This window comes from Thiomicrorhabdus chilensis DSM 12352, assembly GCF_000483485.1.
Taxonomy (GTDB): domain Bacteria; phylum Pseudomonadota; class Gammaproteobacteria; order Thiomicrospirales; family Thiomicrospiraceae; genus Thiomicrorhabdus; species Thiomicrorhabdus chilensis.
In genome coordinates, this window is sequence record NZ_KI519609.1 from 2,219,574 (window position 1) to 2,277,244 (window position 57,671).

Here is a 57,671-nt window from a genome sequence, read left to right on the forward strand (position 1 = left end):
AGAACGCGCTTCAAGCTGCGCTTCCAGCGACAATGGCACGTGAACCGCCATCTGATCCCCATCGAAGTCGGCGTTAAAGGCCGAACATACCAATGGGTGCAAGTTAATTGCCTTACCTTCAATCAATACCGGTTCGAAAGCCTGGATACCAAGACGGTGAAGTGTTGGAGCACGGTTCAAAAGTACCGGATGCTCACGAATCACTTCATCCAACACGTCCCATACTTCTGGCAGGCCTTGCTCGACCATTTTCTTAGCGGCTTTGATGGTAGGTGAAAGACCACGCTTCTGTAATTTACTGAAGATGAAAGGCTTGAACAATTCCAAAGCCATTTTCTTAGGTAAACCACACTGGTGCAGACGTAGTGTCGGACCAACAACAATGACGGAACGACCAGAATAGTCAACACGCTTACCAAGTAGGTTTTGACGGAAACGACCCTGCTTACCTTTAATCATGTCAGCAAGCGACTTCAATTGACGTTTATTGGTTCCGGTTACCGCACGACCACGACGCCCATTATCCAATAATGAATCAACGGCCTCTTGCAGCATACGTTTTTCATTACGCACGATAATATCTGGTGCCATTAAATCCAATAAACGTTTCAAACGATTGTTTCGGTTGATGACACGACGGTATAAATCATTCAAATCCGAGGTCGCAAAACGACCACCATCAAGCGGAACCAATGGACGCAATTCAGGAGGCAATACTGGCAAGACATCCAATATCATCCATTCTGGCTTGTTACCAGAATTGACAAACGATTCAATCAGCTTAAGGCGCTTTGAAATCTTCTTCTGCTTAGTCTCAGAATTGGTACTCTCGATCTCTTCACGAAGACGCACCGCATCACCATGCAGGTCGATTGCTTGCAGCATTTTCTTGATAGCTTCCGCACCCATTTGCGCTTCAAACTCATCGCCATACTCATCCAATGCGTCCAGATACTCTTCTTCTGAAAGCAATTGCCAAGGCTCTAGGGGAGTCAGGCCCGGATCCACCACCATGAATGCTTCGAAATACAAAACCGCTTCGATCTCTTTCAGGGTCATGTCCAACATCAAACCGATACGTGATGGCAATGACTTTAAGAACCAGATGTGCGCAACAGACGTCGCCAGGTCAATGTGACCCATACGCTCACGACGGACTTTAGACTGAGTAACCTCAACCCCACACTTCTCACAGATTACACCACGGTGTTTCAGACGCTTATATTTACCACACAGACACTCGTAATCACGGATTGGACCGAAAATCTTGGCGCAGAACAAACCATCTCGCTCTGGTTTGAACGTACGATAGTTAATGGTTTCTGGCTTCTTAACTTCACCAAATGACCAAGAACGGATTTTTTCCGGTGAAGCAAGTGATACTTTAATCGCATCAAAATCACTTGATACGTTTTGTTTTTTTAGAAAACCTAATAAATCTTTCATTTAGTCTTGCTCCAACTCAATATCAATACCTAAAGCGCGAATCTCTTTGCGTAATACGCTAAACGATTCAGGCATACCTGGCTCCATGTACTCGTTACCATCGACAATGTTTTTATACATTCTAGTACGACCATTCAAGTCATCTGACTTAACGGTTAACATCTCTTGTAGAGTAAAGGCCGCACCATAAGCTTCAAGTGCCCATACCTCCATCTCACCGAAACGCTGACCACCGAACTGAGCCTTACCACCTAGTGGCTGCTGAGTGACCAGACTATAAGGACCGGTAGAACGTGCATGCATCTTGTCATCAACCAAGTGGTTTAGCTTCAAATAATACATGTAACCAACCGTGACCGGACGATCAAACTCTTCACCCGTTAAACCGTCAAACAACTTCATCTGACCGGATTCTGGTAAATCAGCCAATCTAAGAAGTGATTTAATCTGACCTTCGTTCACACCGTCAAATACCGCTGATGCAACCGGGACACCCTTCTTAAGGTTCTGTGCAAGCTCGATAATGTCATCATCACTGAAACCGGAGAAGTCAACCGACTGACCTTGAGTTTCGTTATATACCTTATCCAAGAATGAACGCATTTCAGCAATATCTGCTTCACGCTGGAGCATGGCATTGATTTTAGTACCAAGCCCTTCTGCAGCCAGTCCAAGATGGACTTCAAGAATCTGCCCAACGTTCATACGAGACGGTACCCCTAGCGGGTTCAAACAGATATCAACAGGCCTGCCCGTTTCATCAAACGGCATGTCTTCAACAGGACAAATACGTGAGATAACACCTTTGTTACCGTGACGCCCAGCCATCTTATCACCCGGCTGAATTCTACGCTTGATGGCCACATAAACCTTAACCATCTTGGAAACACCCGGCGCCAGGTCATCACCTTGGCTCAACTTCTTGCGTTTCTCTTCATAAGCGTCATTCAGTTCAATGCGTTTCTGCTTCAACTGAGTTTCGAGACCTTCCAACTGACGTGAAATTTCAGCATCATCCACATTCAAAGCAAACCATCTGTCTTTATCAACCGTGGCAAGATACTCTGAAGTTAGAACCGTTCCGTCAACCAGTTTTTTACCGTCCAGCATGACTTCGATACGATCCAAAGTATCTTCTTTCAAAATCGTATACTGCTCATCGATATCTTTGCGGATTCTAGAAAGCTCTTCTTCCTGGATTGACAAAGCTCGGGCATCTTTCTGAACGCCTTCACGCGTGAACACCTGAACGTCAATGACAGTACCTTCAATCCCCTTGCTAACACGTAGAGACGAGTCCTTAACATCCGAAGCCTTTTCACCAAAGATTGCACGCAGCAACTTCTCTTCTGGAGTCAATTGAGTTTCACCCTTAGGTGTGACCTTACCAACCAGAATGTCACCTTGTTTAACTTCAGCACCTACATAAACCACACCACATTCATCAAGACGTGACAGTGCGGCTTCACCCACATTTGGAATATCTGCGGTAATTTCTTCCGGACCAAGCTTGGTATCACGCGCCAAACAAGTTAATTCTTCGATATGAATGGTGGTGTAACGATCTTCTTGAACCACACGCTCAGAGACCAGAATCGAATCTTCGAAGTTGTACCCGTTCCAAGGCATAAATGCGATACGCATATTCTGCCCCAACGCCAATTCACCAAGGTCAGTAGATGGCCCATCGGCCATTACATCACCGCGTGCAACCGTCTCGCCCGCTTTAACAATCGGTTTCTGGTTAATACAGGTGTTCTGGTTAGAACGCTGATACTTAACCAGGTTGTAAATATCCACCCCAGTCTCGCCTTCTTGAATCTCTTCGGCGTTTACTCGAACAACAATACGTGCCGCATCGGCAGATACGACCTCACCACCGCGATCGGCAACCACGGTAACACCGGAGTCGATGGCGACAGTTTTCTCAACACCCGTTCCTACTAAAGGCTTATCAGCACGTAAAGTTGGAACAGCCTGACGTTGCATGTTTGCCCCCATTAGGGCACGGTTAGCATCATCGTGTTCCAGGAATGGGATCAAAGAGGCTGCAACCGACACAATCTGTTGTGGCGATACATCCATATAGTCGATATCAACTGATGACGACAATGTAAATTCATTCTGGTGACGTGAAGACACCAACTTATCAACAAAGCGTCCTTCAGCATCTAAGTTCGCACTGGCCTGAGCAATGACAAATTGGGCTTCATCAATAGCAGACACATATTCCACGTCATCCGTTACTTGGCCGTTAACAACTTTACGGTATGGTGTCTCAAGGAAACCATATTCATTCGTCTTGGCATAAATCGCCAAGGTGTTGATCAAACCGATATTTGGCCCTTCAGGAGTTTCGATCGGACAGACACGACCATAATGCGTCGGATGAACATCACGAACCTCAAACCCGGCACGTTCACGAGTTAGACCACCTGGCCCTAATGCAGAAACACGTCGCTTGTGGGTGACTTCAGAAAGCGGGTTCACCTGATCCATAAACTGTGACAGCTGGCTGGAGCCAAAAAACTCTTTGATAGCAGCAGAAACCGGCTTAGCATTGATCAAGTCCTGAGGCATCAAACCATCAGATTCCGCTTGGTTCAAACGCTCCTTAACCGCACGCTCAACACGAACCAAACCGACACGGAAAGCATTTTCGGCCATTTCACCAACAGCACGGATACGGCGGTTTCCAAGCGTATCGATGTCATCCACCGTACTCAAACCATTACGGATATTAATCAACTCACGGATAACATCAGTAATGTCATCTTTATCCAAGACACCTGAACCAACATTGCTCTTACGCCCCAAACGACGATTAAGTTTCATTCGACCAACGGAAGACAAATCATAACGGCTTTCATCAAAGAACAAGCTGTTAAACAAAGCTTCAGAAGATTCTTTTGTCGGCGGCTCGCCTGGTCGCATCATTCTATAAATCTCAACCTGCGCTTCTAACTGAGAAGTAGTGGAGTCAAGATTTAACGTGTCGGAGATGTAAGGACCGTTTTCAAGTTCGTCGATATAAAGCACTCTTAACTCGTACTTATCCATCAACATGATTTTTTCAATCAATTCCTGAGAGATCACTTCATTTGCACGCGCCACCAATTCACCAGTATTAGCGTCCATAATACCGGTAGCCAACACTTTACCGAGCAAATATTCAGAAGGAACTTTAACCTTCTTAATGCCGGCTTCATTTAGTTGCTTCACGGTACGTGCCGTGATTTTTTTACCTACCTGTACGATTTTCTTACCGTCATGTTCGATGTCAAAGGTAGCGGTTTGTCCTTTAAGCTGGTCGGCATTTAAAACAAGTTCGAACTTGCCTTTTTTAGCGGTGATGGTATTTTGCTCGAAGAAAGATCCAAGAATCTCTTCATTACTGTATCCCATTGCGCGCAAAAGAATGGAAACGGGCAATTTACGACGACGGTCAATACGCGTGAACAGACAGTCATTATGGTCAAACTCAAAGTCCAACCATGAACCACGGTAAGGAATAATTCGTGCATTGAACAACAACTTACCAGAAGAATGCGACTTCCCTTTATCGTTATCAAAAATAACACCAGGCGATCGGTGCAATTGAGTAACGATGACACGCTCGGTACCATTGATTACAAATGTACCGTTGTCCGTCATTAACGGAATATCACCCAGATAAACTTCCTGTTCTTTAACATCCTTAACTGGACGTTTCCCTGCAGGTGCGTCCTTGTCATAAATCACTAAACGCATTTTGACTCTTAAAGGAGCAGCGTAAGTCACACCACGCTGTTTACATTCTTTAACATCAAACTCTGGTTGACCCATGTGGTAACTAACATACTCAAGGTCAGCGGTACCAGCCACACCCTTGATAGGAAAAACGGAACTAAAAGCGGCGTTTAACCCCACACTCGCTCTTTCCAATGGCTTTTGATCCATTTGCAGAAAATCACGGAAAGAACCCTTCTGAAGGGATAATAAATAAGGAACTTCAAGAATAGAAGGTCGTGTTGCAAAATTCTTACGAACACGTTTCTTTTCAGTTAAAGAATAAGTCATCGTTTACCTCGACGCTAAAATTGCCAGGAAAGTAAATGGCAAAAAAGCCATTGGGAATGCATAAAACTGTAGTAGCGTATTTATCCACAATTTACTAACACACTTTTACACACTGTTAAAACGCGAAAAGGCCGGCGCTATAAAACGCCAGCCATCACGCAGCTGTTGAGACAGCAAAGATAAGAATTACTTAACTTCGACTTCTGCACCAGCTTCTTTAAGGTCGTTAGCCAATGCATCGGCTTCTTCCTTAGTTACGCCTTCTTTAAGAGTGAATGGAACACCTTCTACAGCTTCCTTCGCTTCTTTAAGACCAAGACCAGTTGCGGCACGTACTGCTTTGATCGCTGCAACTTTGTTAGCACCAGCGCCAGTAAGCACTACGTCAAACTCAGTTTGTTCTGCAGCCGCACCACCAGCATCACCAGCAGGACCAGCAACAGCTACAGCAGCGGCAGAAACACCAAACTTCTCTTCCATCGCTTCAACAAGTTCAACAACTTCCATTACAGACATATTCGCAACGGCTTCTAAAATATCATCTTTTGATACAGACATTGTAATCTCCAAAATTAAATTATGTTTTTAACAGTGCTTAAGTTTTATAACTTAAGCTGCTTCTGCGTCTTTCTGCTCTTTAACAGCAACCAAACCACGAGCCAACTTGGCAACAGGTTCTTTCATGACGTACAGAAGCTTACTAACGGCTTCATCGTAAGTAGGTAGAGCTGCCACTGTTGCCAACTGGCTAGCGTCCATAACGCCTTCACCAATTGAAAGTGACTTAACCACTAATGCGGTGTTGTCTTTACCAAAATCCTTAAATACGCGTGCCGCATTCCCTAACTCTTCACCAGAGAAAGCAAATACAAGCGGACCAACAAAGGTCTCAGCCATATCTTCAAATTTTGTTCCAGCAACCGCACGACGTGCCAAGGTGTTTTTAATAACACGAACCTGGACACCGGCTTCACGTGCATTTGCACGAAGTTGGGTCATTTGCTCTACAGTCAAACCACGATATTCAGCCGCAACCATCGAACCCGCATCTGCAACAACAGCAGAGACTTCTTCAACGACAAGCTTTTTATCTTCGATATTGAGTGCCATATAACCTCCAAAACAGTCTGATGTGTATCGATCAACATCAAACTCTTCCATCTACGTAGGCTTAAATCTATTAAGAATGCACCTTAGCATTCACCTACGGTCTGCGATGGGCGCTCAATCAATCAACATAATTTGATTCAAGGAGTCCCAATTCGCAAATAATAGCCACGCCTTAATTAACAGGCGCAGCCATCATTATAGTGATGACTGATCAACCAACAGGCCTGGACCCATGGTAGAAGAGATCGTCACTTTCTTAATGTATGTACCCTTAGCAGAAGCAGGCTTCGCTTTATTCAGGTCATCCATCAAGGCATTTAAATTCTCTTTAAGCTTTTCCGCTTCAAACGAAACCGTACCAATTGCAGCATGGACAATACCAGCTTTATCGGCACGGAAACGTACCTGACCTGCTTTGGCATTATTGATTGCACCGACTACATCCGGCGTAACCGTGCCAGTCTTAGGGTTAGGCATTAAACCGCGAGGCCCAAGAACCTGACCCAACATACCAACCACACGCATCGCATCCGGAGAAGCAATAACAACATCAAAATCCATCATGCCTTTTTTGACTTCATCAGCCAAATCTTCCATACCAACAAAATCAGCACCTGCGTCTTTTGCAGCTTGCTGGTTAGCTTCACCAGTAAACACGGCTACACGCACATCTTTACCAGTTCCGTTAGGCATGACCGTTGCACCACGAACTACTTGATCGGATTTGCGTGGATCGATACCCAAACGGATCGACACATCAACTGACTCAACAAACTTTGAAGTAGCCAGCTCTTTGATCAAATTAATCCCTTCAACCAAGTCATAAGAGGTATTGCGATCAACGCGCTCTGCAAACACTTTTTGTTTTTTTGTTAACTTTGCCATCTTCTTAACCCTCAACCACTAAGCCCATTGAACGCGCAGAACCAGCGATAATATTTACCGCAGCATCCAAATCATTTGCATTCAAATCAGCCATTTTAGTATTTGCAATCTCTTCCAACTGAGCACGCGTTACTGTACCGACCTTATTCAGGTTAGGAACAGCACTACCGCTTTTGATGCCCGCTGCCTTCTTAAGCAGAATAGACGCCGGAGGGGTTTTAGTAATGAAAGTGAAACTACGGTCACTGTAAACAGTAATAACCACAGGAACAGGCATGTTCTTTTCTAAGCTCTGTGTTTGTGCGTTAAATGCTTTACAGAACTCCATGATGTTCACACCATGCTGACCCAATGCCGGACCAACTGGTGGACTTGGATTTGCAGCACCCGCAGGCACCTGCAACTTGATATAGGCTTCAATCTTCTTAGCCATCTTTCTCTCCTTATGGGTATAACGCTTTTCAGCTCCCCAGTGATTTAAATCTCGATTCGATTAACTTTTCTCTACCTGTCCGAACTCAAGTTCAACAGGTGTAGAACGGCCGAAAATCAAAACCGATACTTGCAATTTGTTTTTGTCGTAATCAATCCCTTCAACCACAGCTTCAAAGTCCTTGAAGGGGCCATCGACAACACGAACCATCTCGCCTGGCTCATAAATAACCTTAGGACGCGGCTTATCAACCCCAGCTTCGACGCGCTGCAGAATACGATCCACTTCTTTCTGGGAAATCGGAGCCGGGCGGTCACTCGTCCCACCAATAAAGCCCATCACCTGAGGAACACTTTTAACCAGATGCCATGACTCTTCTGTCATCTCCATCTGTACCAAAACGTAACCAGGAAAAAACTTTCTTTCGCTCGTACGTTTCTTCCCATCACGGATCTCAACCACTTCCTCGGATGGTACTAATATTTCCCCAAACTGATCAGACAATTCTGCTCGATCTGCATATTCTTGCAAAGCCTTTTGAACTTTCTTTTCATACCCGGAATACGCATGAACGACATACCATCTTTTTGCCATCTTAACCACCTTGTCCTGTTAACATTTGAACTGCCCACAAAAAGAACATATCAACTAACCAAAAAAAGATTCCCATGATGATAACCACCACAAAAACAATCAGTGTCATTTGAACTGTCTCTTGACGTGTAGGCCAAACAACCTGACGAACCTCTCTTTTTGCATGACTAAGGTAGTGAAACCAGCTTCGACCGATTGTGGTCTGATAAAGTATAAACGCTGATATAGCTACACCCGCTATGACACCTAAAACACGAACAACTGCATGCGCTTCCTGATAGACATAATAACCGACTAACGAACCAACCAAGACAGCCACAGCCAATAACAACTTGGCTGTATCCATCGGATTTGATGCTTTTTGTTCCTGCATTTGCTTACTCATAACCTATTAGCTAAATTAAAAACGACCCGCATTTAAAAAATGCAGGCCGTTATGAAATATGGCAGGGGTAGAGGGATTCGAACCCCCAACACCCGGATTTGGAATCCGGTGCTCTACCAATTGGAGCTATACCCCTAAATTTTGCCGCAAAAAAAGGGGATTATACATCCCCTTTTTTAGTTTTGCAAGCTTGTATTAATCGATGATTTTAGCAACAACACCTGCACCAACAGTACGTCCACCTTCACGAATCGCGAAACGTAGACCTTCTGACATGGCGATTGGGTTGATTAGCTCAACGGTCATCTGAACGTTGTCACCAGGCATTACCATTTCAACACCTGCTGGTAGTTCACAAGCACCAGTTACGTCAGTAGTACGGAAGTAGAACTGTGGACGGTAGCCGTTGAAGAATGGAGTGTGACGTCCACCTTCGTCTTTACCTAGCACATAAACTTCAGCTTCGAACTTGGTGTGTGGAGTAACGGTACCTTTGTGTGCCAATACTTGTCCACGTTCGATGTCTTCACGCTTAGTACCACGCAATAGGATACCTACGTTATCACCGGCTTCACCTTGATCTAGAAGCTTACGGAACATTTCAACACCGGTAACAGTGGTTGTTTGAGTTGGGCGGATACCGACGATCTCGATCTCTTCACCTACTTTAACCACACCAGTTTCAACACGACCAGTTGCTACCGTACCACGACCCTGGATTGAGAAGATGTCTTCTACAGGCATTAGGAATGGCTTGTCAGTTGCACGCTCTGGAGTCGGGATGTAGCTGTCTAGTGCATCGATTAGACGCTGGATAGATGGCTCACCGATTTCAGACTGGTCACCTTCGATGGCTTTTAGTGCAGAACCAATGATAACTGGAGTGTCATCACCTGGGAATTCATAGGTATCTAGAAGTTCACGAACTTCCATCTCTACTAATTCCATTAGCTCTTCATCATCAACCATGTCGGCTTTGTTTAGGTAAACAAGGATGTATGGTACACCTACCTGACGTGATAGCAGGATATGCTCACGCGTCTGTGGCATCGGGCCATCAGCCGCTGAACATACTAGGATTGCGCCATCCATCTGTGCTGCACCGGTAATCATGTTTTTAACATAGTCAGCGTGCCCTGGGCAGTCTACGTGTGCGTAGTGACGGGTTTCTGATTCGTACTCAACGTGTGCAGTTGAGATAGTGATCCCACGCTCACGCTCTTCTGGTGCGTTATCGATTGCAGCGTAGTCTTTTACGTCTCCACCGAATTTCTTACCTTGTACGATTGTCAATGCCGCTGTTAGAGTTGTTTTACCATGGTCAACGTGACCAATCGTTCCAACGTTTACGTGCGGTTTCGTTCTTTCAAACTTTTCTTTTGCCATGATGCAAACTCCGTTAAGCGGCTTCCAGCCCGTTAAGACACAGAACCAACTTTGGTTAAAAAATGGAGCTTCCAATCGGAATCGAACCGATGACCTCATCCTTACCATGGATGCGCTCTACCGACTGAGCTATGGAAGCGGTATAAAATATCAAAAAGGCCCTCTCATCAATTTGCATTAGCAAATCAACAAAGAGAGCCTCTTTAAAAACTGGAGCGGGTAGGGGGAATCGAACCCCCCTCATCGGCTTGGAAGGCCGAGGTAATAGCCAATATACGATACCCGCAAAACTGGTGGAGGGTGGTGGATTCGAACCACCGAAGGCTGAGCCAGCAGATTTACAGTCTGCCCCCTTTGGCCGCTCGGGAAACCCTCCGAATTGTGAGTGCGTATTTTATAGATTATTTAACGCCTGTCAACACTAAATTCCATAATTTTTCATTATCCATTTTTCTGTCTTTTTTAATCTTCTCATCCCGTACGGCTATTATTTTGTAAAATTGTTTTTACTATACTCGGCAACTGTTAGATTCAGCAGCCATACATCAACAATCTAAGCAGGTACCTGAACGCCGTGCAAACCCAACTTGACCTAAACGCTTTCAAAATCCTCTACCAGGACGAACACATTGTCGCCATTCATAAACCGGCAGGCCTGTTAGTACATCGATCCTCAATCGACAAATATGAAACCCAATTCGCGGTTCAAATCACTCGCGACTTGATCGGCCAACCTGTTTTCCCTATTCATCGACTGGACAAGGCCACCTCCGGCCTGCTTTTATTTGCTTTAGATTCAAACAGCGCCCGACTGCTTGGCGAGCAGTTCAGCCAACACAGCATCACAAAAACTTATTTGGCGCTATGCCGAGGCTGGACAAACCCGACAGGACTGATAGACCATCCGCTTAAATATCAAAAAGATAAAATTGCCGACAAATACAAACAGGACCAATCCCTGCCACAGTCTGCTGAAACCTTTTATGAGACACTTGCGCACACCACCGTCGATCACTCCATCGGGCAATTTGATCAGCAACGCTATTCACTTGTCGAACTCAAACCCACAACTGGCCGTAAGCATCAGATCCGTCGTCACATGAATCATATCAGCCATCCCATTATCGGCGACGTTAAGTACGGTGACCGCCATCACAACCATTTTTTTAACGATTGGCTTGGACAGCATCGCCTCTACTTGGCTGCCACCTCCTTACGGTTTAACCACCCAGTTTCCGGGAAAGAGATGAGCATTCACGCCCCGTTAGAGCACTCATTCCTGACAGCGTTAAATGCACTTAATCTCATGCATGCCATTCCAGAGTCAAGCCATGATTCAAACGTCAAACCTAATTAATCGAACGCGGATGTAAAATACACTTTAAAATTCCAACTGGACTGATCCAGTATTTCGCGATCCATGCCCACCGACATATCCCAGGCCGAACCTTCGGACAGCAGCATGACCCTATCATCAGCTACAGAACTCCTGATCGAATCTGACCTATTAAGGTAAGCACCCTGCCCGTCCTCAACAGCCACGTCAAACTGATACACACCCATATCAACCGAATTAAAATCAACAGCCAAAGCATCTGGCGTCACCAAAAGCAAACCACTGAGGATCAACTCCAACAGATAGGTTTCCCCTACTCTCATTTTCTGAACGAACATTCACAGTCTCCCTGAGCACAGCTCAAACGAAACCTGTAAAGAAGTTTGGTCGAAATTTAAAACGCCCTCAAGCGTTTGCAACCTGGCGATCTCAAATTCATGTCGAGACCCATGGCTTTCCGTCCTTGCTTCACAACAAGTTTGGCAAATACAACATTAACAAACCAAAACAGAAATGAGTTATGCAAAAACCGGAAACAGCCGCACAACAACATAATAGATAGAAAGGAAAAACATCCCTACCTATAAAGAAGAGTTAACTTGGCAACCTGGCGATCTCAAGTTCATGTCGAGACCCATGGCTTTCCGTCCTTGCTTCACAACAAGTTTGGCACAACAAATTTTCTATTTAGACATTCAGTTTCGTAAGCACAATAGAATTACAAAACCTACATTTCATTCTACAAAAAAATCTTTAAATTTCAATAGACTGAATTATAGATAATTCTTATCAACTCACACTAAAAAACAAATGACAAACACTTTTGTATCGTCGCCCGATTGAACGTCAAAAGCGTTCAAGACTCACACTACAGGACAATACACCTCGATAGCTTATGAAATCATGCTAATGGTTAGGTATCATAGACAGATTAAACAGACTAATCAGGCAAACATTCATGAGCAATTGGCCCTCCCTTATCGAATTTGACCAGCGACACGTTTGGCATCCTTACGCTAAAACACCGAACCCAATTGCGGCAATTGGCGTGAAAAAAACCCAAGGTTCAATCATCACCCTGGCCGATGACCGCGAAGTAGTGGACGGCATGTCCTCGTGGTGGGCTGCGGTGCACGGCTACAACCACCCCAAAATCAGCCAGGCCATGCATGTTCAAATCGACACCATGCCACACATTATGTTTGGCGGATTGACCCATGAACCCGCCATTGAACTTGCCAAACGCCTGATCAAGATCACACCGGCAGGCCTCGACAAAGTGTTTTTGGCCGATTCCGGTTCCATCTCCATGGAAGTGGCCATTAAAGTCGCTTTGCAATACTGGATCAGCCTGGAGCTCCCGCAAAAAAATCGATTATTGAGCGTTCGAAATGGCTATCATGGCGACACCTTCGCCACCATGGCGATATCGGATCCTGAAAACGGCATGCACTCTTTATTCAAAGACATCCTCACGCAGCATTTCTTTGCGCCGGCTCCCGAAGCGGGTTTTGATAAAGAATCCGACAATCATGACATCCAGGCTTTGGAGTCATTATTACAGGCACATCACACGGAAATTGCCGCTGTCACCATTGAACCGATCGTTCAGGGAGCAGGCGGCATGCGCTTTTACCGACCCGCCTATCTAAAGAAATTACGTCAACTGTGCACGCAATATGATGTCCTGCTCATTGCCGATGAAATCGCAACCGGCTTTGGACGAACCGGCAAACTCTTTGCCTGTGAGTGGGCAGACATCTCACCCGACATTCTATGTGTCGGCAAAGCTTTGACCGGAGGTACCATGACCATGGCCGCCATGCTCTGTACTTCACAGATCAGCGACACCATCAGCGCGGGAACTCCCGGCCTGTTAATGCACGGTCCAACATTCATGGGCAATCCACTGGCCTGCTCGGCCTCCATTGCCAGCATCGACTTGCTTTTGGACAGCCCTTGGCAATCCAGAGTAGAAGAGATTGAAACCCACCTTAAGAGCAGTCTCAACTTTTTATCGACCTTACCTGGGGTCGAAGAGATACGCGTATTGGGTGCCATTGGCGTTGTCCAGCTCGAACGAGCCGATCTCGGTCCGGAAATTCAAGCCGCCGCATTGAATAACGGCGTGTGGGTGCGGCCTTTTGGCAAACTGATTTACATCATGCCGGCTTTCAATATCCCGCACAACCAGCTCCAACAACTGACCGACGGCATGAGCAAAGCAATACAGACGGCTTTAAATAAATAAAAGCATTGCGCCACTGCAAATGACATTTTAAAACCAGCAGGCCTGCTCAAAGTTGACATAAACATCAAATAATTCAACAATGGATACGCACTTAACCTTATCCACCATCCAAAAGAGGGTCACTTGTGGAATATTTCATTGATGCATTAAAAAACTATGCCACGTTTTCAGGACGAGCCAGCCGCAAACAGTACTGGATGTTCATGCTGTTCTACATCATTTTCTATCTGATATTAACGCTCATAGACATCTCCTTTGGAGTCTATGATGAGATGATGGGGATCGGATTGCTTACCACAGTTTACGCTTTAGGGTTATTCCTGCCTTCTTTAGCCATCTTGGCGCGCAGACTGCATGACATCGGCCGCAGTGGCTGGTGGATTCTATTGATCTTGATTCCATTGATCGGCCCGATTGTCATATTAATTTTCACCCTGCTCGACAGCCAAAGAGAGGAAAACGCCTATGGCGTCAGTCCCAAATATGCAACTAATGTCATAACAAGTGAATAACCAGCACCCACAAAAAAGCCAGCATTAAGCTGGCTTTGTACAACAATCAGAGGGGATCACTCAGCCTTCAATAATCTCAAAATCGTGAGACATCTCAACCGACGATTCCAACATTTTGGAAACCGAACAATATTTCTCAGCGGACAAGTTCACCGCCCTCTCGACTTTTTTCTGGTTCAAGCCTTGACCATAAACCTTGAAATGCACATGTATTTTGGTAAAGACCTTAGGCACACTCTCGGCTCGTTCAGCACTGATTTCAACCTGACAATCCTTAACCAGACCGGACTGGCTTTTGTTCAACATCATAATCACATCGATGCTGGTACACCCCCCCAGACCCAAAAGAACCATCTCCATCGGGCGTGCGCCTTTGTTTTCACCGCCAACTTCCGGCGCCGCATCCATTAATACAGAGTGCCCGCTTTCGGTCTGGCCTTCAAACGCCATACCGCCTTGCCATTTAATCAGTGTTGCCATTGCCTATCCTTTATTCATCTTCCGGGTGTTCGATAAGATCTTCGACCACCACCACTTTAGGCTTAGGATAATAGTTAAATTCGGACGCAGACGCAATGGTATAGGCCCCCATTTGCTTGGCAATCATCACATCGCCTACAAAAAGTTCCGGCAACTCTATGTCCTCATCCACCACATCCACACTGTCACAAGTAGGGCCCGCCAACACACTCGGATAAAAATCCCCGGTCGGATCAATCGGCTTCAACGGCGCAATCGGATACTTGGCATGATCATACATCTGCCCACTCAAGGCTCCGTAAACCCCGTCATCCAAATAGTACCAAGTACGCGCGCCGCGTTTTGCTTTGCCCACCACTCGAATCACTTCAATCATTGAAGGAGCCGAAATAAAACGCCCTGGCTCGGCAAAGACGCGAATCGATTCCGGCAGCTCGGACAGTGCTTCAACAATCGGCGCACAAAAATCTTCAATCGGCATCACCGGCCCCTGATAGGAAACCGGAAAACTGCCGCCGATATCCAACCATTTCCAATTGACGTGAGTCATCTCTTTCATCGCTGCAATTGATGCCTGTACCGCATTCACCTGAGCGAACGGCGACAAGGATTGGGAACCGACATGAAAAGACAAGCCGGAAACCGTCAAACCGTTTTCCATCGCCAAATTGACCAGGCCTGGCAGTTCTTCTAATGCCGAACCGAATTTACGCGACAGATCCACAATCGCATCCTGGCTGCGGAAACTGACGCGAATCATCAATTCGACCTGATCCCGGTACGGAATGAATTTCAACACTTCGTCCGGATTATCCACCACAAAACGCGTACAGCCGAAATCCAAAGCATGGCGAATCTCTCGATCTTTTTTGATCGGATGAGTGTGAATACATTGCGAGCCTTCAACGCCCAACCCTTTCACCAAATCGACTTCTCCGGCTGTCGCCAAATCAAAGCTGCCACCCAACTTTTTCAAGCGACGAATCACCGCCGGATGGGCCAGTGATTTGATCGCATAAAACAACTCCACACCAGGCAAGGCATTTTGCAATGCCTTGTACTGGTATTCAACCTCCTGTAAATCCAAAACCAGAAAAGGCGTATCATGCTGGGTCAGCAAGTCCCTTAAGGTCGAGCGGTCAAACTGCTCGAGTTCGTCAGGGTGCGTCTGTTCTGCAAAGTGCTGGACAAGTTCTGCGTTGTTCAATTTCTCTCATTCTCCAAAAGGCCTTTTGGCCTGATTATGCCATTGCATCTTGAACGTATTTGGGCAATGCAAAAGATCCCACGTGCAATTCAGGTGTGTAGAAGCGGGTCTGAATACCCGATGCTTCAAAACGCCCGCGAATCACATCTACGTTTTGTTGTTTTAAAAGCAAATCATCCGTTGCCCAGGCAAACGTCATGATTCCGCCTACATAAGTGGGTACCGCCGCCGAGTAAAAACTCGCTTCTTCAAACAAAGGCGACAAACGCTTAAAGGTGGTGGTCACCTCATCGGTCTGCATAAAGCTGACCCCGTTTTGCGCCACAAACACACCGCCCTCGTTCAAACATTTTTGAATGCCCTGATAGAAACGTGAAGTAAACAGCACTTCCCCCGGCCCCATCGGATCGGTGGAGTCGGAGATAATCACATCGAATTTCTCGGCACATTGGTTTACAAAATCCACGCCATCGGCAATGACAACATTCGCTTTCGGATGCTCATAGGCTCCTGCGGAATGTTTGGGCAAATACTGCACACACATATCGATCACCTGCTGGTCGATCTCAACCTGAGTCACCGATTCGACATCCTCATGTTTCAATACTTCTCGCAAGATGCCGCCGTCTCCTCCCCCGATAATCAACACTCTTCTGGCATGGCCGTGCGCCAATATGGGCACATGTGTCATCATTTCATGGTAGATGAATTCGTCTTTTTCCGTGGTTTGAATGACGCCATCCAAAGCCATAACGGTGCCCCACTGGGCATTGTTAAAAATCACCAGGTGCTGATGGCCGGTATCGACTTCAAACAACACCTCATCGATGACAAACTGCTGACCCCAGGCAGGGTAGAGCGTCTCTAAATAGGTATCAGTCATTTGTCTCCACCTCTCCGCGCAAAATGGTATCGACTTTCACATCAGAAGGCGTAAAGGCCATCCTCAAAACTTCAATCGCCTTTTCGGGTTCGGAGTCACCGCACATGAACACATCAAAGGCCGCGTAATTTCTCTCCGGCCAGGAATGCACACTGATATGCGACTCCGCCAATACCGCCACACCCGAAATTCCGCCGTTCGGAGTAAAGTGGTGCAAATGGATATGCAACAAGGTCGCTTTGGCTTTTTCCACACCTTCACGCAAAGCCGTCTCCATCAACTGAAGGTCGTCCAAGTTTTTTGCCCCCCAGAAATCGGCAATCAAATGGGTTCCGGCAAAAGTTTTACCATCACGACAGATAAAGTGGTCCAGCGTCTGATCTTCAACCGCTTGGTCATGGGTTGGCCAGGTATCGTCAATAATGGTGGTTTTTTCGATGACTTCGAAGTGTTCGTTCCCGGTAACCAGGATATTTTCTGAATTAGGCATTTATTGTGAGCACCTTACTAAAACACCCACATGATAAGAATTGAATGCGGATGAATGATTAATAAAAATTCGACAAGACAAGGCTAGCTCGACGAACCCCAGCCACGTTTATTAAAACGTGAGGTTTAACCATTTTTCTTTTGGAAAAAAGGAGAAGCGTATTATTCTCCTTTTTTAATTCTTTGCAAGCAATTTTTTGTGCTATTTTAATATTTTTTCAATACGATAGATTTACCCAAAAAGGCATTACGAATCAACTGGTTAAAAACCGACTCAATGACAGATTATCTTTATTAAATAAAGTATACCTATGCAAGGTTATCTTGGCTCACACTCAACACGAGGGCACAAGGGTTGAGAAACAATCTGTTTCGAATTGAGCTGCATTTCCACAACCGTCGCTTTCAGGTTAGGCTGATCAGGTGATAGTTTCAAACCACATTGTGCTGCATCAAATGCGGCTTTATCGCACCCTTCTGCCTTCAAGACATAAGCATAGTTATTCCATACGTCGGCTGATGTTGGAAAATTTGACACAATCATACGAAAGAGGTCTAAAGCTTGAGAGTTGTTTCCATGCTGATAGTACAAATTGGTCAAAGCCAACCAGGCGTTTTTTTGCTCCGGCCAATACCGCGTAGCGGTTTGGTAGGCTTTTTCTGCAGACTTTAACTGGCCCACACTTTCTAAATCATAAGCAGACTGTAACCATTTCGAAGGGATTACTGTTGCAGGTAAATGCGCTGGATTGGTGACCACCAAGCCCCAATAGCCTGAACGGAGCCAAGTTTGTTCAAAGTTTGACAGCGAGGTGAGCCAACGACGTGTCGTTCCTGAACGTAAAATGATTTGGGACGTAGTCAGGTCATAACCAACCACCACTGAAAAATGCCATATCGGATAACTTTCAAACCCCAAATTTTGTAATACCAATACAGGATTACCCGCTTCTACCTCTTTTAGCAAAGCATCTATACGAGGATTGATTTCATAAGCCACTTGACCATACTGTCGCGCGGCCGCCATAATTTCAAGCTGAAAACTCCCCTGTCGCTCGGGCACATAAATGGCGGGTACCAATGATTCTGGGAAAACCCCTATCTTTTGATAATTAAGCACCGTGGCCAGCGCCGCTGGACCACATTGATATTTTTCTTGGGGAAAAAATGGGACTTCTGTCAATTCAGCGGTTGGTTTGACAGGCATTGAAGCACGCTCATACAATGCTTTGGTTTGCGGCGCGGTTGCACAACCTGACAACAATAAAAAAAAGGTTAAAAGCAAAACACCCGACCAAAGTCGGGTGTTTATTGTTAAATATAGATACATCTCAGTTAGCATTCATTCTATTGGATGCACAAACGGGAAAATATCCGTTGCGCCAATAATATCCGTCACGATGAATACAAGAAAAATCAGTACTACTAGTCCCAAAACGTCACCACCGGCAGGAATCTGTTCCATCTGGTGATTCAATTGAGCGACTTCAGCGTCCGTTAAAGCGGCCACACGCTGTTGAACTTCTTCTGGCGAAACGCCCATCTCAAGAAACTGTACTTGCACATCTTCACGCTGCATCATTGCATTTAACTTCGTTCGCTCTGACGCGATTGCTTGTTCTTGAACAAGCTGTTTCGTGCTCACCATTGCCGCCTGAGCAGGAAGAGTGATCAGGCTTAAAAACGAAAGTAATATACTCATTGCGATTGTCTGTCTCATGTCCAAACTCCTTTTAAGCCAATCAATTTTAAGATTGTGAAATTCGAGAGTATCAGCTTTTAAGGACCTAAGTAAATAGTCCCTATAACAAAGCTTGAAGCAGAAAACAACAATTACAAGCTGAATAGCTCTGCCAGTTTTTCACCCGGATTTTCAGCGCGCATAAAAGCCTCACCCACCAAAAAGCTATTAACGTGATGCTCACGCATCTTTGCAACATCTTCCGGCCCTAAAATTCCACTTTCGGTGATGACGATACGATCGTCCGGAATCCTGTCCAGCATGCGAATGGTGGTTTCCAGAGAAACATCAAAGGTATGCAAGTCACGGTTATTGATGCCGATCATCGGCAGCGGCAGACGCAAGGCACGTTCCAATTCCTCTTCATTGTGCACCTCAACCAGCACATCCATCCCCAACTGCAAGGCAGTTTCGGTCAGTTCATACAATTGGGCGTCACCAATGGCGGCCGCAATCAATAAAATACAATCGGCACCGATAACACGCGCTTCATAGACTTGATAGTCGTCGACAATGAAATCTTTGCGGATAATCGGCAAATCCACCGCCTCTCTCACCTGTTGCAGATACTCATTCGATCCCTGAAAAAAATCATGATCGGTCAGTACCGACAAGCAAGCCGCGCCATGAGCCTGATAACTTTTGGCGATCTCTACCGGGTCGAACGGCTCACGCAACACCCCCTTACTTGGAGAGGCTTTTTTAATTTCGGCAATCACCGCCGATTCTCCAGCATCCAGCTTGGCTTGCAAAGCATCCGCAAAACCTCGAGTAGGTGACGTGGTCATCATCAAGGCTTTCTGCTTCATCTCCCTTAGCGGAATACGCTCGCACCCTTCCTGAATTTCTTCCAGCTTGCGAAAAATAATTTTTTTCAAAATGGTAGGCGTACCACTCATACTGCTATCCTTTTACTCGCACCCAACCCAAACGGATCAGAGGCTTCAACATTTAATATTAGATTGTTTGTTTAGATGATTTTGTGACAATGGACTGACGTGGTTTTGGAGTCCTCATCAAAAAACAGCACGCTTTAAGAATGAGCAGGCCTGGTACCTATCAAGCTTAAGCGAAGGACTGGGTTTTAGCGATAAACTCCGAAAACTTCTGCTGCGCCAGACCCTCAAAAATCACTTTACGGGCCAAAGCCACCCCTTCTGCATAAGTTGTCGTCAATCCCGAGACGTAAATCGAGGCACCAGCATTCAAACAGACGATATCGGTGGCCGCACTGGCATTTCCGGCAAATACCGAACGGATCACATTCAAGCTTTCCTGCGCTGAATCCACCGCCAAATCCTTCAAGTCCGGATGATCCATGTCGAAATCGGACGGATCGATTTTCCAATGGCTGATTTGTCCGTTCTTCAATTCGGAAACATTGGTTTCGCTGGCGATGGAGATCTCATCCAACCCATCTTCGGCGGAAACCACCATGACGTGTTCCGAACCAAGGCGCTGCAACACTTCGGCAAAAATCGGCCCCAACTCTTTATTAAAAACACCAATCACCTGATAAGGCGCACCGGCTGGGTTAGTCAAAGGGCCGAGCATATTGAACAATGTGCGAACCCCCATCTCTTTCCTTGGGCCAATCACATGTTTCATGGCGCTATGGTGTGCTGGTGCAAACATAAAACCGACGCCAACCTCATCCACACATTGCGCCACCTGTTCGGCACTCAAGCCCAAATTAACGCCTGCGGCTTCCAGCACATCGGCACTGCCGGACTTACTGGAAAATGAACGGTTGCCATGTTTGGCCACATGGCCTCCCGCCGCCGCGACCACAAACGCGCAGGCGGTAGAGATATTGAAAGTATTAGAACCGTCGCCACCGGTGCCGCAGGTATCCACCAGATGAGACTTATCCTTGACCAGAACCGGTGCCGCCAACTCCCGCATCACCTTGACCGCCGAGGTAATTTCCGGAACACTTTCGCTTTTCATGCGCAAGGCCGCTAAAATCGCCCCCACTTGAGCGTCGCTAGCCTCTCCACTCATTAATTTACGCATCACCGCTTCCATTTGATTTTCATGCAAATCCTGACGGTTCAACAACTGCTCTAACGCTGCGTTCAGTTCCATACTCACTCTCGCTGATTATTTCTGGTCTAAAAAGTTCTGCAACATCTGATGACCTTGCTCCGTCAAAATAGACTCCGGGTGAAATTGCACCCCTTCAATCGGGAGGGTTTTATGGCGAACTCCCATAATTTCATCCAAGTGACCCTGATCATCTTGAGTCCAAGCTGTGACCTCTAGGCAATCCGGCAAGCTGTCCTGTTCAATGACCAATGAGTGATAGCGGGTTGTCTGTACCGGATTGGGCAGACCTGTGAACATGCCGACATTATGGTGATATACCGGCGACGTTTTACCGTGCATGACCTGTTTGGCGCGCACAATCTTTCCGCCAAACGCCTGTCCAATCGCCTGATGGCCTAAACAGACCCCCATAATTGGAATCTTGCCAGCAAAATGTTTGATCGCTTCAACCGAAACACCGGCCTCGGTCGGTGTACACGGTCCCGGGGAGATCACTAGAAACTCGGGATCCATTGTTTGAATCTGTTCCAAGGTTATCTGGTCATTACGATGCACCTCAACCTGTTGACCCAACTCACCGAAATACTGCACGATGTTATAGGTAAACGAATCGTAATTATCAATCATCAACAACATAGTCTTATGCCCTTACCTATTTAACGATGCCCGACATCCGGGTTTTGAGTTTGCAGGCCTTCTGCAACGAATTGTGCGGCTCGGAAAATAGCCCGACCCTTGTTCATGGTTTCATCCCATTCGGACTGAGGTACCGAATCGGCCACAATTCCAGCCCCCGCCTGCACAAACAAGCGGTGATCTTTAATGACCGCCGTTCTGATGGCAATGGCGGTATCCATATTGCCGTGCCAACCCAGGTACCCCACCGCACCGGAATAGATGCCGCGTTTCACCGGCTCAAATTCATCAATGATTTCCATCGCACGGATTTTAGGCGCGCCCGATACGGTTCCGGCGGGGAAGGTCGCGCGCAATACATCCATGGCCGTCATTCCCGGTTTGGCAATGCCATTGACATTGGAAACGATGTGCATCACATGGGAATAACGTTCCACCACCATTTTCTCAGTCAAGTCCACCGAACCGACTTCGGCGATACGGCCAACGTCATTACGCCCCAAATCAATCAGCATCAAATGTTCGGCAACCTCTTTCGGGTCGTTTAACAAATCCTGTTCCAAAGACTGGTCTTGTTCAGGAGTCAAGCCGCGGCGCCGGGTTCCAGCAATCGGCCGAACAGTGACCTGGTTATCCTCAAGACGCACCAGGATTTCCGGGGATGAACCGACCACTTGCAGGTCCCCCATATCGATAAAAAACATATATGGTGAAGGATTCAAATAACGCAACGCTCGGTACAGGTCTATCGGCGCTTCGTCATACGGCAAGGACATCTGCTGGGAAATGACCACCTGCATAGCATCACCGGCAAAGATATACTCTTTGATTTTGGCGACAGCCTGCTTGAAAGCCTCCTCACCAAAACTGGAAACAAAGTCTTTTTCATCGACTGTACGGCCACTCGGTTCGTCTACCGGTATAGGCATAGATTCGCTCAACAAAGCCTGCAACTCATCCAAACGCGCCTGACTTCGAGAATAGGCATCGGCTTGTGACAAGTCGGCATGCACAATGACATGCACCTGACCGCTCAAATTATCAAACACCACCAACTCTTCAGAGACCAGCAACTCAATGTCAGGCGCTCCAATATCATCTTGTTGCGGCATGCTTTTCTTAAGGCGCTCTTCCACATAACGCACCGTATCGTAGCCAAAATAGCCCACTAATCCGCCATTGAAAACCGGCAGGCCTGGTTGTTCTATAACTTTGAACTGGTTCTGATAGGCTTCGATCCAAGCCAACGGATCGTCCGCCACTTGCTGCTGCACCAGCTCGGAACCGTTCCATTCCTGAATCTGTTGTCCGCGGATCAATAAACGTCGCTGGCAGGGTAAGCCGATGATTGAGTAACGTCCCCACTTGTCGCCCCCCTGCACCGATTCAAACAGGTAGGAATAAGGGGCTTTGGCCAACTTGTGATACACACTCAATGGCGTGTCGTAATCCGATAGAACCGTGCGCATTACCGGCGCGCGGTTGTAACCCTGTTGTGCCAATTTTGCAAAGAGCGCATCACTCATGATTTTGTTTTGCCTTGGTCAGTTTTCTAAACAACATCGCCCGTTTGATTCCGGACAATGCACAGATTAATGGACGAAAAATCTCTAGTAACAGCGCTTTCATAAAAGCCATAATGTTCACCTGTTAGTACACATCTCTCATCCGTTGATATTCATGTCGAAAATGAGCAGGCCTGCTCATTTTCAAACATCAACCCCTTACAATTATGCCTTAGCCTGCAGGTAGTTTGGAAATTCTGCAAAGGAATCCATTACCACATCGGGTTCATAGTCACGGATGTCTTCACCATGGTTGTAACCGTAGGTCATGCAAAAGATATGGAATCCGGCTGCTCGCGCCGCTTTAACATCCGATTTGGAATCCCCCACCATCAGGGCGTTTTCAGGCTCAACGCCCAATTGTTCTGCGGCATAAAGCAATGGCATCGGGTGCGGTTTCTTTTCCGCACAGGTATCGCCACTGACGATGACTTCAAAATAATCATGCAGTCCCTTGTCTTTCAAAAGCGGGATGGTGAAAGCCTCGGCCTTGTTAGTGACACAAGCCACACGATATCCCTGGGCCTTGACCCATTCGATGCCCTCAATAACACCTTCATAGACACAACTGCGTTGGGAGGTATTATCTTTATACAACTCCAGGAAAATCGGATAAGCCTTAGCCATCAATTCCGGATCGGGCTCACCGTCCACAGCGTTGATCAAGGCGCGTTCGGTCAGACGCTCAACGCCATTGCCCACCCAGTTGCGCACCGCATCTTCTCCGCGCACCGGCATGCCCAACTGTTTCATCATCTCATCAACGCAATAAGCCAGATCCGGCACACTGTCAATCAAAGTCCCATCCAAATCGAACAGAACAAACCCAGGTTTTAACTTTTCCATAATTCTCTCTTGAATTCTAAATTGAGCCCTTGGCTTACGCCAAGAACTCACATTATCGTATTCCCAATACAACAAAACGCCGAGGCCAAAAACTCCTCAGCGTTTTGCAGATAACCGTAAACAAGCTGTCTTATCGGGTTTTAAGCTTTGGCGAGCTCTTCACGCATTTGCTTGATGATGCTGTCATAACGGTTTGCATCAGAGGCATTGGCATTACCAAAAATTCCGGAACCGGATACGAACGTATCACAACCCGCCGCCGCCACTTCTGCGATATTCTCGACTTTAACCCCACCGTCAATTTCAAGACGAATATCACGGCCGGAGGCATCGATCAACTGACGAGCGGTACGCAGCTTCTCCAAAGCCTGCTCAATAAATGCCTGGCCACCGAAACCTGGGTTAACCGACATAATCAAAATCATGTCGATTTTGTCCATAACATGTTCAAGATGGCTCAAAGGGGTAGCTGGGTTAAACACCAAGCCGGCCTTACAGCCTTGCGCCTTGATCAACTGCAATGAACGGTCAATGTGCTCGGAAGCTTCCGGATGGAAGGTAATGAAATCCGCACCGGCTGAAGCAAAATCACCAATCAACTGATCAACTGGCTTCACCATCAAATGCACATCGATTGGCGCCTTAAGGTCTTCTTTTACCATGTAGTTCTTCAATGATTCACAGACCAAAGGCCCAATCGTCAAGTTAGGCACGTAATGGTTATCCATAACATCAAAATGCACTACGTCAGCCCCTGCCGCCAACACATCCTTAACATCTTTACCCAACTGCGCAAAGTCAGCTGATAGAATCGATGGAGCGATCCAGTTTTCTTGCTTAGCCATACTACTTGTTCCTTAATTAAATTTTTTGAAAATTAATTCGTGCATTTTAACAGTATCCTTTAAAATGGGCAAAAAAAAGCATCGCTCCGAGCGCTTATTTTCTGGCCTGAAGATAAGTGGATGAAACATTAACGGCGACTATACGGTGAGTGACCAGCATGAACAGTGACCCAAACAAAGACGACTTGAGAGCAGAGCCCAAATACGTCAAGAGTTTTCAACAAGAACTCTTAAGCAAACTCATCCATTTGGCCGAATTTGTAGGCTTGACGGTGATCGCCATAGCGACCATCTATGCCGGCGCGATGGAAGTCAGCGGAATGATCGAAATTCGTGAAGTCACCCTCGGCGACTTGCTGCTTTTATTCCTTTACCTTGAAGTCCTGGCTATGGTTGCGATCTACTTGGAGTCAGGCAAACTTCCGATTCGCTTGCCCTTATACATCGCCATTGTCGCACTGGCGCGTTACCTTATCCTAGACCTCAAGGATTTGACCGAGTGGCAAATGCTTGCCATTGGATTTACCATTACCCTCATTTCGATTGCGGTACTGATTCTGCGATACGGCCATATCAACATGCCATATCCTCCAGTACGCAAACCCAAAGACAACTGATTACATCGTTAGGAAATGTCCATGCAACCATTATACGAATCGAACTTAACCAGCCTGCCTTTAATCAGCAAAGGAAAGGTGCGTGACATCTACGACATTGATGATCAGCACCTTTTGATTGTCACCACGGATCGCATTTCTGCATTTGATGCCATCCTACCGACGGCCATACCGGGTAAAGGTCGCATCCTGACAGAGACTGCGCAATTCTGGATGAAAAAGACCCAGGACATCCTACCCAACCAACTGGTGACCAACATCAGCCTGGCCGATTACCTCACACCAGACGAACTCAAACAACTGGATGGTCGCGGCATGATTGTGCGTAAACTTAAACCCCTTCCGGTTGAGGCGATTGTGCGAGGCTACCTGGTAGGTTCAGGATGGAAAGAATACAAGAAAAAACACAGCGTATGCGGCATCCCACTAGAAGAAGGGTTGAAAAAAGCACAAAAACTTCCGACGCCACTTTTTACTCCCTCCACCAAAGCCGCAGTGGGCGAACACGATGAAAACATCAGTTTTGACCAACTCATTGAGATCATGGGGCAACATAAAGCGGAAGCGGTGCGCGACTTAAGTTTGAAACTATATGAGTTTGCGGCCAATTTCGCTCTGGAACGTGGCATCATCATCGCTGATACCAAATTTGAATTTGGCGAAGATGAAAATGGCACCATCTACCTGATCGACGAAGCCTTGACGCCTGACAGTTCACGTTTCTGGCCTGCCTCAAAATACGAGGTCGGCAAAAACCCGGAAAGCTTCGACAAGCAATACATTCGCGATTATCTGGAGTCACTGGACTGGGATAAGAATTCAACTCCACCTGAATTGCCGGAAGACGTGGTATTTAAAACCCTTGAAAAATACCAGGAAGCTCAAGCGCGCTTGACCGAAAACCTGTGATGAATCAATACACTCAATACAGACTGGCACCCTAACGAATTTATGTCGATCATGAGCAAAGGCTTTTTTGTCACCGGCACCGACACAGAGATCGGCAAAACCCATGTGAGCGGATGCATCGGACATACCCTAGTCAAATTGGGTCACCAGGTCATTCCCTACAAACCCATTGCATCCGGCTGCATCCGTCCAAACAATAACACCTTGCTCAGTGAAGATGCCTTGTTTTTACAACAGGCCTGCCAATCCTTATATACACTTGAACAAATCTGCCCCTTTCGTTTTGAAGCAGCTATCTCCCCGCAACTGGCCATTTCTCAATCCAATGAACATATCTCCATAGAAGATTTGGCCAGCAATATTATCTTTGAAAAAAATGCCATTACCTTGGTTGAAGGTGCGGGAGGCTTTTATTCCCCCATCGCCAGTGACGGCCTCAATTCAGACCTGGCCAAACAACTAGGATTGCCCGTCATTCTGGTCGTAGGAGATCGTCTCGGCTGCATCAACCACGCCCTGCTGAGCATAGAAGCCATTGGTAATGCCGGGCTAGACCTTAAAGCGGTGGTCGTTAATCAACTCAGCCCCAACAGCCACTACAGCTTAGGTCTGGAGGATTTTACCGATGCCCCGATTTACCACACCCCATATCAGACACAACTCACACCCACTGAAGTTTCGACAGCCCTGATTAATCTATTACTTTCAGAATAACCAGATGCTTTCTTATACTGTCATCAAAAGCTTTTGAAACTTTCATAGAGATGAAAAGTTAAAATACAATTTTTTCCCAAGATAGTAATTCAGGTACTTCCTCCATGCAGCAAAAACTCAAGCGCGCGATGGGCGCCATTCAAGGCGTCAAAATTCCGGACATGCCCAAAGAAGTACTTGAACTTCAACAGGAGCTGAACCACAAATTTCCCAATACGCAAAACATTGTTCATATCATTCAACAGAATACCAAGCTGTCCGGCGAGGTATTACGAATCGCCAACTCCAAAGCGATGAGACTGAAAACACCTGCAACCGGCATCAAGGATGCGGTAGATGCTTTAGGATTCGTCAACCTGCAAAATTTGGTGCTGGCGGCCGCACTCAAAAATATCTTTTCAGCCGACTCCACTTTTACGGAGATATTGGAACATTCAATCGATGTGGCCTATTGTGCAGCGGAACTTTCAGACTGGGTAGACGGCATCAGCCGAGATCAGGCTTACCTGCTTGGATTGTTTCATAATGGCGGGGCCATGATGCTCGCCTCTAAACTTGGAAAGGACTATGCAAAACTTTTCTCCCAATCCCTCAGCAACCCCATCTCCGTGATTGCAACAGAAGAAGAAAAGTTGGATACCAACCACTGTATGGTTGGCGTTTTGCTTGGACAAAAATGGCGTTTACCCGTGGACATGCTCAGCGCCATCATGCTCCATCACAATGCCAGCTGTTCACGCATTCAACAGGATAGGGTTCGCGCCATGGTTGCCATACTCAAGATATCAAACGCTATCGTCAGCGAAGTCTCATTGGGCGCATATTGTGGCCAAGAAGGGCGAGATTATTTACAAGATGGGATAGACGAGTTGATGATGGACAGTGATGTTGTGGCTGATATCAGACGTGGTTTAATGACCAATAATGTCGCTTAGAATAATGCTCGAATGAATTTAAGCCAGGTTAAAGACAGGCCTGGCTATTTTATTTTTCTTTGCTCTGTTTAGCCTCATGCAACATCGACTTTAAACGCAAGGCTAAAAGCACAACCAGCACACCGCTCATAAACGCAAACAAAGCAAACGGCCAAATCGCTTGTACAATCTCCCAACCTTCCGCTATCACGATCACATTTTGACCAATTGTTTCTGACAACTGCAAACTCTGTAGAAGTGAATCTGAGTAATACAATAACAGCAGCAGTAATCCGATAATGACAATACACATAGCCCTCACCCCAATCTTTAAAAATAAAAAAGCCCGCATATAGCGGGCTTTTTAGATCACGAATTAAACCGTATCGATTAACGAACAGTTTGATCCAGTGAACCAGCAGCATAACGTGCTTGCATCTCTTCAAGACCAACAGACTTGATCTTAGAAGCATGACCCGCACAACCAAATGCTTCAAAACGCGCTTTACAGATTTCCATCATAGCGTTTTCAGCTGCATTGAAGAATTTACGTGGATCGAAGTTTGAAGTGTTTTCAGCAAGGTGCTTACGGATTGCACCCGTAGAGGCCATACGTAGGTCAGTATCGATATTAACCTTACGAACACCGTGCTTGATCCCTTCAACGATTGCTTCAACAGGCACACCGTAAGTTTGCCCCATATCACCACCGTAGTTGTTAATGATTTCCAACCACTCTTCAGGTACAGAAGAAGAACCGTGCATTACGATGTGAGTATCAGGGATACGCTTGTGGATCTTAGCGATCTGGTCGATCTTAAGAACGTCATCAGAAGGCTTAGAAGTAAACTTGTAAGCACCGTGAGACGTACCAACAGCAACCGCCAAACAGTCAACATTGGTATCTTTTACGAACTGAGCCGCTTCTTCAGGGTCAGTCAAAAGCATTGAGTGATCTAGCTCTTCATCAGAACCGTGACCATCTTCTTCACCCATTTTACCAGTCTCAAGTGAACCTAGGCACCCTAGCTCACCCTCAACAGAAACACCACCCGCGTGAGCGATCTTAACGACTTCAGCGGTGATACCTGAATTGTATTCATAAGAAGCAGGGGTTTTCATGTCCGCTTCCAAAGAACCATCCATCATGACCGATGTAAAACCAGACTGGATAGCACGCAAACATACACCTACATCAGAACCGTGATCCTGGTGCATAACAACCGGGATATGTGGATACATTTCAACCGCTGCGGCAACCATGTGACGCAACATTGGCTCACCAGCATACTTACGTGCACCTGCAGAACCCTGAAGGATAACTGGAGAGTCACAAGCATCAGCTGCGCGCATGATTGCACGTACTTGTTCCATGTTGTTTACGTTAAACGCAGGCATACCGAAGTTGTTTTCTGCTGCGTAGTCCATTAATTCACGAAGTGTAATCATCGCCATGTGCGAGACTCCTCTAGTTGGTTTTCAAAAAATAATTTCGCTATTCTAACAAGCTTTTCAAGGCGTTCCAAATAATAATTCAGAGCGCCAAATCCCTTTTAAATTAAGGGACTTTTACAATTTCCATACGGTTGGTTCCACCCATCAAACCACGCGCCTCTCCACGTGTCAGAATGAGCAAGTCACCTTCCTTGGCAATCCCAAAGGCTTTGATACGGTTAATGATCATGTCCTGAATCTCTTCATCCGAAAGTCCGGTGTAATCAACGGAAGACGGATAGACACCTCGGAACAACGTGACCTTACGACGTGTATCCAAATGAGGCGTCAAGGCGATGATCGGCATGCCCGAACTGATGCGAGACATCAATAAAGGCGTATTTCCTGATTCCGTCAAAGCCGCGATACATTTCACACCAAAATGGTTAGCCGCATACATGGTTGCCATTGCAATGGTTTCATCCACTGCGGTAAAGGATTCGTCAATACGGTGTGTAGACTCACGCGTAGAACGTGCCTTTTCAGCTTCGCGGCAAATACGTCCCATGGTCTCAACGACCAAACTTGGCGATTTACCTGTGGCGGTCTCACCTGACAGCATTACCGCATCAGTTCCGTCCATCACGGCGTTGGCCACATCAAACACTTCCGCACGAGTCGGGATCGCGTTTTCTATCATGGTTTCCATCATCTGAGTCGCAGTAATGGTGACGCGATTAAGCTGACGAGAACGTTTAATCATCTTTTTCTGCAGAGCAGGCAACTGGGCATCGCCCACTTCCACACCCAAGTCTCCACGGGCAATCATAATGACATCCGAAGCCAGGATAATCCCATCCAGGGTTTCATCATCCGCCACCGCTTCGGCACGTTCAACTTTGGATACAATGCTGCAGTTCAAGCCCGCCTGCTGCGCCAAAGAACGGCAATATTCAACATCTTCTGCCGAACGCGGGAAAGAAAGTGCCAAATAATCGGCATTCATTTCAGCGGCAGTAATAATGTCTTCTTTGTCCTTGTCGGTCAAAGCGGCGGCAGACAAGCCACCACCTTGCAGGTTAATCCCTTTATTGTTTGACAGGGTTCCACCGACCACAACCGTGCAGTTAACACGCTCGCCTTCAACGTTATCGACTTCGAACACCAAACGTCCGTCATCCAACAACAGCTTGTCACCCGGCTTCACGTCATAAGGCAGGTTTTTATAAGTCAAACCGACTTCATGCTGGTTACCGTCGTTTTTGCCGACATTGTTATCCAATGAAAACTTATCACCGGTTTCCAAAAAGACCTTATCTTCAGCAAAACGTGCAATACGGATTTTAGGGCCTTGAAGGTCAACCAAAACACCGACTTCATGATCGAATTTTTCGGCCAGATCACGCACCGCTTGCGCACGCGCCTTGTGCTCGTCCGCGATACCGTGTGACATATTGATACGAACAACGTCCACACCTGCTTTAATTAAACGCTCTAACTCACCTTCACGATCCGTAGCCGGCCCCAATGTTGCAACAATTTTTGTTCTTCTTAAACCTGATGGCATAAATTTTTTTACCTTTCTAGAATGTAACCCTTATTCATACAGGAAAGATGTCTCGCGAAATAAACTGCAATCCTAACACCCGTCGATACAGCCAAGTCTTTTGGCTGCTGTGTGCTATTGAGTTTACTTACCGAGGCACCCTTTGGTGTATTCCACTATTTACAAGTATAAATAAGAAAGTTTTGTTTAAATTAAACAGGCCTGGTCAGTTTGACCAACCAGACCCCTTGATTCAGTCGAAACTAAATCTTACTTTGCTGCTGCTTTTTCTAACATTTCAACAGCAGGTAGTTTTTTGCCTTCCAAGAACTCAAGGAAAGCTCCACCACCGGTAGAGATGTAAGAAACCTGATCGGCGATGTCGTATTTATCGATAGCCGCCAAAGTATCCCCACCACCTGCGATAGAGAATGCGTTTGATTCTGCAATCGCCATAGAGATGGCTTTGGTTCCTTCACCAAACTGATCGAATTCGAAAACACCAACCGGACCGTTCCAAACAACAGTACCAGCGTTTTTGATGATGTCAGCCAATTCAGCTGCAGAATCCGGTCCGATATCGAAAATCATGTCATCATCCGCTACTTCGGAAACATTCTTGGTTTCGGCAGCCGCAGACTCAGAGAATTCTTTACCGCATACCACATCAGATGCCAATGGAATAGCCGCGCCGCGACCTTCCATGATTTCATTCAACTTCTTACAGGTTGGAACCAAATCGCTTTCAGACAAAGATTTACCCACATTGTAACCGGCTGCTTCGATGAAGGTGTTGGCGATACCACCACCTACAACCAACTGATCCACTTTCTCAGATAGAGATTCAAGAACTGTCAGCTTAGTAGAAACTTTAGAACCACCAACGATTGCTACCATTGGACGAGCAGGATTATTCAAAGCTTTACCAAGCGCGTCCAATTCTGCTGCAAGCAAAGGACCGGCACAAGCCGTGTCGGCAAAAGCTCCGGCACCGTGAGTAGAAGCTTGGGCACGGTGCGCCGTACCGAAAGCATCCATTACATAAACATCACACAAAGCTGCGTACTGCTTAGATAGAGCTTCGTCGTTTTTCTTTTCGCCAACGTTAAAACGTACGTTTTCAAGCAGTACTACGTCGCCGTCTGCGATATCGAAGTTACCATCTAGATAATCTTTAACAAGACGTACTTCTTTACCCAACTTAGCAGACAGGTCGGCGGCAACTGGAGCCAAAGAGAACTCTGCTGCATATTCACCTTCGGTAGGACGACCCAAGTGAGACATAAGCATGACTTTAGCCCCGGCTTCTGAAGCCATTTTGATCGTAGGAAGTGAAGCGCGGATACGCGCATCAGAAGTTACTTTACCGTCTTTAACTGGCACGTTTAAATCTTCACGAATCAATACGCGCTTACCAGCTAGGTCTAGATCAGACATCTTAATTACAGACATAATAAGTCCTCTTTTATGGTTTAAAAGCCACCTCCAAGAATCGGAGAGGCGTTAGATTTAAGGTAATTAAACTTACTTTTCGATACTCGCAACCCGTTTGGCTACAAATACGGATAAGAAAATTTAATTTAAGGAAGGAATAATCCCCCCTTAAATTTAAATAATCGAATTTCTGGGTTCAGTAGTGACTTCAGTTCAAGGCGGATAGAGGGCGTGTACATGTGTACACAACCGAAAGACAACGCAGAAATGAAGTTGCTAATGAACTCAGAAAACGATTACTTTCCGACGTGTTCTACTACTCTCATCATGTTACAAGTGTAGCCATACTCGTTGTCATACCAAGCAACCACTTTAACGAAAGTAGGATCTAGAGCGATACCAGCTTTAGCGTCAAAGATAGATGGGTGAGAATCACCACGGAAGTCAGTCGAAACGTTTGCTTCTTCTGTGTAACCTAGAACACCGGCCATTTCGCCTTCAGAGGCTTTTTTCATCGCCGCACAGATGTCTTCATAAGACGTTTCTTTTTCTAGCTCAACCGTCAGGTCAACAACCGAAACATCAGAAGTAGGCACACGGAACGCCATACCAGTCAACTTACCGTTAAGAGCAGGCAATACTTTACCTACCGCTTTAGCGGCACCGGTTGAAGACGGGATGATGTTCTCAAGGATACCACGACCACCGCGCCAGTCTTTCATAGAAGGACCATCAACCGTTTTCTGAGTTGCTGTTGCAGCGTGAACAGTCGTCATCAAACCACGTTTGATACCGAAGTTATCGTTAAGAACTTTAGCAACTGGCGCCAAACCGTTAGTTGTACAAGAAGCTGCAGAAACGATTGCCTGACCTGCATATTCGTTATGGTTAACACCATATACGAACATTGGAGTGTGATCCTTAGAAGGAGCTGACTGAACAACTTTCTTAGCACCCGCATCGATGTGCGCCTGACAAGATTCTTCGGTCAAGAAGAAACCAGTACATTCGATTACTAAGTCAGCGCCTACATCAGACCAAGCTAGATCAGCAGGGTTACGTTCCGCTGTGATACGGATGGTTTTACCGTTAACAATCAAATTACCGTCTTTAACTTCAACAGTACCGTCAAAACGACCGTGAACAGAATCATACTTAAGCATGTAAGCTAGGTATTCAGGATCTAGAAGATCGTTAATTGCAACAACTTCAATGTTCTTGAAGTCTTTTGCCGCTGCGCGGAAAGCCATACGACCGATACGGCCGAAACCATTGATACCAACTTTAATTGTCATCTTTTTTTACTCCTAAAATGACCAGGCCTGCTCATTTCCAGGCCTGGAAAACTAAAATCTATTACTTAGCCAAAACCGCATTTGCAGTTGCTACAACGTTCTCTACTGTGAAGCCGAACTCTTTGAACAGTTCGCCTGCCGGCGCAGATTCACCAAAGGTCTTCATGCAAACGATGCCACCTTCTAGACCGACATACTTGTACCAAGATTCAGCCACACCCGCTTCAATCGCAACGCGCTTAACACCAGGAGTCAATACAGAATCCTTATAAGCTTGGTCCTGAGTGTCGAATGCACAAGTAGAAGGCATAGAAACAACACGAACCTTCTTATCCATTGCGGCTGCGGCTTCTACCGCCAAACCAACTTCAGAACCGGTCGCGATGAAGATGATGTCAGCCGTACCTTCACAATCTTTCAATACGTAACCACCCTTCTCGATGTTCTTAACCTGTTCTTCAGTACGAGCCATAGGAGTTAGGTTCTGACGTGAGAAGACCAATGCGGTTGGTGCATCGTTACGCATCATCGCAATTTTCCAGGAAACTGCCGCTTCGATCGCATCACAAGCACGCCAAGTCTGGAAGTTTGGAATCACACGCATGGTCGCCAACTGCTCAACCGGCTGGTGAGTCGGACCATCTTCACCCAAACCGATTGAATCGTGAGTGTAAACATAGATTGTGCCGATTTTCATCAAGGCTGACATACGCAAGGCATTACGCATGAATTCCATGAACATGAAGAAAGTCGCACCATACACTTTGAAGCCACCGTGCAGAACCATACCGTTCATCATGTGCGCCATACCGAATTCACGAACACCCCATGACAGGTAGTTACCATTTGCGTTGTCATAGTTAACCTTAACGGTACCAGACCAGTTAGTCAGGTTAGAACCGGTCAAGTCAGCCGAACCACCGAACATTTCCGGCAAGATTGGACCCATGGCTTCGATTGCGTTTTGAGACGCTTTACGAGAAGCGATATTCGGCATCTCTTCTTGCGTGTGCTTGATGAAGTTATCCATCTCTTTTTCAAAGTTCGTTGGCAACTCACCGGCCATGCGACGTTCGAACTCAGCGGCCAATTCAGGGTGCTCAGCACGATAAGCTTCAAAACGAGTATTCCACTCCGCTTCGTCTTTTGCACCTTGTTCTTTGTGATCCCAACCGGCATAGATTTCATCAGGAATCTCAAATGGCGCATGAGGCCAGTTCAAAAATTCACGTGCATCTGCGATCTCTTTATCCCCTAGAGGCGCACCGTGACAGTCATGAGAACCGCAAAGGTTTGGCGAACCGAAACCAATGATCGTGCGAGTACAAATCAAAGAAGGCTTGTCAGTGACCGCTTTAGCTTCTTCAATCGCCTTATTTACGGCCTCTGCATCGTGACCGTCAACGTCACGAATCACGTGCCAGTTGTACGAGTCGAAACGGGCTGCAACATCGCGCTCCATCCATTCACCGATATGGCCATCGATAGAAATATCGTTGTCATCCCAGAAAGCGATCAGCTTACCAAGACCCAAAGTCCCTGCCATTGCACCGGCTTCGTGAGAAAGACCTTCCATCAAACAACCGTCACCCATAAATACATAAGTGTGGTGGTCAACAATATTATGACCTGGGCGGTTGAAGTTAGCCGCTAAAGTGCGTTCGGCAATCGCCATACCTACGGCATTGGTAATACCCTGCCCTAGAGGACCCGTAGTCGTTTCGATACCTTCTGCATAACCATACTCAGGGTGACCCGCTGTTTTAGCGTGTAACTGACGGAACTGCTTGATATCTTCCATCCCCAAATCAAAACCAGTCAGGTGCAATAGTGAATAAATCAACATTGAACCGTGACCGTTAGACAATACGAAACGATCGCGATCAGCCCAGTTTGCATTGGTCGGGTTATATTTCATGTGGCTGTTCCACAGAACTTCAGCGATGTCCGCCATACCCATTGGCGCACCAGGGTGACCAGAATTTGCTTTTTGAACAGCATCCATACTCAAGGCACGGACAGCATTTGCAAGATCTCTACGAGTTGTCATACAACTTCCTCAACTTTGTAAAAAATTCGGTGTCTGCAGAACGAAAAAGATCCTTCAAGGCATCTCTGAATATTGCTCGAATTCGCTCTACAATATAAATTTGGACGATTATTCTCTCTTAAAACAACAAAATCATCAAGTTTTCTTATCTATTTATTAACACAGGCTAGGATTCCAAACCTGCTCTCCGGCTCTGCTAACCCTTTGTTTTATCATAGAGTTACATCCTCTCACCCTATTAAAACAAGGGCTATCTGAAAACCGAGCCGCATCAAGTCGATATCAAAAAAGTCAACTTGTCCAAAACATCACATATCATGCTCAAGGCAAGGGATATTAGCTATGAAATTTTTATGACAAGCCGGTCCTTCAAAGCCGACACCTTCTCATACGTATGTTCGTAAACCGACAAGAGCGCAGGAATCACTAATAGAATCAAAAAAGTTGAAAACATCAAGCCAAACGCAATGGCCGTCGCCATTGGAATCAAGAATTGCGCCTGCAAGGAGGTTTCAAACAGCAAGGGGGTCAACCCTGCAATGGTCGTCAAGGACGTTAAGAGTACCGCACGAACCCTTTGGACGGCGGCCTCTTCCAGAGACTCATTCACCCCCAACCCTGATTCGCGAAGGCGTTTATAGAAACTCACCAGAATGATCGAATCGTTGACCACAATACCCGAGAGACCGAAAAACCCGAACAGGGACAATATGGTCATGTCCAAGCCAAGCCACCAGTGCCCCATGATCGCCCCGATCAAGCCAAACGGAATCGCGGCCATGACCACCAAAGGCCATCCATAGGAACTGAATATCCACGCCAACACAATGTAAATAATGGACAAGCCCATCAACAGGCCAATCTTCATATCCCCCAAAGTTTCCGCCTGCCGGGCACTTTGCCCTTCCAATGAATAGCTTAGCCCGTATTTTTGCACCAACTCTTTCAAAGTGCTTTGCTGCAACTGCGCCAGAATTCGGTTGGCATTATTGGTGGTTTTATCCACCTCTCCGACCACCGTCACCGCAAGCTGACCGTCGACATGGCGCATGACATCAAACCCTCGCTGTGTATGCCAGCTTGCCACAGAACTCAATGCCACACGCTCACCAGAAGCCGTCATCACCTGCATGCGATTAATGGTCGCCAGAGTTGCCTGCTCGGCTCGAGGATACTGCACCCGGACTTCCACCTCGTCCTCTTCATCGGTAAAAATCTGCACCAGGCGACCTGAGAAAGCATCCGATAACTGGCGCCCCAAAGAGACATAGGTCAACCCTAACGCCTTACCTTGAGGCGTCAATTGATATACCAGCTGATCCCGGCCATAAGGCAAATCATCGCGAATGCCACTGACACCTGCCACCTGGCTCAGCACTTCCTGCAAATCCAAAGAGGCCTGCTTCAATTTCATTGGCTCGGCACCCCACAGACGGATATCCAGATCACTTCCCGGCGGCCCCGCTCGCGGCGATTCCATGGTCAACACATCCAAGCCGGAAACCGCTCCCGCTTTTTGTTGCCATACTCGAATAAATTCCGCATTGCGTGTTTCTCGCTGATCAGGCTCCACCAACTCAATATTAATGCCACTGAAATTGGGGCCGGTTTGACGACTGGTTTTATTGAAATGCACCACTGCGGTTTTCAGAATACCGGGTTCCAGCTCCCTCTCGGTTTCCAACAAAGCCTGATAGAGCTGCTCTACATAGGCACTGGAGACTTCGGTTGGCGTTCCGGAAACAAAACGCGCATCGGCATTAATTTTGGTGGACTCTGGTGACGGGAAAAACACAAAGCCCAAACGCCCTCCAGCCAACAAACCAATCACAAAAATCATCAATGCCAGGGTACTGGCCAAGGTCACGGCACGATTTCTTAACACCCAGCGAATCATCATGCGGAACTGATGATGTCGCAGATGGTCTATTCCCCTGTCCAGTCGATCACGCAGACTGCCCTCTTTGGCGGGTTTGACCTTACTCAGGGCATGGCGTAAATGTCCGGGCAGAATGGTAAAACTCTCGATCAGTGACGCGAAAATGACGGCGATGATCACCAATGGGATAGCAAACAGAATGTTGCCGATTTCACCACCTATCAGCATCAAAGGCAAAAAGGCCGCAACCGTCGTCAAAGAGGAGGCGGAAACCGGGCCCAGCATGCGGTAGGCACCACCTTCTGCAGCCTGCAGATGAGGTTCCCCCATTTCATGATGGGCCAAGGTGTCTTCACCCACCACTATCGCATCATCGACAATGATCCCCAACGCCATGATCAAGCCAAACAAACTGACCATGTTAATGCTTCCGCCGGCCAGATACATGATCATCAAAGTGGCCATAAACGAAACCGGAATCCCGACCGCTATCCAAAAAGCCACCCGGCCATTCAAAAAGATATACAGAATCAACACCACCAAAATCAAGCCGCCGATGCCGTTATTGACCAACAGCATGATGCGCTGATTCACCAGCGACCAGGTTTCATCATAAACCTTGAGTTCAACCCCTTGGGGTAAAGTCGGCCGTGTTTCCTGCAACCATTGATCCATTATCTTGGACGACTTCAAGGTATCACCGCTTTCCGCACGCATCAATTGCATTTCAATGGCCGGCTTGCCGTCCACTTCAATATAGGGTGAATCCTTGGTCGGCTGACGCTCAATTTGGCCAACCTCACCTAACGAGACATTCTCCGAGGCATTCACCACCAAAGGCATCTGCGCAAATTCGGTTTCCGTGCGTCGCTGCTGCAAGGCACGGATATCGCGAACGCTGTCGCTATCGCCTACCGAACCGGCCGGGTAATCACGACTCATATTCGCCACCTGATTGCCCACCTGTTCCAGTGACAGACCGTAATGCTCCAACGCCTGCTGAGGTATTTCGATCGACATCTGCTCGGTCGGCAAGCCGGTGAAATTGATCTTATCGATACCTCGATCCAATAACTGGCGTTCAAAAGTGCGAACCAAGGGCCTCAACTCATCCAAACTGCCTTTTTCGCTGATCAATAACAGACGGGCAATCGACTCATAACGAATCACCCGCTCGATAATCGGCCGCTCCGAATCTTGCGGTAAATTCCTCAATTCATTGATGCGCTGATTGATCTGATCCAGCGCCTCAATCATGTCGGTGCCCTCTTCGAACTTAAGCGAGATACTCGACAAACCCAACGCAGAGGTAGAGGTCATCTCCTCCAAACCGTCCAGATTTCTCAATACCCGCTCAATCGGATCGGTAATACTGTTTTCCACATCCTCGGCATTGGCTCCGGGCCACACCACCCTAACCGAGGCATAATCCAGCTCAAAACTCGGGAAGAACTGCACGTTCAACTTCATTAGAGCGACCAAACCCATCAAAATCATGACCAGCATCAACAGGTTAGGCGCCACCTTATGGCGTGCAAACACACCAATCAAACCGTGAGACTTAAAAGGCTTTTCCTTTACATGGTAATCCTGATCAAGCGCCTGATCCGGTTGCGTGGCACTGTGAGTCTCTTGCGACTCTGCACCAGAAGAAGATGGATTATGCGAACTCATTGAGACACCTCAGTCACTTTCAATCCACTAATCGCATTAGGCAGATGGGTCACGCTGATTTTTGCACCCTCCGCAAAGCTTGGAGCAATCAGTGCCCATAAGGCACCGTTTTTACTCAAGTCACCCAGCACCTTCACTGTCTGCGCTTTCAGTCGTCCATCTTCAACCAAATAGATTCGGTCACTGCCATAAAGCGCACTGTAAGGAACTGACACCGCCTGATCATAAGTCGCGCCCTGCAACTCCACCTCCAACAAGTCACCCGGACGCACACCCTTGAGACTGGACGGCACACTGAAGAACACATCCACCCCGCTGGTACTGGCCTGCCCGGCAATGCGCTCCAATTTCAGCGGCACCGCTTCAGCAAAAGCATCTTTTGAGTAAAACGCCTCGACCGCATCGCCTTTCTTTAAACGGGAATAGACACTTTCAAACTCATTGACCGGCAACTTGGCCCGCAACTCCAAACTCTGCAGACCGTAATACTGCACCAAGCTGGCTCCGGCATTGACCCGATCCCCAGCACTCACCGGCACCGCTGAAACCCTGCCATCATAAGGCGCCACCACCAATCCACGCTGTCGATTCAGTTCAGCCTGAGCCAAAACGGCCTGAGCCTTTTGCAAACGCGCCTGATTCTGTTGCGATTTCAATTTATGTTCTTCCACCGCCAACTCGGCACCCACCACCACATATTCCTGTTTGGCCAACGCCTCTTTAGCCTGCTCCAAAACCGTCAATGAAGTCAGGTCTTTTTTCAATAGGCGTTCAGTTCGCTTCACATCGGATCGCTTGAACTCCAACACTTTCTTTTCATGTGCCAGGCGCTCAAGATTGGCCTGATAAGCCAAACGTTCAAGACGTAATTGAGCTTGCATATCGGCCACCTCCGCCCGTGCCTGCTGCACTGGAATCTCCAAGTCCTGCAAATCCAAACTCACCAGTTTATCTCCGGCTTTAACCGCATCCCCCTCTTTGACCCAAACCTGCTCCACCACCGCAGCGACCGGAGCCGATGCCGAAACCAATGAATTTGATTCGACTTGCCCATAAAGCCTTTGTACCGGTGACAATTTTTCAAATCGGGCTTCCAAGGTCTCCACCATCCACACCTTTTCCTGCACTTGAACCGGAGGCTGCTCAGGTTTAGTCGATTTCATAAACACAAATATGGCAATTGCCAGCAAAATAATCCCGAGCGGTATAACAAGTTGTTTTATTTTTTTTATCCACATGACCTTTTATCCAATTGCGTGATGAGCTATTTCGCCATTCTAAATGAATTCGAATAAATTTCATCACTTAATCTTTTGAAGACGCTACCGCAAGCCTCAACCGCGATAAAAGCCCACCTAATTTTTCCAAAATCAGCAGGCCTGTCTATTTCAATATTACGCAGTAATTCCACACTTATTTTGATGTTGTTAAAAACAGTTCAAATTGTTATATTTCTATTCATAAAATAAAGTTATAGGGACATCAAACATTTACTCAACCCAAAAACCAAATAATAAACATATCCACTCAATAAACAAAGGAAACACCATGAAAAAGCTCATCTTAATAACGGCACTGACTGCCTTCACTTTTAACGCCATGGCTCAAGACACGCTGCCTGAAAAACAGCTTGAAGCGCGCCAGGTTGCCAAACAATTTCTAGGCTCACTGAAACCCGAACTGGGTAAAGCCATGAAATCAGGCGGACCGGTTCATGCCGTAGGCACCTGTTATGAAATCTCTCCGGAAATAGCCGACAAGCTCACAAAAAGCACCGGCTGGAACGTCAACCGAGTAAGCCTTAAGCCTCGCGCCACTACCGCTTCAGCCGACAGCTGGGAAACCCAAACCCTGCAATGGTTTGATGCCCAGGCGGCAGCCGGAAAAGACGTGACCAAACTGGAAAAATTCGAAATCGTCAAAGTGGATGGTCAAGACACCTATCGTTACATGAAAGCCATTCCAACCGGTGATGTCTGCCTGACCTGTCACGGAACTGCGGTTCCCGCCAACGTCACCGCCAAAATACTGGAACTTTACCCAGATGACAAAGCCACCGGATACCACAAAGGTGAAATCCGCGGTGCCTTCAGTTTTAAACAAGCGGCACAATAACCGTTTAACCAACTCCCAAAAGCGGCTCAAAGAATTCTCTTTAGCCGCTTTTTATTATAGAAGTACCACTCATATACACGATCTAAGATCAGCTAATGCCTTCAGCGAATAATATTAAACTGTCGGCTCCTTTGCCAAAAAACTCAAAAAAATCGCAGGCATCACGAACCAACTGTCGCAATTATTTTTTGGCCACACACACCTACCCAACTCGCCCTACCCCTTTCGCTTAACCAGACCACCTCAGTAAAATGTACTGCCATCAAAGTAAAACGTCTGGTTTAGTTTTGCTTACAGTATTATTATGTTTTGAATAGATTATGAAGTTTAACGCTAAACAGAACCCGGAAAACCAGTCGACACTATGCATTCGTTTTGAATGAAAGGGTCTCTTCGATCCGGCTTTACCTTGCTCACTGAAGCTGCAGTCCAAGCAAGTCGCATGAATCACTTAGGGAGCGCTCCGATGAGGGTACAGGTTTTCAAGACATGGGATCGAGTCCACTCCAGCTTTTGGTTTCTTCCAGCACTCATGGCCAGCGGAACAATACTCTTGGCCTTTGCCACTGTCGCTCTGGATACGATAGCGACGGATTGGATAACGCAGAACTGGGGAGTCACGTTTAATGGTGGCGCGGAAGGAGCCAGCGCCCTGCTGGGCGCCATCGCCGGTTCAATGATCACCATCGCCGGAGTCGTTTTCTCGATGACCCTTGTCGCTCTGTCACTTGCCTCGTCTCAGCTCGGTCCCCGCTTACTGCGTAGTTTCATGCGCGATACCACCACCCAAGTCGTACTCGGCACCTTCGTCGCAACTTTTCTATACTGCCTTCTTGTGCTCCGCACCATTCGCCACACTGAAGAGCTTGTTTTCGTCCCTCACCTATCCGTCTCCGTCGGCGTGCTGCTCGCGGTAGTGAGCGTGGGAGTCTTAATCTTTTTCATTCATCACGTATCGGTTTCCATCCAAGCCAATGAAATTGTGGCACGAGTCGGCAATGAGTTAATTGCAGAACTGGGAGAGCTGTTTCCCGGAAACATAGGGCAGGCAGGGCCCCGGACTCCGATCAAACCACCCGATACTGACTTCCTCGACCGGTGTAGCCGAGAGGCGCAACCTATCGATTCGGCTCAGGATGGTTATTTGCAATTCGTTGATGGAGAAGCCTTAATGGCTTTAGCCGTTCAAGAAAATCTGGTCATCGAACTTATAAAACGTCCTGGCCACTATATCATTGCCTCGCGTCCACTGGCACGGATCTGGCCAGGGCACAAGGTAACCGAACAGATGATTGAGCGCGTCAATGCCGCATTCGCCTTGGGCAACCAGCGTACGTCAGGTCAGGATATTGAGTTTGCAGTCAATCAACTTGTCGAAATCGCGGTACGAGCACTCTCTCCCGGAATCAACGACCCCTTCACTGCGATGACTTGCGTAGATCGTCTGGGGTCAGCATTATGCCGCTTGGCACAACAAGAAATGCCATCTCCTTATCGACATGACAATCAGGATCAACTCCGAATCATTACCCCCGTTTTCACCTTTCCGGACATCACCGATGCGGCGTTCAACCAGATTCGACAATATAGCCGCTCCAGCGCAGCCGTGACCATCCGTTTACTTGAAACCCTTGCTGAAATCGCGAGATCGGTTCAGCGACCAGAAGACGGTAATGCGCTTTTAAGGCACGCCAATATGATCGTCAGCGGAATCAGTGCGCTTCCGGGAGACGAAGATCGTCAAGCGGCAAAAGAACGCTACCAATCCATAACGCTCTTATTAAGCGAATCCTCATAGACTCGTCTTTGAAATACATTTACACAATTGGTGTTAAGGTGGTAAGTTAGCTAAATAGCTAAGTACTTTAAAACACAAACCCTACTGCGGTGCAGTTTGAGCAAGACCTAACAATGGGGATGTCTTTACCATTCAAAAATATAAAACCAAAAGGTGGATGAGCACATTTTGCAAGCCAAGTTGCGGATGAGCTGTCTCACTAAACCATTTTTTTAACAGAGGAATTTAAATATGGCAATGGCTTCTGGAGGTTCAATGAAAATAATCGGCATTATCCTGATCGTCATAGGCGCTGGACTTGCGCTATGGGGGTATCAACTATCCGACTCTATCGGTTCTCAAATAACAGAAGCCGTAACAGGTGCGGATACCGATAAGGTGATGACGCTCTACATCACTGGCGCAGTCAGTTTTGTGGTGGGTTTATACCTTTTCGTTAAAAAATAACACTGGAGGCAACATGGAAATTACTAGCTTGATCGTATTTTTAGCCATAGGCGCACTGGCCGGATGGCTTGCCGGCAACATCATGAAAGGAAGAGGATTTGGTCTCGCAGGCAATATTATTGTCGGAATTGTGGGGGCGGTATTGGGTGGATTTGTATTTGGCTTACTCGGCATCACAACAGGCGGTTTAATAGGTGCCATCATTATGGCGACGATCGGCGCGGTGATTTTGCTGTATCTGTTAAGCCTGGTGAGAAGGACGTAACTCACCGATACAGACCTTAAAACAGAGATACTAAAAAGGAAAGGGTGATCTCACCCTTTTTTATTGGCCTATTCAATGCCTTCTGACAATTAATATCTACCGAGAGGGTGTCTCCTCCCTGCCTGCCAAAACAGGCCTTAACCAGGCCTGCTCATTTCTTGAGCCGCCGCCAAAAGCTAGAGTTCTTGAAATTGCAATGCGGTCACACATTTTCTATTTTCAATGATTCTTAAGCGAATAGGCTTCCAAAAATTGACCAATCAACTGCAATCTCTGACGTTCAATCGCTTCGGCAATCTCGGCACCTTGATGACCTTGTGCCAGAATCGCACGGTTATCTACTTGAGTCGCAGCCTCTGCCAAGGCCATCCAAAACTTAGCCTGCGGATAAGCCACCGTTTCAAATCCGGTACGGCCTTTGGCATCCGCTTCGCAGGCCAGCAAAATGCGTTCAAAATTTTCCGGTTTCTTCAAAACCTGGCAGGCCTGGATGACTTTCAAATAGGTCTTGGGCTTGAGCGCCGGTTTACCGCCAGAGTCTAATCCCTTATGAATCAAACCATGCCATTCGGTGACCTTTTCGGCCAGCTGCTGAGTTTTTTTAGGCACACGGTAACGCCGACATAATGCGGCCACCACCGGTACACCTGCGGCTTCATGGCCATGATGCTTTGGCCAGAACTCCTCGGGAGTCAAGCCTTTACCCAAATCATGCATTAAAGCGGCAAAACGCACTTCAAGATCGTCACTCAAGCACGCGGCGGCATCCAGCACCATCATCGTATGGGTTCCTACATCGCCTTCCGGGTGATGCTTAGGCGGCTGAGTCACCACAAACAGGCGATCCAATTCGGGAAACAGAACCTTCAGAGCCCCCACTTCACGCAAAACCATAAAAAACACACTGGGTTTTTGGGTATTCAACGCCTTAACCACCTCCTGCCAGACGCGTTCCGGCGTTAAGGCGGCCAATTCTCCGCTTTGCACCATATGTTGCATCAAGTCTCGGGTATCGGCATGCAACTTAAAATCAAACGCCTGCAGCTTGGCGGCAAACCGCGCCACCCTAAGCACCCTTAAAGGATCTTCCGAAAAAGCCGGGGACACATGGCGCAGAATCCTCTTCTGCAAATCGTCTTGTCCGCCATAGGGGTCAATCAAAGCCCCTTGCGGAGTTTGCGCCATGGCATTGATGGTCAAGTCACGGCGTAACAAATCCTCTTCCAGGGTCACATCGGCCGAGGCACTGACCTCAAAACCGTGATAGCCGATCCCGGATTTTCGCTCGGTTCGTGCCAGCGCATATTCTTCTTTTGTCTTGGGATGCAGAAACACCGGAAAGTCTTTGCCAACTTGCTCAAAACCGGCTTGAAGCATCGCCTCGGGTCTAGAACCGACCACCACCCAATCGCGATCATAAACTTCAATGCCCAACAGGGCGTCACGTACCGCCCCCCCAACAAGATAAGCCTGCCCCTGCACAATTTCACCTTTCATCATCAAAACGCCTTTTCAATACTTTACTTTATCCCAAGACCAACAAAAAAGCCGTCATTAAAGACGGCTTTTTTTAACTTGAGCGTAGCACACCCTAAACGAAACGCTACACCAACTCGTCGGCGCTGCGTTTGGCTTCTTTTCGATAAAAGTTATAACGCTCGCGAATATGATGTGGCGCGGCATAATTGGAAACCACCCACTCTAAACTGCTTGGTGCAAAGCCAAACTGCGTCGCGAAGTCCGTATCCGCGATTAGATCCTGTTTCAGCATCATGATTTGCGATTTTGAAATCGAGCGAACCGGCGTCAACACCCCCAAAGCGGCCATGAATTTGGCATTCAAGCTGCACATAGGAAATACTACCGCGTCCTTTTGCATCAACTCAACCACCAGCTCACCCAGCTCTTTCAGCGTCAGGCGCTCTTCGCCAACCACTTCAATCTTCTTGCCAAAGGTATCGGCCTGCTTGATCGACTGCACCATGGCTTGTGCCAAATCGCGCACCCAAATCGGCTGCACCACGGTGTCACCATGCGCCAGCATCAAAAGGTCAAAACGATTCAACTGCTTGACATAGCGCTGAGTGGTATCGTCATGTTCACCAATGATCAAACCCGCCTTGAAAATGGTCACATCGGCACGCGCGATACCATGCATCAAGGCATCGGCCTCACCCAATCTGTACAGATATTCATCCGCTTCCTGACTGGCGGTCGCACCAACCTGAGAAAGACTCAATACACGCTGCACTCCAGCGTGCTCACAGGCCTGCTTGATTTTCTGATTAACTTCAACCAGATCGTCCAGAGCGACCATTTCCGTGCCGTTCAAACGATCGGCGGTCAGATTGATGACAATGTCCGCATCCTTGAGGGCCGCTTCCAACTGCGACGTTTCGTCGTAGGAAGTCAGTGAAGCCAGCCGGGTATTGGCAAACAGCGCAAAATCTCGGTAACGCTCCGGACGACGCACACAAACCGTCGTTTCATACCCGGCTTTTGACAAAGCATTGACCACTTCACGACCGATATAGCCTGTCCCGCTAAAGACAGTGACCTTGTTTCCTAACATCATGCCCAAATCCAATTCTTTAATTCAAAACCGTACAAGGATAAGTAATCCCCCATTTAAGGTCAAGCTTTTACACTTTGGTTTTTTGTTACAATACGCGCAAATCATTGCCTTAACATTCACGAGAGACCTATGACAACTATCACTGTATCCGTCTTCAAAAGCCCTAAAAAGGCCGAACTTTACCTTTATGTTCCCCAAGACGATGGATTGGAAAAGCTGCCGGACGAACTGCTGGTTATGTTTGGCGAACCGGCCCACGTCCTCGACTTCGAGTTGAGTCCCGAGCGCAAACTGGCGCGAGAAGACAGTCAAACCGTCATCGAAGCGTTGCAGAAAAAGGGCTACTATATGCAAATGCCACCCAATGAAGTGGAAAAATTCGGCGACATGGCTCCGCCTCCGGAACATCTTGACAACATCTGCTAAGGTTGAGGGCTTTTCTGCACAAAGCCCTCATTGAGCATCTGCCCTGGATAATACCCGATAAAACAACTCAACTATTTACAAAGTCACTGGGTTGACTACAATATCGGAGACGACAATTAAATTACCATTTACATACAAAAGGAAATAAACATGGCTTTTACCCTTCCTGACCTACCGTACGATTACAATGCGCTTGAAGTCTCCATTGATGCCCGCACCATGGAAATTCACCACACCAAACACCACAACACCTACATCACCAACCTGAACAACGCCATTGCCGGCACCGAAAACGAAGACAAGTCTTTGGAAGAATTGATTGCGAACGCAGGTTCCATCTCTCCGGCTGTGCGCAACAATGGTGGCGGACACTGGAACCACTCATTCTTCTGGGAAGTGATGACTGGCGATAGCATGGGGGCACCAAGCGGTGCTTTGGCCGACGACATCAGTGCCACTTTCGGCAGCTTCGATGCCATGAAAGAGAAGTTCAACACCGCCGGTGCCACCCGTTTCGGTTCTGGCTGGGCTTGGTTGACGGTCTCTGCGGATGGCAAACTTGAAATCTCTTCAACACCTAACCAGGACAACCCATTAATGGATGTAGCCGAAGTGAAAGGAACACCCATCCTAGGTTTGGACGTTTGGGAACACGCTTACTACCTACGCTACCAAAACCTACGCCCGGCTTACATGCAAGCTTGGTGGGACGTGGTTAACTGGGATAAAGTATCCGAGCTGTATTCAGCCGCCAAATAAGTTCGTTCCAGTTCAAAAAAACCTCGCGTTGCGAGGTTTTTTTTCGTCCCTTAAAAACCGACAGGCCTGTCTTTACAGGCTCCAGCTTGTCAAAAACGGCAAACTCCCCCTTTTTACGTTACATTGCTTCTTTACCTTTTCATCGCTCATAACCTGCAAAATTCAAATGCGTAAATCAGCAAAAAAGATTTGACTCTTTATTTTTTGGGAATATAATCCCAAAACATGAACAAGACATTATTAGACACTCTCAACCAAACCGCCTTGATGATTCTGCGCCCGCTAGCCAGAACCATGATTCGCAACGGCGTCTCCTGCGGCAACTTCGAAGCTTTGGTTCGCAAAGCTTATGTGGATGAAGCTTTCCGTATGGGGGAACTCAACAACACCAAAACCACGGTTTCCAGCGTATCCGCCCAAACCGGGCTGTCACGCAAAGAGGTCAAGCGCCTCAGGGAGCTCATTGAAATCGATCCTGGACAAAACGATCAGAAATACAATCGCGCCACACGGGTCATCAGCGGCTGGACCAACCATCCTGATTTTCTTGATGAACAGGGCCAGCCTATGCCGCTGACCCTCAATGGCGATTCTGAGAATTCAGCTGCCAGCTTTGCTGACTTGGTCAAACACTTCAGTGGAGACATCACCGCCAAAGCGATGCTTGACCTCTTACTGAATTCCAACACCGCCAAACTTGACGGGCAAACGGTCAAGCTCCTCAAACAGGCCTATGTGCCCGGCAACGACTCCTCGGAAATCGCACTGATTTTGGGAACCGACACCGCCGAACTCATTGAGACCATTAGTCACAACATGACAACCGAAAGCCATGAAAAACGTTTTCAGCGTAAGGTTTCGACCCATAAACTTGACCGCAAATCGTTGCAGCTTTTCAAGCAGCGCTGTGAAGATCAGGCTCAAACCTTACTGGAAGAGCTCGACCAATGGCTCAGCGAACACGAAACCGATGACCCCAAAGAGGCTCAATATGTGAGTCTTGGAATCTATTACTACCAACCCGAAACGGAAGGAAACAGCAATGAACAATAAATTCAAACTCAGCGCACTGGCAAGCGCCATCACCCTAACCCTGGCCGCTTGCGGCGGTGGAAGTGGAACAGGCGACATCGCCGGAATTGGAGGATCAGGTTACACCTCAACCGGAACCGTAACCGGATTCGGCAGCGTCTACGTCAACGGCGTCAAATACGAAACCGACAGCACCGAATTTGATGTCGAAGGGATCAGCGCAACCCAGAATGAACTCGCCATCGGCATGGTGGTAAGAGTGGAAGGGACCGTGAACGCCGACGGTCAAACCGGTACCGCATCACGAATCGTGTTTGATGACGAATTGCAAGGGCCGGTTTCCAATCTGACTGTGGATGCGGCAAACCCCGACATCAAAACCTTCGATATTCTCGGTATCAGCGTCAAGGTCGACCGTCGTCGCACCGAATTTGACGACAAAGACAACCAGGGCTTCAGTTTTGACAATCTCACAGATGGCAACACCGTCGAGGTCAGCGGATTCTTTGATGCCAACGGCATGTTAAACGCCACTTACATCGACCGAGAAAACAGCCTTGATGACATCAAGCTTCAAGGGAAAATCACCAATTTAACTGCGACCACTTTCGAAATCAATGGCCAAACGGTCAACCACAACACGGCAGAACTGGATGACAATCTCATCTTGGTTGAAGGCTTATGGGTCAAAGTGGAAGGCACACTCGATACGGGCATACTCGTCGCCTCCGAAATCGAAGCGGTAAACAACGACAGCTACGATGAGAACGACGAGATGGACATTGAAGGCTTCATTTCCGACTTTGTCAGCAACGGCGATTTCACGGTCAACGGTATCAGCGTAGACGCCAGCAATGTCACTCTCTCTGACTACGTCACCTTGGGTAATAATGTGTGGATCGAGGTCGAGGGTACCTATGCCAATGGCGTGTTGGTAGCCGACGAAATCGAACTGCGCGATGGCGAAGTTGAAATCGATGCCGTCATTGATCAAGTGAATGACGACGGCAGCTTCAGCGTCACTGTTGGCGGCCAAAGCATCGAAGTGCAAATCGGCTATGAAACCAAGTTCGATTTTGAAGACGGCACCAGTGAGCTGAGCATTGGGCAGTTTGTGGAGATCGATGGTTATCAAATCGACGCCAACACCCTGTTCGCTTTGGAAGTGGATGTCGAAGATGCCTCCGGTGACGATAATGAACTCCAAGGAATCTATCAAGGCACTAACGAAACGCAAGACGTCATCAAAATTCTCAATATTGAATTTACGGTAAACGACAACACCGATTTTGGTGACCTCAACGATATGACCGGGTTCCTTGCCAGCGCGGTTGTCGGCGAAACCCTAGTCAAAGTTGAATACGACATCGATGGCGTGGCCATTCAGGTTGAGATCGAAGAAGAGGACGACTAAAATCCCCTTCATTCAATTCAATCGCTATTCAAGCCCTGCATTGCAGGGCTTTTTTATTGATAAAGATTCAACAACCTCCACCCAGGATAATGTTTTACGTCTACCCTTTATTAAAAGCATTCCACAACACTGACTTTCCAAGCTTCCAGTAAACCGAGGGATTTGTTTTAAATGTGCTGCTTTTAACGCTTCATAAAAACTCAATCAATACGGCAAGGTTCCTTGAGCGTCACAACCATGCCTTCATCAGAAGGCTTAAACACCGGATAACCCGCCGACTGCCAAGCGTTCATTCCACCCAGCAAATTGCTCACTCTGGAAAACCCCATCTCTGACAACACCTGTGTAGCCAACGCCGCACGACCAACCAATCGGCACACGACCAAAACCTAATCAACGTAAACACCCTGTATCCACATAACTGGATACAAGGCACAAAAAAACCGGAAACCTCAACAACGAGACTCCGGTTTTTTATTTTAAAGACCTGTTAACGCCCTATTGAAAAATGGACAGGCCTGCTTAAAATGCAGGCAGACAATCAGTTGTCGTCTTTTTCTTCTGCCGGCAAATGGCGTAAAACGTCATTGAATATTTTACGCGCATTGCCTTTATAGGTCTGTGCATACACAGGACGCCACGCAAACTGGCTCTGATCAATTTTTAGCGCCTCATCCACCCCTTTGCCTGCACGAATCAATTCAAGCGACTCATCACGCATATACTTCAGATATTCGTATGTATCCTCAGCCACTTTCGCCATGGTTGACGGGCCGCCGTGTCCCGGAATCACCAACGCATCCTCTCCGGCATAGGCGCGCATCCGTTCAAAGGCTCCCATCCAGTCATGCGTATTGGTGTATGGGAAAACCGCAATCATCCGATCGGCATACCCCAGATCACCGGTAAACAGCAGTTTTTTCGAAGGCACAAAAGCCACCGTTGATCCTCGAGTATGCGCTTCGCCAAAATAGCGCAGCTCCACCGTTTCGCCTCCGCCAACATCAATCTCAGCCCGATCTTTAAATGTGGTGTATTTCGCCGTCATATTCCGTGCCGGTGCATAGAGAGCTTCATCGCCACGCAGCACCCCGCGTTCAACTCCTCTGTCAAACGCCTTATTAAAATCCTTGGTCGCAAATTCCTGCGAATAAATATGGCGTACACCCACGTCCCACCAATAACTTGCACCTAAATTGGCGTGTCCCTGGTTATTCTCGATCACCACCCATTTCACAGGCTTATCGGTTATACGTTTAATCTGCTTATGGGCGCTGTAGGCTACCACCGGATTCGGTCCGGCGTTATACACCATGATCCCATCCTCGAACTCCACAAAACTGATATTGTTGTTAAGACCAAAATTCTCTTTGGTGGCCCACATCAAAGCACCGGTAATGGTATAAACACCCTCTGCCGCCTTTTCCAACGGCGGAATCGGCAACTCCGGTCCAATATAGCCTTCATTCCGGACACGCTGCTGCACTTCCTCGGCGTAAGCGGCCACCGAAGTTAACTGGCTCTCTTTGGCATAATGCTGCATCCCCGCCACAAACGGGTCCTGATACCCTTCTGTTTTGGCGGCAACGGCCGTCTGCATCCCTAACAACAAGGCACAAAGCCCACCCAAGCCTCTGCTTAAACCGGTTTTAATTTTTTTTAATCGCATACGCAACGCATCCTCCACCCTATCCATTTCTGGCTCTTATTATTGTTATTCAAATGTTAATAAAAAATGTAGCGCTCACTACACATAGAATAATGATTCTAGTCTCTCCATGAAGCGTTTGCAACTGCCTTGCATCCTCTCACCGCTTGACGCATACTGGCCTGCAACCCGAATACCCATCGATCATTGACAAGGAGAAAACCATGGTCAGTTTAACCACTCCCATTTGCGAATTTAACCAGCCGGCCATCGACTTCAATCTGCCAGGCGTCGACGGCCAGAACTGGACACTCGAAAAAGCCAAAGGGCAAAACGGCCTGCTGGTGATGTTCATCTGCAATCACTGTCCATACGTTAAAGCAATTCATCAACGGCTAGTGGAGGACACCCGCATTTTGCGCGATGAGTTCGGCATCAACAGCATCGCCATCATGTCCAACGACCCGAACGAATATGCCGAGGACTCCTTTGAAAATATGAAGAAAATTTCCGACGAATGGGGCTTTCCTTTCCCTTATGTGCTGGATGAAACCCAAGAAACGGCCAAAGCCTACGGTGCCGTGTGCACCCCAGACTTCTTTGGTTACAACGCCGATTTAAACTTGCAATACCGCGGCCGCCTCGACGAATCCCGCAAGGAAACCGCCCCCGAAGGTGTGCGCCGTGACCTGCTGGAAGCGATGAAACAAATTGCGCAGAGCGGTCAAGGACCTTTGGAGCAAATTCCCAGCATGGGCTGCTCAATTAAATGGAAAGACTGAATTCGGCAAAAGCAAACCTGCTGGACGAGTCGCCCCCACTCGTCCGGACGGTCGCGCCGATATAGACAGGCCTGCTGGTTTTACACTGTATTTTCCTTACGCCTTTTGGTAAGGTAGAAAGTGTCGTTGAGCAAAGACTGGCTTCCTATCCGGAGCCATGCCGAGCCTTAACAATAACGACTCCCCATCCCGCCGCAACGATGCGCCTATCCGATTTCAGAAATCAACTTTGCCAAGGATTTTGCCATGAACAGACCACTTTGCGTATTGCTCGCGCCCGACAGCTTTAAAGGTTCGCTCAGCGCCATTGAGTTTTGCGACATTGCCACTCGGGTGATTCAGTCTCACCATCCGCAGGCGCAGGTGATTTCCCGCCCCATGTCGGACGGTGGTGAAGGGTTTGTGGACAGCTTCGTATTTGCCGGTCTGGCTGAAAAACAGACGTTATGGACATCCAATGCCCTGGGACGCAAAACCAAAGCCCAGTTCGCTTGGCAAGAACATACCAAAACCGCCATGATTGAAATGGCGCAGGCCTCAGGCCTGCCCGGGATTCGCCCGGAAGAACGCAACCCTTTACAGACCCACACCTATGGCACCGGACAAATCATTCAGGCGGCGCTTGAACTGGGCGCCAAAAAAATCGTACTGGGGCTGGGCGGCTCGGCCACCAATGATGGCGGTGCGGGCGCCTTGCAAGCCTTGGGAATCCCGCTTCTCAACGCCCAAGGAAAAGAGATCAATTTAGGAGGTCAGGGCTTGCGCAATCTGGCTCAAATCGGTGACATCCCCGCCCACTTGCTGGAGGTGGAATGGCAGCTGGCGTGCGACGTCACCAACCCGTTACTGGGAGAACATGGAGCGACCGCAGTGTTCGGTCCGCAAAAAGGGGTGACGCCACAGAACTTCGACATATTGGAAAACGGACTCAAAAACTGGGCGCAGGCCATAACCGCCAAAACCGGAAAGGAAGTAGCCGAAATTCCGGGATCCGGTGCGGCAGGCGGCATGGCAGCGGGATTCATTGGCCTGCTTAACGCCCAGGTCAGCCCAGGATTTGAGATTCTGAACCAAACCCTGCAACTGGATACTTTACTCGAAAGCCAATCTATCGACTGGATCATAACCGGCGAGGGGCGCATGGATCTGCAAACCCGCTATGGCAAACTGCCAATGCGCATCGCGGAAATGGGACTCAAACACAAGATCCCAACCATCGGGATTTGCGGCACTTTACAATGTGCACCCGAAGATTTGCCGGAATTCCAGGCGCTGTTCAGCATCCTCAACGCCCCGATGCACGAAATCGAGGCGTTTCAGCAAACTCCGCAAATGCTGCACGATACCCTAAGCTCCCTCTTCCGCCTCATCTGACAACTGACTGATCCAATTTCCGTGCGGATCATCAGTGAATCTAGCCCCGCCTGTTTGGCGTAAACGCCTGCCAAACAGACAGGCCTGCCGATTTTCAAAACAGGCTTTTCTCCGCCTTTATTTTTTCAAGATTTTCAGCCGACTAGCTTCCCACCCGACAGTCACAAAGCTGTTATACAAGCTTCATAAATGATTAAAAAACCGCTTTTAAGATGGTCAATTGAAGACTTAGGCCATCAAAAGGGTAGCATTCATGAGCATCAGCACGGCAACTGCGGAACCGATCAAAACCAAAAACCTGCTCGATTCGGCAGTCAACAACACCTCCATCTTCAGCCGCAAAGGGCTGCTGGATCGACTGTTCACTACCTGGTTCGACCGCTTGGTTTACCCTCAAATCTGGGAAGATCCGGAGGTGGATATCCAGGCTTTGCAGCTCAATGCCCAGTCACGCATCTTCACCATCTCTTCCGGCGGCTGCAATGTGCTCAACTACCTGACCGAACATCCGGCCTCCATCACCGTAGTGGATCTCAATGAAGCGCACATCGCTCTGTTGAATCTCAAGCTGGTGGCCATTGAACACCTGCCCGACCAAGCCTCTTTTTTCGACTTCTTCGGCAAAGCCAATCTCAAAAAAAATCTGGATCGCTACCACGCCTACATCAAACCCAACCTGGATCAGAAAACGCAGGATTACTGGGAAGGGAAAACCAGCCTCTTCGGCAAAAAGCGCATCGAACTGTTCACCGACGGCTTTTACCGCCACGGTCTGCTTGGGCAATTCATCGGCTTCATCCATTGGATCAGCAAGCGCCTTGGCTATGACATTTCGCAACTGATGCGCGCCCGCACCTCAGAAGAACAAAGCGCCCTGTTCGAACAGCATGTCGCACCGGTGTTCGACACCCGTCTGGTCAAGTTTCTGTGTCACCGTTCCGTAGTGATGTACAGCCTTGGCATTCCACCGGCCCAGTTCGACGAGATGAATCAGGAGTCCAAAGAGGCCAAACTGGGCATGCATAACCTGCTAAAAGAACGCGCCCGCCACTTGGCATGCGACTTTCCGCTGAAAAACAACTATTTTGCCTGGCAGGCTTTCAACCGCGAATACGATCTGACTCATCGTCAGGCGATTCCGCGCTATCTGCAAAAAAATCAATTTGAAACCCTGCAACAAGAACGCAGCAAGGTTCATGTCCATCACCTTTCCATGACCGAGCGCCTTAAACAGATGCCGGCACACAGCCTCAACGCCTACCTGTTTCTGGATGCACAGGATTGGATGAATGAAACCCAACTGCACGAACTTTGGCAAGAGGTTAACCGCACGGCCATGCCGGGCGCACGCGTAGTCTTCAGGACCGCCGGAACCCAGTCACCACTTGAACAGAAGCTCTCCCCGGATTTACTACGCCACTGGCAGAGCGATGCCGAAGAGAATCAGCGCTACACCCAACAGGATCGCTCCGGCATCTACGGCGGTGTATTCCTTTACCGTAAAGACAATCAGGAAACCGACCTGAGCCAGACACCCCAGGACTAGAGTAAATAGGATGATTGGAACGCCAAGCATGACAATGAAACCACCTGAAATCGCCTGGTCTCGAGCGCACAATTTTGTATTGGGTCTCAATAGCCTGCAACAGGGCGATTCAAATGAACAGCCGGTTTACCAGGGCTGCAAGGCAATTCACAACATCAATACCGAACTGGAAACGGTGATCATCGACAATCATGCCTTTCCACTGACACGCAATGAAACCGACTACGACAACAGCTATGTGTGCTCGCCTTATACCGCCTACATCCGTTACGCTCGTGACGAACTTGGCCTGCTCAAAAGCCGCAAACTACGCTGGTTGATGAGAGGCGTGATTGTCATGGCGGCAGGCTTGCTCAGGCTTGGAAAAATAAACCAGACGGTGTCGGTCAATAACTGGCTGTTTTCGACCAACCCCCTGCCCAAATGGCAGGACAAAACCGTTAAAGCGTTAACCCAGAAATTGATCCAGTCCAACCCGCAACACAGTCTCAGCATTCGTTCCTTGAACTGTGAGACCGATGGTGCCTTGATGCAACATCTGGCCGCCAATGGTTGGATCATGCTACCGGCGCGCCAAGTGTATCTGTTTCTTCCTGATGAAAAGGGCGAGAATCCACCTTGGTGGAAACGCAACAATGTGCAAAACGATCAACGGCTGTTACGCAAAACGCCGCTAAAACGGGTGGAACCCAATCAACATCAGGCACAGGACTTTGTCGAAATCGAACGTTGCTTCAACCAGCTGTTCATCGAAAAACATTCCGCCTTCAACCCGCAATTCAGCGCCGAATACTTCAAGTTCTTGCATCAACAGAAACTGGTCGAATTTTACAGTTATCGTGATGAGACCGGGCGAATCGTCGCCAGTCTGGGGATGTTCACCCAACATGGCGTACTCACCGCCCCCATTGTCGGTTACGACACCCATCTACCCAAGTCGCTCGGACTCTATCGCTTACTGATGGCCACACTGCTGGAACTGACGCGGGAGCGCAACTTGCCTTTGAACTTGAGTTCCGGAGCCGGACATTTCAAACGCCAGCGCGGCGGCCAAGCGGTGATTGAATACACCGCCTTGTATGTGCGCCACCTGCCCTGGAATCAACGCTGGATACAGAACGGTTTTGCCAAATTGCTCAACCGTTTCGCAGCGGACTTCCTGCAAAAACACGAACTCTAACAAAATGAAATCGACTCTATTCCACCCGAATTTGAACCTGAAACAAGGCTAAAAAACCATGAACCAAGCACACACCCCTGAATGGATGCAGTTGCAAACAGAAGTGATGTCGGAACTGCACAATGCGGGGAGCTCCCCGGCAGACGCCAAAACGGAGAATGAAACTGAACCCCAACATTCAGATTCATCGGTCAATCGCCATTACCGCACCATCTGGATATCCGATACACACTTGGGTTCAAAGGGGTGTAAAGCGGACTACCTAAGCGAATTTCTCAAACAACACAACTGCGACACTCTGATTCTGGTCGGCGACATCATCGACGGCTGGCGCATGCGCAAGCGTGTCTATTGGCCGCAAGCGCACACCAATGTGATCCGCCGCATCCTCACGCGCGCCAAACGGGGCACCAAAGTCATCTACATTACCGGCAACCACGACGACATGCTGCGTCGCTATTCGGGCATTCAGTTCGGCAATATCGATCTGGTGGACGAATACTTTCACACCACGGCAGACGGTCGTAAAATCTGGTGCATCCACGGTGATCAGTTCGACGGTGTGGTGCAATGCCACCGCTGGATCGCCCTGTTCGGCGATTTTCTATATGAAACCGTACTCCACTTCAACCGCTGGTTCAACCAAGCGCGGCATCGCCTAGGCTTTGGCTATTGGTCGCTTTCGGCCTACCTCAAAGGAAAAGTA

54 protein-coding genes, 4 tRNA genes and 2 riboswitches (2 of these 60 cut by a window edge) are annotated in these 57,671 nt (G+C 47.7%); of the genes, 20 read left to right on the plus strand and 38 right to left on the minus strand.

From position 1 onward, the window contains the following. From rpoC to B076_RS0110620, 13 genes are all read right to left on the minus strand, one after another. Positions 1–1,446, minus strand: partial view of a DNA-directed RNA polymerase subunit beta' gene (rpoC, locus tag B076_RS0110560; protein WP_028487293.1) — the beginning only. It extends 2,775 nt beyond the left edge of the window; the window shows 1,446 of its 4,221 coding nt (coding positions 1–1,446); it begins with the start codon at positions 1,444–1,446; its stop codon lies beyond the left edge, outside the window. Continuing rightward, entirely contained in the window at positions 1,447–5,505 is a 4,059-nt protein-coding gene (gene rpoB, locus B076_RS0110565) for a DNA-directed RNA polymerase subunit beta (RefSeq protein WP_028487294.1), read from the minus strand. A 186-nt stretch (positions 5,506–5,691) separates the two neighbouring features. Then, a complete protein-coding gene (gene rplL, locus B076_RS0110570; RefSeq protein ID WP_028487295.1) occupies positions 5,692–6,063 on the minus strand; it encodes a 50S ribosomal protein L7/L12 in 372 nt (123 codons plus the stop codon). 51 nt (positions 6,064–6,114) lie between these two features. Then, positions 6,115–6,615 carry a 50S ribosomal protein L10 gene (rplJ, locus tag B076_RS0110575; RefSeq protein ID WP_028487296.1) on the minus strand — a complete coding sequence of 167 codons (501 nt, stop codon included), beginning with the start codon at positions 6,613–6,615 and terminating at the stop codon, positions 6,115–6,117. 195 nt (positions 6,616–6,810) lie between these two features. Continuing rightward, the gene (rplA, locus tag B076_RS0110580; protein WP_028487297.1) at positions 6,811–7,500 is read right to left on the minus strand and encodes a 50S ribosomal protein L1; all 690 of its coding nucleotides are present in this window, start codon (positions 7,498–7,500) and stop codon (positions 6,811–6,813) included. A 4-nt stretch (positions 7,501–7,504) separates the two neighbouring features. After that, positions 7,505–7,933, minus strand: coding sequence for a 50S ribosomal protein L11 (rplK, locus tag B076_RS0110585; RefSeq protein ID WP_028487298.1), 429 nt, complete (start codon positions 7,931–7,933; stop codon positions 7,505–7,507). Between the two features lie 60 nt (positions 7,934–7,993). Further along, positions 7,994–8,527 carry a transcription termination/antitermination protein NusG gene (gene nusG / locus B076_RS0110590; RefSeq protein ID WP_028487299.1) on the minus strand — a complete coding sequence of 178 codons (534 nt, stop codon included), beginning with the start codon at positions 8,525–8,527 and terminating at the stop codon, positions 7,994–7,996. Between the two features lies 1 nt (position 8,528). After that, on the minus strand, positions 8,529–8,912 hold the full coding sequence (secE, locus tag B076_RS0110595; protein ID WP_028487300.1) for a preprotein translocase subunit SecE: 384 nt from the start codon (positions 8,910–8,912) through the stop codon (positions 8,529–8,531). A gap of 59 nt (positions 8,913–8,971) precedes the next feature. Next, positions 8,972–9,048: transfer RNA gene (locus tag B076_RS0110600), tRNA-Trp, on the minus strand. A gap of 59 nt (positions 9,049–9,107) precedes the next feature. Further along, positions 9,108–10,298: an elongation factor Tu gene (gene tuf, locus B076_RS0110605; RefSeq protein WP_028487289.1), complete on the minus strand. Its 1,191-nt coding sequence runs from the start codon at positions 10,296–10,298 to the stop codon at positions 9,108–9,110. 63 nt (positions 10,299–10,361) lie between these two features. Next, positions 10,362–10,437 (minus strand) — tRNA-Thr (locus B076_RS0110610). A gap of 72 nt (positions 10,438–10,509) precedes the next feature. Next, a tRNA-Gly gene (locus tag B076_RS0110615) sits at positions 10,510–10,584 on the minus strand. Positions 10,585–10,589: 5 nt separating this feature from the next. Continuing rightward, positions 10,590–10,674, minus strand: a tRNA-Tyr gene (locus tag B076_RS0110620). Between the two features lie 198 nt (positions 10,675–10,872). Here B076_RS0110620 and B076_RS12745 point away from each other — a divergent pair. Continuing rightward, on the plus strand, positions 10,873–11,655 hold the full coding sequence (locus tag B076_RS12745; RefSeq protein WP_051347308.1) for a pseudouridine synthase: 783 nt from the start codon (positions 10,873–10,875) through the stop codon (positions 11,653–11,655). Here the strand turns inward: B076_RS12745 and B076_RS0110630 are convergent. Further along, positions 11,652–11,972: a hypothetical protein gene (locus B076_RS0110630; RefSeq protein ID WP_028487301.1), complete on the minus strand. Its 321-nt coding sequence runs from the start codon at positions 11,970–11,972 to the stop codon at positions 11,652–11,654. The two genes, B076_RS12745 and B076_RS0110630, sit on opposite strands and share 4 nt — an antisense overlap. 73 nt (positions 11,973–12,045) lie before the next feature. Beyond that, positions 12,046–12,128, minus strand: a riboswitch (cyclic di-GMP riboswitch). Between the two features lie 104 nt (positions 12,129–12,232). Further along, positions 12,233–12,315: riboswitch (cyclic di-GMP riboswitch) on the minus strand. Positions 12,316–12,592: 277 nt separating this feature from the next. On the opposite strand from B076_RS0110630, the gene B076_RS0110635 reads away from it, so the two are divergent. Next, the gene (locus B076_RS0110635; RefSeq protein WP_028487302.1) at positions 12,593–13,885 is read left to right on the plus strand and encodes an adenosylmethionine--8-amino-7-oxononanoate transaminase; all 1,293 of its coding nucleotides are present in this window, start codon (positions 12,593–12,595) and stop codon (positions 13,883–13,885) included. Between the two features lie 125 nt (positions 13,886–14,010). Beyond that, positions 14,011–14,397: a DUF805 domain-containing protein gene (locus B076_RS0110640; protein WP_028487303.1), complete on the plus strand. Its 387-nt coding sequence runs from the start codon at positions 14,011–14,013 to the stop codon at positions 14,395–14,397. A 60-nt stretch (positions 14,398–14,457) separates the two neighbouring features. Here B076_RS0110640 and B076_RS0110645 read toward each other — a convergent pair whose 3' ends face one another. The 12 genes from B076_RS0110645 to rpe form a co-directional block, all read right to left on the minus strand. Further along, positions 14,458–14,877, minus strand: coding sequence for an OsmC family protein (locus B076_RS0110645; protein ID WP_028487304.1), 420 nt, complete (start codon positions 14,875–14,877; stop codon positions 14,458–14,460). 10 nt (positions 14,878–14,887) lie between these two features. After that, positions 14,888–16,084 (minus strand): type III PLP-dependent enzyme, encoded by a 1,197-nt coding sequence (locus tag B076_RS0110650; protein ID WP_028487305.1) that lies wholly within the window; start codon positions 16,082–16,084, stop codon positions 14,888–14,890. A 34-nt stretch (positions 16,085–16,118) separates the two neighbouring features. Next, a complete protein-coding gene (gene speE / locus B076_RS0110655; protein ID WP_028487306.1) occupies positions 16,119–16,967 on the minus strand; it encodes a polyamine aminopropyltransferase in 849 nt (282 codons plus the stop codon). Further along, positions 16,960–17,457 carry an adenosylmethionine decarboxylase gene (gene speD / locus B076_RS0110660; RefSeq protein ID WP_028487307.1) on the minus strand — a complete coding sequence of 166 codons (498 nt, stop codon included), beginning with the start codon at positions 17,455–17,457 and terminating at the stop codon, positions 16,960–16,962. Before speD ends, speE begins: the two co-directional genes overlap by 8 nt. Positions 17,458–17,775: 318 nt before the next feature. After that, positions 17,776–18,663: a PA2778 family cysteine peptidase gene (locus B076_RS0110665; RefSeq protein WP_157753556.1), complete on the minus strand. Its 888-nt coding sequence runs from the start codon at positions 18,661–18,663 to the stop codon at positions 17,776–17,778. Between the two features lie 135 nt (positions 18,664–18,798). After that, the gene (locus B076_RS0110670) at positions 18,799–19,176 is read right to left on the minus strand and encodes a DUF6627 family protein (protein WP_028487309.1); all 378 of its coding nucleotides are present in this window, start codon (positions 19,174–19,176) and stop codon (positions 18,799–18,801) included. Between the two features lie 113 nt (positions 19,177–19,289). Next, positions 19,290–20,096, minus strand: a complete 807-nt coding sequence (trpC, locus tag B076_RS0110675; protein WP_028487310.1) for an indole-3-glycerol phosphate synthase TrpC — start codon at positions 20,094–20,096, stop codon at positions 19,290–19,292. A 166-nt stretch (positions 20,097–20,262) separates the two neighbouring features. Further along, positions 20,263–21,285: an anthranilate phosphoribosyltransferase gene (gene trpD / locus B076_RS0110680; protein ID WP_028487311.1), complete on the minus strand. Its 1,023-nt coding sequence runs from the start codon at positions 21,283–21,285 to the stop codon at positions 20,263–20,265. A gap of 15 nt (positions 21,286–21,300) precedes the next feature. Next, positions 21,301–21,882: an anthranilate synthase component II gene (locus B076_RS0110685; RefSeq protein ID WP_028487312.1), complete on the minus strand. Its 582-nt coding sequence runs from the start codon at positions 21,880–21,882 to the stop codon at positions 21,301–21,303. 20 nt (positions 21,883–21,902) lie between these two features. Next, on the minus strand, positions 21,903–23,408 hold the full coding sequence (gene trpE, locus B076_RS0110690; protein ID WP_028487313.1) for an anthranilate synthase component I: 1,506 nt from the start codon (positions 23,406–23,408) through the stop codon (positions 21,903–21,905). Positions 23,409–23,612: 204 nt separating this feature from the next. Next, on the minus strand, positions 23,613–24,293 hold the full coding sequence (locus B076_RS0110700; protein WP_028487314.1) for a phosphoglycolate phosphatase: 681 nt from the start codon (positions 24,291–24,293) through the stop codon (positions 23,613–23,615). A gap of 140 nt (positions 24,294–24,433) precedes the next feature. Beyond that, positions 24,434–25,138 carry a ribulose-phosphate 3-epimerase gene (rpe, locus tag B076_RS0110705; protein ID WP_028487315.1) on the minus strand — a complete coding sequence of 235 codons (705 nt, stop codon included), beginning with the start codon at positions 25,136–25,138 and terminating at the stop codon, positions 24,434–24,436. A 158-nt stretch (positions 25,139–25,296) separates the two neighbouring features. Here rpe and B076_RS0110710 point away from each other — a divergent pair, with 158 nt between their 5' ends. From B076_RS0110710 to B076_RS0110725, 4 genes are all read left to right on the plus strand, one after another. Beyond that, on the plus strand, positions 25,297–25,755 hold the full coding sequence (locus tag B076_RS0110710; protein ID WP_084205762.1) for a phosphate-starvation-inducible protein PsiE: 459 nt from the start codon (positions 25,297–25,299) through the stop codon (positions 25,753–25,755). A gap of 21 nt (positions 25,756–25,776) precedes the next feature. Then, the gene (locus tag B076_RS0110715; RefSeq protein ID WP_028487317.1) at positions 25,777–26,664 is read left to right on the plus strand and encodes a phosphoribosylaminoimidazolesuccinocarboxamide synthase; all 888 of its coding nucleotides are present in this window, start codon (positions 25,777–25,779) and stop codon (positions 26,662–26,664) included. Between the two features lie 51 nt (positions 26,665–26,715). Beyond that, positions 26,716–27,378, plus strand: coding sequence for a dethiobiotin synthase (gene bioD, locus B076_RS12750; RefSeq protein ID WP_245566352.1), 663 nt, complete (start codon positions 26,716–26,718; stop codon positions 27,376–27,378). A gap of 104 nt (positions 27,379–27,482) precedes the next feature. Next, positions 27,483–28,313, plus strand: a complete 831-nt coding sequence (locus B076_RS0110725) for an HDOD domain-containing protein (protein ID WP_028487318.1) — start codon at positions 27,483–27,485, stop codon at positions 28,311–28,313. Positions 28,314–28,362: 49 nt separating this feature from the next. Here B076_RS0110725 and B076_RS12755 read toward each other — a convergent pair whose 3' ends face one another. The 8 genes from B076_RS12755 to B076_RS0110765 form a co-directional block, all read right to left on the minus strand. Beyond that, the gene (locus tag B076_RS12755; RefSeq protein ID WP_157753557.1) at positions 28,363–28,605 is read right to left on the minus strand and encodes a hypothetical protein; all 243 of its coding nucleotides are present in this window, start codon (positions 28,603–28,605) and stop codon (positions 28,363–28,365) included. Positions 28,606–28,682: 77 nt separating this feature from the next. After that, on the minus strand, positions 28,683–29,747 hold the full coding sequence (fba, locus tag B076_RS0110735; protein ID WP_028487319.1) for a class II fructose-bisphosphate aldolase: 1,065 nt from the start codon (positions 29,745–29,747) through the stop codon (positions 28,683–28,685). 103 nt (positions 29,748–29,850) lie between these two features. Next, positions 29,851–31,293, minus strand: a complete 1,443-nt coding sequence (gene pyk / locus B076_RS0110740; RefSeq protein ID WP_028487320.1) for a pyruvate kinase — start codon at positions 31,291–31,293, stop codon at positions 29,851–29,853. A 249-nt stretch (positions 31,294–31,542) separates the two neighbouring features. Continuing rightward, on the minus strand, positions 31,543–32,724 hold the full coding sequence (locus B076_RS0110745; protein ID WP_028487321.1) for a phosphoglycerate kinase: 1,182 nt from the start codon (positions 32,722–32,724) through the stop codon (positions 31,543–31,545). A 278-nt stretch (positions 32,725–33,002) separates the two neighbouring features. Continuing rightward, positions 33,003–34,001: a type I glyceraldehyde-3-phosphate dehydrogenase gene (gene gap / locus B076_RS0110750; RefSeq protein ID WP_028487322.1), complete on the minus strand. Its 999-nt coding sequence runs from the start codon at positions 33,999–34,001 to the stop codon at positions 33,003–33,005. Positions 34,002–34,062: 61 nt separating this feature from the next. Continuing rightward, complete coding sequence (gene tkt / locus B076_RS0110755; RefSeq protein ID WP_028487323.1) at positions 34,063–36,051, minus strand: transketolase; 1,989 nt, start codon at positions 36,049–36,051, stop codon at positions 34,063–34,065. A gap of 340 nt (positions 36,052–36,391) precedes the next feature. After that, positions 36,392–39,604, minus strand: coding sequence for an efflux RND transporter permease subunit (locus B076_RS12760; protein ID WP_084205764.1), 3,213 nt, complete (start codon positions 39,602–39,604; stop codon positions 36,392–36,394). Next, positions 39,601–40,794: an efflux RND transporter periplasmic adaptor subunit gene (locus B076_RS0110765; protein WP_245566353.1), complete on the minus strand. Its 1,194-nt coding sequence runs from the start codon at positions 40,792–40,794 to the stop codon at positions 39,601–39,603. Before B076_RS0110765 ends, B076_RS12760 begins: the two co-directional genes overlap by 4 nt. Positions 40,795–41,152: 358 nt before the next feature. Between B076_RS0110765 and B076_RS0110770 the strand changes: the two genes are divergently transcribed. From B076_RS0110770 to B076_RS0110785, 4 genes are all read left to right on the plus strand, one after another. Continuing rightward, positions 41,153–41,719 (plus strand): Tll0287-like domain-containing protein, encoded by a 567-nt coding sequence (locus B076_RS0110770; protein ID WP_038150543.1) that lies wholly within the window; start codon positions 41,153–41,155, stop codon positions 41,717–41,719. Positions 41,720–42,185: 466 nt separating this feature from the next. Next, positions 42,186–43,517 carry a DUF2254 domain-containing protein gene (locus tag B076_RS0110775; RefSeq protein ID WP_028487326.1) on the plus strand — a complete coding sequence of 444 codons (1,332 nt, stop codon included), beginning with the start codon at positions 42,186–42,188 and terminating at the stop codon, positions 43,515–43,517. A gap of 231 nt (positions 43,518–43,748) precedes the next feature. Then, positions 43,749–43,964 carry a DUF3185 family protein gene (locus B076_RS0110780; protein WP_028487327.1) on the plus strand — a complete coding sequence of 72 codons (216 nt, stop codon included), beginning with the start codon at positions 43,749–43,751 and terminating at the stop codon, positions 43,962–43,964. Positions 43,965–43,977: 13 nt separating this feature from the next. Further along, a complete protein-coding gene (locus B076_RS0110785) occupies positions 43,978–44,229 on the plus strand; it encodes a GlsB/YeaQ/YmgE family stress response membrane protein (protein ID WP_028487328.1) in 252 nt (83 codons plus the stop codon). A 219-nt stretch (positions 44,230–44,448) separates the two neighbouring features. On the opposite strand, the gene B076_RS0110790 is transcribed toward B076_RS0110785, so the two are convergent. Next, entirely contained in the window at positions 44,449–45,729 is a 1,281-nt protein-coding gene (locus B076_RS0110790) for a multifunctional CCA addition/repair protein (RefSeq protein ID WP_028487329.1), read from the minus strand. A gap of 103 nt (positions 45,730–45,832) precedes the next feature. After that, on the minus strand, positions 45,833–46,804 hold the full coding sequence (locus B076_RS0110795; RefSeq protein ID WP_245566354.1) for an NAD(P)H-binding protein: 972 nt from the start codon (positions 46,802–46,804) through the stop codon (positions 45,833–45,835). A gap of 129 nt (positions 46,805–46,933) precedes the next feature. On the opposite strand from B076_RS0110795, the gene B076_RS0110800 reads away from it, so the two are divergent. The 4 genes from B076_RS0110800 (at position 46,934) to B076_RS0110815 (ending at position 50,435) form a co-directional block, all read left to right on the plus strand. Beyond that, the gene (locus B076_RS0110800) at positions 46,934–47,230 is read left to right on the plus strand and encodes a YcgL domain-containing protein (protein ID WP_028487331.1); all 297 of its coding nucleotides are present in this window, start codon (positions 46,934–46,936) and stop codon (positions 47,228–47,230) included. Between the two features lie 150 nt (positions 47,231–47,380). Beyond that, positions 47,381–47,989, plus strand: a complete 609-nt coding sequence (locus B076_RS0110805; RefSeq protein ID WP_028487332.1) for a superoxide dismutase — start codon at positions 47,381–47,383, stop codon at positions 47,987–47,989. 225 nt (positions 47,990–48,214) lie between these two features. After that, entirely contained in the window at positions 48,215–49,042 is an 828-nt protein-coding gene (locus tag B076_RS0110810; protein WP_028487333.1) for a DUF6502 family protein, read from the plus strand. Beyond that, the gene (locus tag B076_RS0110815) at positions 49,032–50,435 is read left to right on the plus strand and encodes a DUF5666 domain-containing protein (RefSeq protein ID WP_028487334.1); all 1,404 of its coding nucleotides are present in this window, start codon (positions 49,032–49,034) and stop codon (positions 50,433–50,435) included. Before B076_RS0110810 ends, B076_RS0110815 begins: the two co-directional genes overlap by 11 nt. A 200-nt stretch (positions 50,436–50,635) precedes the next feature. Here B076_RS0110815 and B076_RS0110820 read toward each other — a convergent pair whose 3' ends face one another. Both B076_RS0110820 and B076_RS12765 read right to left on the minus strand, forming a co-directional pair. Continuing rightward, positions 50,636–50,815 carry a rhodanese-like domain-containing protein gene (locus B076_RS0110820; protein WP_028487335.1) on the minus strand — a complete coding sequence of 60 codons (180 nt, stop codon included), beginning with the start codon at positions 50,813–50,815 and terminating at the stop codon, positions 50,636–50,638. A 161-nt stretch (positions 50,816–50,976) separates the two neighbouring features. Next, positions 50,977–52,131 (minus strand): MBL fold metallo-hydrolase, encoded by a 1,155-nt coding sequence (locus B076_RS12765; RefSeq protein ID WP_051347310.1) that lies wholly within the window; start codon positions 52,129–52,131, stop codon positions 50,977–50,979. Positions 52,132–52,307: 176 nt separating this feature from the next. Between B076_RS12765 and B076_RS0110830 the strand changes: the two genes are divergently transcribed. The 5 genes from B076_RS0110830 to B076_RS12775 form a co-directional block, all read left to right on the plus strand. Beyond that, positions 52,308–52,865, plus strand: coding sequence for a thioredoxin family protein (locus B076_RS0110830; protein ID WP_028487336.1), 558 nt, complete (start codon positions 52,308–52,310; stop codon positions 52,863–52,865). A gap of 246 nt (positions 52,866–53,111) precedes the next feature. Further along, on the plus strand, positions 53,112–54,239 hold the full coding sequence (locus B076_RS0110835; RefSeq protein ID WP_028487337.1) for a glycerate kinase: 1,128 nt from the start codon (positions 53,112–53,114) through the stop codon (positions 54,237–54,239). Between the two features lie 253 nt (positions 54,240–54,492). Then, positions 54,493–55,785 (plus strand): DUF3419 family protein, encoded by a 1,293-nt coding sequence (locus tag B076_RS12770; RefSeq protein ID WP_038150545.1) that lies wholly within the window; start codon positions 54,493–54,495, stop codon positions 55,783–55,785. Positions 55,786–55,813: 28 nt separating this feature from the next. After that, complete coding sequence (locus tag B076_RS0110845) at positions 55,814–56,965, plus strand: GNAT family N-acetyltransferase (RefSeq protein ID WP_028487338.1); 1,152 nt, start codon at positions 55,814–55,816, stop codon at positions 56,963–56,965. A gap of 58 nt (positions 56,966–57,023) precedes the next feature. Beyond that, positions 57,024–57,671, plus strand: the 5' portion of a protein-coding gene (locus B076_RS12775) for a UDP-2,3-diacylglucosamine diphosphatase (RefSeq protein WP_084205765.1). Its footprint extends 279 nt past the window's final position; the window shows 648 of its 927 coding nt (coding positions 1–648); its start codon is at positions 57,024–57,026; its stop codon lies beyond the right edge, outside the window.

Excerpts from the sequence above, each read along its gene's own strand:
- rpe (WP_028487315.1), bottom strand. The coding sequence starts at position 25,138 with ATGGCTAAGCAAGAAAACTGGATCGCTCCATCGATTCTATCAGCTGAC.
- B076_RS0110790 (WP_028487329.1), bottom strand. The coding sequence starts at position 45,729 with ATGATGAAAGGTGAAATTGTGCAGGGGCAGGCTTATCTTGTTGGGGGG.
- B076_RS0110745 (WP_028487321.1), bottom strand. The coding sequence starts at position 32,724 with ATGTCTGTAATTAAGATGTCTGATCTAGACCTAGCTGGTAAGCGCGTA.
- rplL (WP_028487295.1), bottom strand. The coding sequence starts at position 6,063 with ATGTCTGTATCAAAAGATGATATTTTAGAAGCCGTTGCGAATATGTCT.
- B076_RS0110835 (WP_028487337.1), top strand. The coding sequence starts at position 53,112 with ATGAACAGACCACTTTGCGTATTGCTCGCGCCCGACAGCTTTAAAGGT.
- B076_RS0110810 (WP_028487333.1), top strand. The coding sequence starts at position 48,215 with ATGAACAAGACATTATTAGACACTCTCAACCAAACCGCCTTGATGATT.
- rplJ (WP_028487296.1), bottom strand. The coding sequence starts at position 6,615 with ATGGCACTCAATATCGAAGATAAAAAGCTTGTCGTTGAAGAAGTCTCT.
- B076_RS0110805 (WP_028487332.1), top strand. The coding sequence starts at position 47,381 with ATGGCTTTTACCCTTCCTGACCTACCGTACGATTACAATGCGCTTGAA.
- speE (WP_028487306.1), bottom strand. The coding sequence starts at position 16,967 with ATGACTGATACCTATTTAGAGACGCTCTACCCTGCCTGGGGTCAGCAG.
- pyk (WP_028487320.1), bottom strand. The coding sequence starts at position 31,293 with ATGCCATCAGGTTTAAGAAGAACAAAAATTGTTGCAACATTGGGGCCG.
- rpoB (WP_028487294.1), bottom strand. The coding sequence starts at position 5,505 with ATGACTTATTCTTTAACTGAAAAGAAACGTGTTCGTAAGAATTTTGCA.
- B076_RS0110665 (WP_157753556.1), bottom strand. The coding sequence starts at position 18,663 with ATGCCTGTCAAACCAACCGCTGAATTGACAGAAGTCCCATTTTTTCCC.
- B076_RS0110770 (WP_038150543.1), top strand. The coding sequence starts at position 41,153 with ATGAAAAAGCTCATCTTAATAACGGCACTGACTGCCTTCACTTTTAAC.
- bioD (WP_245566352.1), top strand. The coding sequence starts at position 26,716 with ATGAGCAAAGGCTTTTTTGTCACCGGCACCGACACAGAGATCGGCAAA.
- B076_RS0110800 (WP_028487331.1), top strand. The coding sequence starts at position 46,934 with ATGACAACTATCACTGTATCCGTCTTCAAAAGCCCTAAAAAGGCCGAA.
- trpE (WP_028487313.1), bottom strand. The coding sequence starts at position 23,408 with ATGAGTGATGCGCTCTTTGCAAAATTGGCACAACAGGGTTACAACCGC.
- B076_RS0110785 (WP_028487328.1), top strand. The coding sequence starts at position 43,978 with ATGGAAATTACTAGCTTGATCGTATTTTTAGCCATAGGCGCACTGGCC.
- B076_RS0110795 (WP_245566354.1), bottom strand. The coding sequence starts at position 46,804 with ATGATGTTAGGAAACAAGGTCACTGTCTTTAGCGGGACAGGCTATATC.
- trpC (WP_028487310.1), bottom strand. The coding sequence starts at position 20,096 with ATGAGTGGTACGCCTACCATTTTGAAAAAAATTATTTTTCGCAAGCTG.
- B076_RS0110630 (WP_028487301.1), bottom strand. The coding sequence starts at position 11,972 with ATGTTCGTTCAGAAAATGAGAGTAGGGGAAACCTATCTGTTGGAGTTG.
- gap (WP_028487322.1), bottom strand. The coding sequence starts at position 34,001 with ATGACAATTAAAGTTGGTATCAATGGTTTCGGCCGTATCGGTCGTATG.
- trpD (WP_028487311.1), bottom strand. The coding sequence starts at position 21,285 with ATGGAACTGAACGCAGCGTTAGAGCAGTTGTTGAACCGTCAGGATTTG.
- B076_RS0110725 (WP_028487318.1), top strand. The coding sequence starts at position 27,483 with ATGCAGCAAAAACTCAAGCGCGCGATGGGCGCCATTCAAGGCGTCAAA.
- B076_RS0110685 (WP_028487312.1), bottom strand. The coding sequence starts at position 21,882 with ATGTTGTTGATGATTGATAATTACGATTCGTTTACCTATAACATCGTG.
- secE (WP_028487300.1), bottom strand. The coding sequence starts at position 8,912 with ATGAGTAAGCAAATGCAGGAACAAAAAGCATCAAATCCGATGGATACA.
- B076_RS0110780 (WP_028487327.1), top strand. The coding sequence starts at position 43,749 with ATGGCAATGGCTTCTGGAGGTTCAATGAAAATAATCGGCATTATCCTG.
- B076_RS0110670 (WP_028487309.1), bottom strand. The coding sequence starts at position 19,176 with ATGAGACAGACAATCGCAATGAGTATATTACTTTCGTTTTTAAGCCTG.
- B076_RS0110700 (WP_028487314.1), bottom strand. The coding sequence starts at position 24,293 with ATGGAAAAGTTAAAACCTGGGTTTGTTCTGTTCGATTTGGATGGGACT.
- tuf (WP_028487289.1), bottom strand. The coding sequence starts at position 10,298 with ATGGCAAAAGAAAAGTTTGAAAGAACGAAACCGCACGTAAACGTTGGA.
- B076_RS0110845 (WP_028487338.1), top strand. The coding sequence starts at position 55,814 with ATGACAATGAAACCACCTGAAATCGCCTGGTCTCGAGCGCACAATTTT.
- tkt (WP_028487323.1), bottom strand. The coding sequence starts at position 36,051 with ATGACAACTCGTAGAGATCTTGCAAATGCTGTCCGTGCCTTGAGTATG.
- B076_RS0110635 (WP_028487302.1), top strand. The coding sequence starts at position 12,593 with ATGAGCAATTGGCCCTCCCTTATCGAATTTGACCAGCGACACGTTTGG.
- B076_RS0110830 (WP_028487336.1), top strand. The coding sequence starts at position 52,308 with ATGGTCAGTTTAACCACTCCCATTTGCGAATTTAACCAGCCGGCCATC.
- B076_RS0110645 (WP_028487304.1), bottom strand. The coding sequence starts at position 14,877 with ATGGCAACACTGATTAAATGGCAAGGCGGTATGGCGTTTGAAGGCCAG.
- fba (WP_028487319.1), bottom strand. The coding sequence starts at position 29,747 with ATGGCGATGATTACACTTCGTGAATTAATGGACTACGCAGCAGAAAAC.
- B076_RS12760 (WP_084205764.1), bottom strand. The coding sequence starts at position 39,604 with ATGAGTTCGCATAATCCATCTTCTTCTGGTGCAGAGTCGCAAGAGACT.
- B076_RS0110710 (WP_084205762.1), top strand. The coding sequence starts at position 25,297 with ATGAACAGTGACCCAAACAAAGACGACTTGAGAGCAGAGCCCAAATAC.
- B076_RS12765 (WP_051347310.1), bottom strand. The coding sequence starts at position 52,131 with ATGGATAGGGTGGAGGATGCGTTGCGTATGCGATTAAAAAAAATTAAA.
- B076_RS0110775 (WP_028487326.1), top strand. The coding sequence starts at position 42,186 with ATGAGGGTACAGGTTTTCAAGACATGGGATCGAGTCCACTCCAGCTTT.
- speD (WP_028487307.1), bottom strand. The coding sequence starts at position 17,457 with ATGCCTAATTCAGAAAATATCCTGGTTACCGGGAACGAACACTTCGAA.
- rplK (WP_028487298.1), bottom strand. The coding sequence starts at position 7,933 with ATGGCTAAGAAGATTGAAGCCTATATCAAGTTGCAGGTGCCTGCGGGT.
- rplA (WP_028487297.1), bottom strand. The coding sequence starts at position 7,500 with ATGGCAAAGTTAACAAAAAAACAAAAAGTGTTTGCAGAGCGCGTTGAT.
- B076_RS0110715 (WP_028487317.1), top strand. The coding sequence starts at position 25,777 with ATGCAACCATTATACGAATCGAACTTAACCAGCCTGCCTTTAATCAGC.
- nusG (WP_028487299.1), bottom strand. The coding sequence starts at position 8,527 with ATGGCAAAAAGATGGTATGTCGTTCATGCGTATTCCGGGTATGAAAAG.
- B076_RS12755 (WP_157753557.1), bottom strand. The coding sequence starts at position 28,605 with ATGTGTATTGTCATTATCGGATTACTGCTGCTGTTATTGTATTACTCA.
- B076_RS12770 (WP_038150545.1), top strand. The coding sequence starts at position 54,493 with ATGAGCATCAGCACGGCAACTGCGGAACCGATCAAAACCAAAAACCTG.
- B076_RS0110815 (WP_028487334.1), top strand. The coding sequence starts at position 49,032 with ATGAACAATAAATTCAAACTCAGCGCACTGGCAAGCGCCATCACCCTA.